Raw genomic sequence first — 54,564 nt, 5'->3', positions numbered from 1 at the left:
TACATCCGGAGCAGGTCGCCGGCGAACAGCGCCGACTCCTCGCCGCCCTCCCCCGACTTGATCTCGAGCAGGGCGTCCTTGGCGTCGGCGGGGTCGCGCGGCACCAGGAGTCGGCGCAGCCGCTCCTCGGCGGTCGCGCGGCGCGCGGCCAGCTCGTCGGCCTCCTGGGCGAAGGCCGGGTCGTCGGCGGAGAGCTCGCGGGCCGCCTCGACGTCGTCGCCGAGCCCGAGCCACTCCTGCCAGGTGGTGACGACGGCGGTCAGCTCGGCGTACCTCTGGTTGAGCCGCCGGGCCAGGCGCTGGTCGGCGTGGGTCTCGGGCAGCGACAGGCGTCGCTCGAGGTCGGCGTGCTCCTCGCGCATGCCCTCGACGGCCTCGAACATGGTGCTCCTGCTCCTCGTGCGGACTCCCGGACAGACGACAAGGCGCCGGCCACCCGCGCGATGCGGGCGACCGGCGCCTGGACGTGGCTACTTGCTGTCGGAGGTCTCGGCAGGTGCGGCCGGGGCCTTCTTGGCGTAGCGGGCCTCGAACCGGGCGACGCGGCCGCCGGTGTCGAGGATCTTCTGCTTGCCGGTGTAGAAGGGGTGGCACTGCGAGCAGACGTCGGCGTGGATGCTGCCGGAGGTCGCGGTGCTGCGGGTGGTGAACGACGCGCCGCACGTGCAGGTGACGGCGGTCTCGACGTAGTCGGGGTGGGTGTCCTTCTTCATGGTGTCCTCTCGATTGCTCCGGGTCGCCTGCGTGGATCGCGTGACGTGAACCGGAACCGGCGCACAAGTGTGCCACCGGTCTGAACAACGGCGCCAATCCGGGGATTCCCGCCGGGCCGGCGAGGTCGGCGGCGGGCCCGGCGGGCGCCTGGGCGGAGGCCTCAGCGGGAGCCGAAGACCTTCGCGACGGCGGGAGCCGAGTCGGCGGCGGCCAGCTGCTTGCGCAGGTCACCGACGACCGCGCCCTCCGCGGGGGCGAGCAGCTTCTCCTCGTGCCGGGTGCCCGAGGCCGTGACGTCCACGGCCGGCAGGATCCCCCGCGCCGCCCGCTCGGCGCTGAGCACCAGCTCGAGGTTGGCGGTGCCGGTGAGCTCCTCGAGGAAGAACTCGTCGATGGCCGACCCGGTGCCCACGGAGACCGCGGCAAGGATGGTCAGCGAGCCGCCGTCCTCGATCTTGCGGGCGGCGCCGAAGAACTCCTTGGTCGGGTGCACCGCCGAGGCGTCCACGACGCCACCGAGGATGCGGCCGTTGGCTGGCGCGGCGAGGTTGTAGGCCCGGCCCAGCCGGGTGAGCGAGTCGAGCAGCACGACGACGTCGTGGCCCAGCTCGACGAGGCGCTTGGCGCGCTCGATGGCGAGCTCGGCGACCAGGGTGTGGTCGGCCGGCTGGCGGTCGAACGTCGAGGCGATGACCTCGCCCTTCACGGCGCGCTGGAAGTCGGTGACCTCCTCGGGGCGCGTGTCGACCAGCACCACCATCACGTGGCACTCGGGGTTGTTCGTCGTCACCGACTGGGCGATCGACTGCAGCAGCGAGGTGGCACCCGTGCGCGGCGGGGCGAGGATCAGCCCGCGCTGGCCCTTGCCCACGGGAGCGGCGATGTCGATGACCCGCCCGGTGGGGTTGGCGTCGTCGGTCGCGAGTCGCAGGCGCTGGTGCGGGTGGACCGGGACCGCGTCGGAGAACTCGGCGCGCTCCTTGGCCCCGTCGGCCTCGGTGCCGTTGACGCTGTCGATGCGCACCATCGGGTTGAACTTCTCGCGGCGCTCGCCCTCGCGGGGCTGGCGCACCTGGCCGACGACGGCGTCGCCGCGGCGCAGGTGGTACTTCCGCACCATCGACAGCGACAGGTAGACGTCCTCCGGGCCGGGCAGGTAGCCCGAGGTGCGCACGAAGGCGCAGTTGTCGAGCACGTCGAGGATGCCGGCCGCCGGCACCAGCACGTCGTCCTCGAGGATCGTGGTGTCCGGCTCGTTGCGCCCACCCGCGCGGGCGGGCGTACGGTCGCGACCGCGGCGGCGGCGGTTGCGGCGGCTGCCGCCCTCGCCGTCGTCGTCGTCGTCGAGCTGCTGGCTCTGCTGCTGCTGGGCCTGCTGGGCCTGCTGCTGCTGGGCGTGCTGCTGCTGGGCCTGCTGCTGGCTCTGCTTGCCCTGTCGCTGGCCCTGCTGCTGGACCTGCTGCTCGTTGCCGCCCTGCTCCTGGCGGTCCTGGCGGTCCTGGCGGTCCTGGCGCGACTGGCGGTCCTGACGGTCCTGGCGGTCCGTCTTGTCCTGCCGGGCCTTCTCCTGCTGCCGGTCCTGCTGCTTGTCCTGCTGCTTGTCCTGCTGCCGGTCCCGCTGGCGGGGAGCGGACTGGTCGGACTGCTCGGCGTCCTGGTCTGTGGGCTGGTCGGTCGGCTGGTCGGCGGGCCGGTCGGCACGCTGCTCGGCCTGCTCGGCCTGGCGCTGCTTGCGGGTCCGGGTGCGGACCGTCGTCTGGGGAGCGGGGTCCTCCGCGGCGGGCGCCGACGCGCTGCTCGGCTGCTCGGCAGTGGCCTGCTCACCTCGCGGCTGCCCGGCGGGGGCCTGCTCGGCCTTCGGCTGGGTGCCGCCGCCCTGGGCTGACCTGATCGCGTCGACGAGCTGCGCCTTCTTCATCGAGCCGGCACCGGGGATGCCGAGGCCGGCGGCCATCGACTTCAGGTCGGCGAGCAGCATCGAGCCGAGGCCGGCCGACCTCGAGCCCGACCGGGGGGCCGACTTCGAGGCCGCCTTCTTGGCGGGCTTGCCCGCCTCAGCGGTCTCGGGGGCGGCAGAGGCAGTCTCGGTCACGTGGATCCTTCGCACGTTGCGTCGCCTGCGTGACCGGACGAGCGGCCCGCGAGGCGGATGGTGGTCGCCCGTGCACGCAGTCAGAGACCGGGGCGGGCAGGTGCGCCGAACGGCGCGCGGTCAGGTTAGCAGGACGGCGCCGCTGGGCTCGATCGCCAGGTCGTGGCACGCCCAGCCGTCCGGGCACCGCTGGGTCAGGGCGGCCGTGTCGGTGGTCCCGAACGCCAGGACGGTGGGCCCGGCGCCGGAGACGACGGCGGGTACGCCGTGGCTGCGCAGGCGGCGTACGAGGGCGAGCGTCTCGGGCATCGCGGGCTCGCGCTGGTCCTGGTGCAGCCAGTCGCGGGTGGCCGCGAGCAGGTGCTCGGGCTGCCCGGTGAGGGCCGCGACCAGGAGGGCGGCGCGACCGGAGTTGGCGGCAGCGTCGGCGTGGGGCACAGAGCCGGGCAGCAGCCCGCGCGCGACCACGGTCTCGACACCGGTGGGTGGGACGAAGACGACGGCCGTGACGCGCGGGTCGACGCCGGCGCGCACGGCGTACCAGCGCCCGTCCTCGCGGCCGGAGATGACGAAGCCGCCGTAGAAGGCCGGCGCGACGTTGTCGGGGTGGCCCTCGAGGTCGGCGGCGAGCTCGAACAGCGAGTCGTCGGAGGCGAGCAGCTGGCCACCGGCCACGAGCGCGCGGGCGAGCACGACCCCCGCGACGATCGCCGCCGACGAGGAGCCGAGGCCCCGCGCGTGCGGGATCACGTTGCGGCAGGACAGGCGCAGACCGGGCGGCTGCTCCCCCATCAGCGCGAAGGCCGCACGCATCGACCGCACCACGAGGTGCGACTCGTCGCGCGGCACGGCGTCGGCACCCGCGCCCGCCACGTCGACGACGAGGCCGTCCGGCAGCACCTCCGCCTCGAGCTCGTCGCGCAGGGAGAGGGCGAGGCCGAGCGTGTCGTAGCCGGGGCCGAGGTTCGCCGAGGTGGCCGGGACGCTCACCCGCACCGGGCCGTCGACGAAGGTCGGCACCTCAGGCCAGTCCCGCCGCGGCAGCAGCGGTGGCCACGTCCGCGTCGACGACCGTGTCGACGATCTCGCCGCACGACTCCAGCGCCGTGGCGGTGTCCTTGAGCCCGTGGCCGGTGACGGTGATGACGGTGGTCGTCCCGGCGAGGCTCCGGCCGGAGTCGAGCACGGCCAGCAGCCCCGCGACGCCGGCCGCCGAGGCCGGCTCGACGAAGACGCCGTCGTGACGGGCCAGCTCGAGCTGCGCGGCGAGGATCTGCGCGTCGGAAAGGGCGGCGAAGCCACCGTCGGACTCCTTGGCCGCCTGCTCGGCGAGGTGCCACGACGCCGGGTTGCCCACGCGGATCGCGGTCGCCTTGGTCTCCGGGTCGGGGAACGGCTCGCCGGTCACCAGCGGCGCGGCGCCCTCGGCCTGGAAGCCGAGCATCCGCGGGCGCTTCGTGGCGCGGCCGAGCTCGGCGTACTGCTGGTAGCCGAGCCAGTAGGCCGAGATGTTGCCGGCGTTGCCGACGGGGAGCAGGTGGTGGTCGGGGGCGTCGCCGAGGAAGTCGACGACCTCGAACGACGCGGTCTTCTGGCCCTGGAGCCGGACCGGGTTGACCGAGTTGACCAGCTCGACGGGATAGCCCTTCGAGAGACCGATCGCCATCGACAGGCAGTCGTCGAAGTTGCCGCGCACCATGATCACCTGCGCGCCGTGCACGACGGCCTGGGCCAGCTTGCCCGCCGCGATCTTGCCCTCGGGGACGAGCACGAGCGGCTTGAGGCCGGCCTTCGCGGCGTACGCCGCCATGGACGCAGAGGTGTTGCCGGTCGAGGCGCAGACCACCGCCTCGGCACCCAGGTGCCGCGCGTGCGAGATCGCGGCCGTCATGCCGCGGTCCTTGAACGACCCGGTGGGGTTGTCGCCCTCGACCTTGAGCCACACCTCGCCGCGCGTCAGCCCGGAGAGCCACTCCGAGTGGACCAGCGGGGTGCCGCCCTCACGGAGCGTGACCGCGGGCATGTCCTGCGGCAGGTCGAGCAGCTCGCGGTACTCCTCGATGACGCCGCGCCACTGGTGGGTGCGCCGCCCGCTCACTCGCCGTCCCCTTCCACCCGCATCACCGAGGTGACCTCGCGGACGATGTCCATGCTCCGCAGCTGCTCGACGGTGGCGCTGAGCGCCGCGTCCGGGGCGGCGTGGGAGACGACGACGAGCTGGGCGTCGGCGCCGCGACCCTCCTGGCGCACCGTCTGGATCGACACGTCGTGGTCGGCGAAGGCGTTGGCGACCGCCGCGAGCACGCCCGCGCGGTCGTCGACGTCGATGGCGACGTGGTAGCGGGTGCGGGTCTCCCCCATCGGCAGCACCGCGCGGTCGGCGTAGGCCGACTCGCCGGCGCCGCGGGTGTCCGCGAGCCGGTTGCGCGCGACGGTCACGAGGTCGCCGAGCACGGCGCTCGCCGTCGGTGCGCCGCCGGCGCCGGGGCCGTAGAACATCAGCTGCCCGGCCGCCTCGGACTCGACGAAGACGGCGTTGTAGGCCTCGCGCACGCTGGCGAGCGGGTGCGAGCGCGGGATCATCGCCGGGTGCACCCGGGCGGCGACCTGGTCCTGGCCGTCCGGGCCCGGACGGAGCTCGCAGATCGCCAGCAGCTTGACCACCGCACCCATGTCGCGGGCGCTGGCGACGTCGGCGGCGGTCACCTCCGCGATGCCCTCGCGGTAGACGTCGGCGGCGGTGACGCGGGAGTGGAAGGCGAGGCTGGCCAGGATCGCGGCCTTGGCGGCGGCGTCGAAACCCTCGACGTCGGCCGTCGGGTCGGCCTCGGCGTAGCCGAGCTCCTGGGCCTCCTCGAGCGCCTCGGAGAACCCGGCGCCCGAGGTGTCCATCTTGTCGAGGATGAAGTTGGTGGTGCCGTTGACGATGCCCAGCACCCGGGTGACCCGGTCGCCGGCCAGCGACTCGCGCAGCGGTCGCAGGATCGGGATCGCCCCGGCGACGGCGGCCTCGTAGTAGAGGTCGCGCTCCGCCTTGGCGGCCGCCTCGAAGAGCGTCGGGCCGTCCTCGGCCAGCAGCGCCTTGTTGGCCGTCACCACGCTCGCGCCGTTGTCGAGGGCGGAGAGGATGAGCGTGCGCGCCGGCTCGAGACCGCCGATGACCTCGACGACCAGGTCGACGTCGTCGCGGGCCACGAGGCCCTCCGCGTCGGTGGTCAGCAGGCCGTCGGGGACCTCGACGTCGCGCGGTGCGTCGAGTCGGCGTACGGCGACGCCCACGAGCTCGACCGGCACCCCGACCCGGGCGGCGAGGTCGTCGTGCTGCTCGGCCAGCAGCCGCACCACCTGGGAGCCGACCGCACCGCAGCCGAGCACGGCCACCTTCAGGGAGCGCTTGTCACCGTCACTCATGAGGAACACCCACATCGGTCGCCAACAGGTCGGCCTCAGTCTCCCGCCGCAGCACGGTGAACGTCCTCCCGTCCCGAACTCCGATCACCGGAGGGCGAAGCGCGTGGTTGTAGTTGGACGCCATGGACCGGCAGTAGGCGCCCGTGCCGGGCACGGCGACGAGGTCACCGGGCTGCACGTCCCCGGGCAGGAACTCGTCCTTGACGACGATGTCGCCGGCCTCGCAGTGCTTGCCGACGACGCGAGCCAGCTCCGGTCGCGCCGCGGAGTCGCGGGAGGCGATCGTCGCGGAGTAGTCGGCGTCGTAGAGGGCAGTGCGGATGTTGTCGCTCATCCCACCGTCGACGGAGACGTAGGTGCGCCTGACGCCGCCGTCGAGGGCCACCTCCTTGACGGTGCCCACCTCGTAGACCGTGCACATCGCCGGCCCGACGATCGCCCGGCCGGGCTCGATGGACAGCCGCGGCTGCGCCACGCCGAGCGCCCGGCACTCGTGCTCGACGATCTTGGTCATCTCCGTCGCCAGCTGCGCGGGGTCGGAGGGGTCGTCCTGGGTGGTGTAGGCGATGCCGAAGCCACCGCCGAGGTCCAACTCGGGCATCTCGACCCCCACCTCGTCGGCCACCTGCGCGTGCAGCGCCAGCACGCGGCGGGCCGCCACCTCGAAGCCCGAGGTGTCGAAGATCTGGCTGCCGATGTGGCAGTGCAGCCCGAGCAGCCGCAGCCCCGGCGCGGCGTGCACGCGGCGCACCGCCTCGATCGCGTCGCCGCTGGAGATCGAGAAGCCGAACTTCTGGTCCTCGTGCGCCGTGGCGATGTACTCGTGGGTGTGCGCCTCGACGCCGGGCGTGACCCGCACCATCACGCCGACGGTGCGGCCCAGCTCGGCGCTGACGCCGGCGAGCCGCTCGATCTCCACGAAGGAGTCGACGACGATCCGGCCCACCCCGAGCTCGACGGCCCGCTCCAGCTCGCGCAGCGTCTTGTTGTTGCCGTGGAAGCCGACGCGCTCCATGGGGAACCCGGCGCGCTCGGCGACCGCCAGCTCGCCGCCGGAGCAGACGTCGAGGGACAGGCCGTCCTCGGCGAGCCAGCGCGCGACCGTGGTGCAGAGGAAGGCCTTGCCGGCGTAGAAGACCTCGTAGCCGGCGAACGCGTCGCGGAAGGCGCGCGCCCGGCCGCGGAGGTCGACCTCGTCGAGGACGTACGCCGGCGAGCCGTGCTCACGGACCAGGTCGGGCAGCGGCACGCCGCCGACGCTCAGGACGCCGTCGGTCTTGGTCGCGGTCCGCGACCACAGCAGCGCGACGAGCTCGTTGGGGTCGCCGGGCTCACGCAGCCAGTGCGGCCCGCGCAGGGCGCCGTCGGCGTGCGCCCAGCCGGAGGGATGGGCGGTCGGCACGCCCGATCACATCCTCTCGGGAGCGGAGACGCCGAGCAGGGCCAGGCCGTTGGCCAGGACCGTCCGCACGGCGTGCACCAGGACGAGGCGCGCCTCGTTGGTCGGGGTGACCGGCTCGTCGCCGATCGGCAGCATGCGGCACTCCTTGGTGTCATACCACTTGTTGAAGACCGACGCGGTGTCCTCGAGGTAGCGCGCGACCCGGTGCGGGGCACGCAGCTCGGCGGCCGCCGTGACCACCCGCGGGAGCTCGGCCAGCGCCCGCAGCAGCCGTCCGTCGAGCTCGTGCGACAGCAGCGTCGGGTCGAACGCGTCGCCCGGCAGCGTCATGCCGAGGTCGGCGGCGTTCTCGATCATCCGGCAGGTGCGCGCGTGGGCATACTGCACGTAGTAGACCGGGTTGTCGTTGTGCGCCCGGGCCCACAGGTCGAGGTCGAGGTCGATGTTGGTGTCGTTGGTGTAGCGCGCCAGCGCGTAGCGCGACGCGTCCACACCGATGGCGTCCACCAGGTCGTTGATCGTGACGGTCGTGCCGGCGCGCTTGGACATCCGCATCGGCTGCCCGTCGCGCAGCAGGTTGACCATCTGGCCGATGAGGATCTCGAGGTCCTTGCCCGGCTCGTCGCCGAAGGCGGCGCACATGGCGTTCATCCGGCCGACGTAGCCGTGGTGGTCCGCGCCGAGCATGATGAAGCAGCGGTCGAAGCCGCGCTCCTTCTTGTCCAGGTAGTAGGCCAGGTCGCCCGAGATGTAGGCAGCCTGACCGTCGGACTTGATGATCACCCGGTCCTTGTCGTCGCCGTACTTCTCGGTGCGCAGCCAGAGCGCCCCGTCGGTCTCGTAGGTGTTGCCCATCTCGGTGAGCCGCTCGATCGCGCGCCCCACGGCGCCCGACTCGTGCAGGTTGTTCTCGTGGAAGTAGACGTCGAAGTCGACGCCGAAGTCGTGGAGCGACTGCTTGATCTCGGCGAACATCAGCTCGACGCCCTCGGCGCGGAAGACCTCCTGCGCCTCGTCCTCGGGCAGGTCGAGGACCTCGGGCCGCTTGGCGACGACGTCCTTGGCGATCTCCTCGATGTAGGCGCCGCCGTAGCCGTCCTCCGGGACGGGCCGTCCCTTGGCCCAGGCGAGCAGGGACGAGCTGAACCGGTCGAGCTGGGCGCCGTGGTCGTTGAAGTAGTACTCCCGCGTCACCTCTGCGCCGGAGAAGGTGAAGACCCGGCCCAGGGCGTCGCCGACGGCGGCCCACCGGACGGCGCCGATGTGCAGCGGCCCTGTGGGGTTGGCAGAGACGAACTCGAGGTTGATCTTCTCGCCCGCGAACGCGTCGGAGGAGCCGTACGCGTCCCCCGCCGCGACGATGTCGGCCGCGACCTGGCCCTGCGCGCCGGCCTCGACCGTGACGTTGAGGAACCCCGGACCCGCGACCTCGACGTCGCTGACGCCGGACGAGGAGCGCAGCCGCTCGGCGACGAGCTCGGCGAAGGCGCGCGGGTTGGTCGGCTCCCCGCCGACCTGCACCTTCTTGCCCAGCTGGAGCGCGACGTTGGTGGCGTAGTCGCCGTGGCCCTTCTGCCGGGGTCGCTCCACCGTGACCTGGGTCGGCACGCCGTCGGGCAGCGTGATCGCGCCGTCGGCCACGAGGGCCCCCAGCGCGTCGACGATGGTCTCGGAGAGCTGATCAGGATTCACCGGGCAAGCCTATCGGCGGCGCCTGCCACCGACCGAACCGGTTTCACGCCCTGGCACCCGGCTGCGCCGCGGGTCACACCGGGGGAACTGGCCTATGGTTCTCCGCTGTGACGACGCACCCCACCTACGACCAGCTGGTCGACCTCCCGGCCTATGTCGAGCAGCCCGTGCCGATGCCGTTCGAGGACATCAACGGGCACCTCAACGTCCGCCACTACATCGGCATCGCCAGCGAGGGCCTCGACGAGTCGCTGGTCGAGGTCGGCATCGGACAGATGTGGCCGCTGACGCACGGTCAGGCCTGCTTCACCGCCGAGCACCACGTCACCTACCTGAGCGAGCTGCGCACCGGCGACACCATGTCCGCCCGGGTGCGCCTCCTCGGAAGGTCCGAGCGGGCTGCGCACGTGCTCGTCTACCTGCTCGACGAGACCCACCGGACGGTGGCCTGCGTGGTCGAGGAGATCTTCCTGCACATCGACCTCTCCACCCGTCGGACCGCGCCGTGGCCCGAGGAGGTGGCCGCCGCCCTCGACGCCCGGGTGGCCGAGCACCAGGCGCTGGACTTCCCGGCGACGACGTCCGGCTCGCTCGCGCTGCGCTGACGCGACGCGCCGCGCGAGGCGGTTTCACGACCCGGTCGGCGGACCGGTAGTCTTCACCGCGCACCGGCCCGGGACGCCCCGGGACCGCGCAGGCCTCCGTAGCTCAGGGGATAGAGCACTGGTTTCCGGTACCAGGTGCCGCAGGTTCGAATCCTGCCGGAGGCGCAGACAGCGGCAGCACCCCCAGGGTGCTGCCGCTGGTGCTTTCCCGGGACGGGTCAACAGCCCCGCAGGGCGGCGTCGGTCCGGGCCTCGCGACCCAGGCGACGGGCCTGGGCGACGTCGGGGAAGACCACGCTGGCCGCGCCGACGTAGCCGATCCGGCCGCGGACGACGCAGGTGGTGATCCTGCGCGGGTCCACCTGCGCGACCGCCTGCGCGAGCTGGAACAGCTCGGCCGGCGAGGCGTTCGTGTCCATGTGCTCCATCACCGTCATCACGCCGCGCTCGATGAATCCCGGCCGGTCGGCTTGCGACCGGATGCGCGCATGGATGCCGCGCAGGGTGCGCTGCTGGTTGGCGGAGCGGTCGAAGTCGCCGCCGGCCAGGCCCTTGCGGATGCGGGAGAACGCCATCGCGTTGTAGCCGTCGAGGTGGATCCGGCCCCGCCCGAAGCCCTCCTTCTTGAGGTAGGGGTCCTGGAACCGGCGCGGGTTGGACACGGTGATGCCACCGATGTCGTCGACCATGTCCTCGAAGAACGGGAACCGGCTCACCATCACGTAGTCGGCCTCGATGCCCACCAGGTTGTGCATGGCGCCGGCCATGCCGCGCGGGCCCGCGAAGTAGAGGGCGGAGTTGATCTTCTCCCGCCCGTGCCCGGGGATCTCGACCCACGAGTCGCGGGGCACGCCGATCGCCGTGGCCGAGCCGGTGCGGGTGTTGATGCCGACGAGCTGCAGCGCGTCGCCGCGAGCCCTCGTCATCGCCTCGCCGGGACGCGCGTCCGAGCCCACGGCGAGGATCCAGACCACGTCCTCGCCGCCCGTGGCGACCCCCTGCGCGTGCCGGATCTTCACCAGGCTGACGTCCGTGGGGTGCACGGCGGACTGCGGGACGACCAGCGCGGTGACGGCCAGGACGGCGGCCAGGGCGACCGCCCGGGCGACCGCCCGGGCGACCCGGCGGGAGCGGCGCAGGAGGCGCAGGTGCTGCTGGGGCTCCATCACTTCGATCCCTTCGCGACGTCGTAGCCGAAGACGCGCCAACCGCCCGCGCCGTGGACGAGGAAGAGCCGGCCGCGGACGGTCGTCGTCGCGCTCCGCTGGCCCGTGGTGTCGAACCGGAGGACGAACTGTGCGGTGACCGACCGCGCCCGCCCGTCCGTGGCGAGGATGTCGAGCGCCACCGACCGGTGCCGGGGAGTCACCGAGTCGATGCGCCGGGCCTGCGTCTCGTTGGTGAGCAGCGCCTTGTCGGCGCGGGCCCGCTGCTCGGCCCCGGTGGTGAAGCCCGGGAACGCCGACGGGAAGCCGGTGCGGGGGTAGGACCCACCGAGGTAGGCGGCCTCCCACCAGCCGTCCACGACCTCGCCCACCTGCTCGCGCACCTGCTTGCGGCGCGCCTCGGACAGCCGGCCGTGGACGCGGTGGATCCGGGTCCTCGTCGGCGCCGGCTGGGAGGCCAGCGAGGCCTGCGCATCCCCTCGGCTGAGCCTCTGGGGGGAGGCGGACGGGTCCGTGCCGGACCGGCAGGCGGAGAGGGTGACGAGCAGGGCGAGCCCGAGCGCCGCGCAGCGGCGGGCCCCCGGACGGCGGCCCGGTGTGGGGCTTGGCATGACGACTCCAGAGCAGGTGGTGCGGGTGTGCGCCACACCATGCCCCAAAGGACGAGCCCGCCCCTGCATTTGCGTGCGTGTGCGACTAGCCTTGTCTGCGACTTGGTCAAACCCTCGCGCGATGAGATCTGGAAGAGGCGAAACAAGCGTGGCGCAGTCCCCGAACGGGCAGTCCGGCAACCAGTCCTCGGTTGCACCGTCATCTGACCTGGGAGCCAACGAGTGGCTCGTGGAGGAGATGAAGGAGCAGTACGACAAGGACCCCGGGAGCGTGGGTCCCGAGTGGGCGGCCTACTTCGGCAACGGGGCCAGTGCCCCCGCCCGGTCCGAGACGGCAGCACCCGCCTCGGCGCCCGCCAAGGCCGGCGCGGCCGCTCCCGCCAGGGCCCCCGCCGCCGCTCCCGCCAAGGCCCCCGCCGCCGCTCCCGCCAAGGCCCCCGCCGCCGCTCCCGCGAAGGCGCCGGAGCCCGCCCAGAAGGCCCCCGAGGCGAAGTCCGAGGCGAAGCCCGCCGCGAAGTCCGCCGCCGCGGCCCCGACGTCGACGCCGCGCCCGGCCGCCCAGGCCGACGAGCCGGCCAAGGGCACCAGCGCCCCCGTGGCGAAGGACCCCACGCCGCCCGCGCCGTCGCAGAGCGGCGACGAGCCGACCTACACCGTCCTGCGCGGCGCTCCGGCCCGCACCGCGGCCAACATGGACGCCTCGCTGACCGTCCCGACCGCCACGTCCGTGCGCTCGGTGCCGGTGAAGCTGCTGTGGGACAACCGCACGGTCATCAACAACCACCTCGCCCGCGCCCGCGGCGGCAAGGTGTCGTTCACCCACATCATCGGCTACGCCCTGGTGAAGGCGCTGCGCTCGATGCCCGAGATGAACGTGGGCTACACCGTCGTCGACGGCAAGCCCAACCTCATCACGCCCGCGCACATCAACCTCGGCCTCGCCATCGACATGCAGAAGCCCGACGGCACCCGCCAGCTGCTGGTGCCGAGCATCAAGGGCGCCGAGGCGATGGACTTCGCCGCCTTCTGGACCGCCTACGAGGAGATGGTCCGCAAGGCGCGCGACGGCAAGCTCACCGTCGCCGACTTCCAGGGCACCACGATCTCGCTGACCAACCCCGGCGGCATCGGCACCGTGCACTCGGTGCCCCGCCTCATGGCCGGCCAGGGCGCGATCATCGGCGTCGGCGCGATGGAGTACTCCCCGGAGTGGCAGGGCGCCTCCGAGGAGGCGATCAACCGCAACGCCATCAGCAAGGCCATGACGCTGACCTCCACCTACGACCACCGCGTCATCCAGGGTGCGCAGTCGGGTGAGTTCCTCAAGCGCGTGCACGCCCTGCTCATCGGCGAGAACGGCTTCTACGACGAGATCTTCCGCTCGCTGCGGATCCCCTACGAGCCCATCCGCTGGGCCCGCGACGTCGTGGCGAGCCACGACGACGACATCGTCAAGCAGGCCCGCATCCTCGAGCTCATCCACGCCTACCGGGTCCGCGGCCACCTCATGGCCGACACCGACCCGCTGGAGTACCGCCAGCGCAGCCACCCCGACCTCGAGATCGAGTCGCACGGGCTCACGCTGTGGGACCTCGACCGCGAGTTCGCCACCGGGTCCTTCGGTGGCGAGGGCCGCCGCTTCATGAAGCTGCGCAACATCCTCGGCATCCTGCGCGACTCCTACTGCCGCACGACCGGCATCGAGTACATGCACATCATGGACCCCGAGCAGCGCCAGTGGATCCAGGAGCGCGTGGAGCAGCCGCACGTGAAGCCGCCCCGCGAGGAGCAGCTCCGCATCCTGCTCAAGCTCAACCAGGCCGAGGCGTTCGAGACCTTCCTGCAGACGAAGTTCGTCGGGCAGAAGCGGTTCAGCCTCGAGGGCGGCGAGACGACCATCCCGCTGGTCGACGAGATCTGCGAGGCGGCCGCCGAGGCCGGCCTCGACGAGGTCACCATCGGCATGGCCCACCGCGGGCGGCTCAACATGCTGGCCAACATCGTCGGCAAGAAGTACAGCCAGATCTTCCGCGAGTTCGAGGGCAACATCGACCCGCGCACCGTGCAGGGCTCGGGCGACGTGAAGTACCACCTCGGCGCCGAGGGCGAGTTCGTCGCCGGCTCGGGCGACAAGATCAAGGTGTCGGTCGCCGCGAACCCCTCGCACCTCGAGGCGGTCAACCCGGTGCTCGAGGGCATCGCCCGCGCCAAGCAGGACATCCTCGACCAGGGCGAGAAGTTCCCGGTCCTCCCGCTCCTGGTGCACGGTGACGCCGCCTTCGCCGGCCAGGGCGTGGTCGCGGAGACGCTCAACCTCTCCCAGCTGCGCGGCTACCGCACCGGCGGCACCGTGCACGTGGTGATCAACAACCAGGTCGGCTTCACCACCGCGCCCGGGTCCTCGCGCTCCTCCCTCTACGCCACCGACGTGGCGCGGATGGTGCAGGCGCCGATCTTCCACGTCAACGGCGACGACCCGGAGGCGTGCATCCGCGTCGCGCGGCTCGCCTTCGACTACCGCCAGGCGTTCAAGAAGGACGTCGTCATCGACCTCGTCTGCTACCGCCGCCGCGGCCACAACGAGGGCGACGACCCGTCCTACACGCAGCCGCTGATGTACGACCTCATCGAGCAGAAGCGCTCGGTGCGCAAGCTCTACACCGAGTCCCTCATCGGTCGCGGCGACATCACGATCGAGGAGGCCGAGCAGGTCCTCAAGGACTACCAGCAGCAGCTCGAGCGGGTCTTCACCGAGGTGCGCGAGGCCAGCTCCGAGGCGCCGACGGAGTGGACGACCGTCCCGGACTACCCCGACAAGCCCGCCGGCGACTTCTCGACCGCGGTCACGCCGGAGGTCCTCAAGCGGATCGCCGACAGCTACGTCACCCCGCCCGAGGGCTTCACCGTGCACCCCAAGGTGATGCCGCAGCTGCAGCGCCGCTCCGCAGCGATCACCGACGGTCCCATCGACTGGGGCACCGGCGAGATCCTGGCGTTCGGCTCGCTGCTGATGGACGGCCGCCCGGTCCGCCTGGCGGGCCAGGACTCGCGTCGCGGCACCTTCGTGCAGCGGTTCGCCACGATCATCGACCGCACCAACGCCGACGAGTGGACCCCCCTGACCAACCTCACCGAGGACCAGTCGAAGTTCCACATCTACGACTCGCTGCTCTCCGAGTACGCCGCCCTCGGCTTCGAGTACGGCTACTCCGTGGCGCGGCCCGAGGCGCTCGTGCTGTGGGAGGCGCAGTTCGGCGACTTCGTCAACGGCGCGCAGATCGTCATCGACGAGTTCATCTCCGCGGGCGAGACCAAGTGGCGCCAGCAGTCCGGCGTCGTGCTGCTCCTGCCCCACGGCTACGAGGGCCAGGGACCCGACCACTCGTCGGCGCGCATCGAACGCTTCCTCGCCATGTCGGCCGAGAACGCCATGGTCGTCGCGCAGCCGTCCAGCCCGGCCTCCTACTTCCATCTGCTGCGCCGGCACTCCCTGGGCGAGGAGCACCGTCCCCTGATCGTGTTCACGCCCAAGTCGATGCTCAAGCGCAAGGAGGCGGCCTCCCAGCCGGCCGACTTCGTCGGGGACACCACGTTCCGCCCGTTCATCGGCGACGACCGGGCCGACGCCTCGCAGGTCGAGGTGCTGCTCATGTGCTCGGGCCGGGTGACGTGGGACCTGATGGTCGAGCGCACCAAGCGCGAGGACGGGGCGAAGTTCGCGATCGGTCGCATCGAGCGGCTCTACCCCAACCCGCTCGACGAGATCCGCGCGGAGGTGGCGAAGTACCCCAACCTCAAGGCGATCCGCTGGGTGCAGGACGAGCCGCGCAACATGGGCCCGTGGCCGCACTACCAGCTCGGCGTCTGGCCCGAGCTCGGCCTCACGGTCGAGCCGGTCACGCGGCCGTCGTCGGCGTCGCCGTCGGTGGGCACCGTGAAGCGCCACGTCGAGGAGCAGAAGACGCTGCTCGACGCCGCGTTCGCCTCGCCCGACGCTCGCGGCACCGACTACTGAGCCGGTCCGCACGCCGATGTACTTCACCGACCGCGGCATCGAGGAGCTCGAGCGGCGCCGGGGTGACGAGGAGGTCACCCTGGCGTGGCTCGCCGAGCAGCTGCAGGCCTTCGTCGACGCCCACCCCGAGTTCGAGACGCCGGTCGAGCGGCTCGCGACCTGGCTGGCCAGGCTGGACGACCCGGAGGACTAGTCGGGTCCGGGCCCTCGCCCGCGAGCCCTGATCAGGTGCCGGGCCGCGGCACGACCGGGCGCACGGTCACGTCCGGGATGGTCGCGTCGGCCGGCAGGTCGACCACGTGCAGGATCGTGTCGGCGACCGTCTCCGGGCTGATCCAGCGCGAGGAGTCGTACGTCCGGCCCTCCTGCTCGTGCACCTTCTCCTGCATCGGGGTGGCGGTGCGGCTGGGGTAGACCGTGCTCACGCGCACCCCGTGCTCGACCTCCTCGGCGCGGAGGGCGTCGGCGAAGGCACGCAGGCCGAACTTCGAGGCGGCGTACGCCGACCACCCGGCGCTGGCGGTCAGACCGGCCGAGGAGTTGACGAAGACCACGGTGCCGCGGCCGGCCCGCAGGTGAGGGAGCAGCTCGCGGGTCAGGACCGCGGGGGCGGTCAGGTTCACGGTGACCTGTTCCTCCCAGCTCGCCAGGCGCAGCCGCTCGACCGGGGCGAGGTCGACCACGCCGGCGACGTGCAGCACGCTGTCCACGGGTCCGTCGACCTGCCGGCCGAGCCCGTTGAGGGTGCCGGGGTCTGCCAGGTCGGCCACGAGGAGCTGCGCCTGCGGGAAGGTGCGGGACAGCTCGTCGGCGCGCGCCTGCGTGCGCGCCAGCAGGACCAGTGCGTCGCCGCGCCCGGCCAGGCGGTGGGCGAGCACCAGGCCGATCCCCGACCCGGCACCCGTGACGACGTGCGTGCGCCTCCGGGTCATCGGGTGAACACGATCTTGCCGAAGACGTCACCCTCCGCCATCGCCGCGAAGCCGTCGCGCGCCTGCTCCATCGGCAGCGTGCGGTCGATGAGCGGGCGGGCGCCGGTGGCGTCGAGGAGCTGCACGAGCCGGTCGAGCTCGCCCCGGGTGCCCATCGTGGAGCCGATCACGGAGAGCTGGAGGAAGAACACCCGGGTGAGCCCCGCGTCGTCGACGTCGGGGCCGGACGTCGTCCCGCTGATGACGATGCGGCCCCCGGGACGCAGTGAGCGGACCGAGTGGTTCCAGGTCGCCTTGCCGACGGTCTCCATGACGGCGTCGACCTTGACGGGCAGCCGCGCGCCGGACTCGAACACCTCGTGGGCGCCGATCTCGAGCGCGCGGGCGCGCTTGGCCTCGTCGCGGCTCGTGGCGAGCACCCGCAGGCCGGCCGCGCGGCCGAGCGTGATGAGGGCCGTGGCGACGCCGCCGCCGGCGCCCTGGACCAGCACCGTCTCGCCGGGCTTGAGGTCGCCCCGCACGAACAGCATCCGGTAGGCCGTCAGCCACGCGGTGGGCAGGCACGCCGCCTCCTCGAAGGAGAGCGAGGCCGGCTTGGGCACCAGGTTGCGGCGGGGTACGACGACCTGGTCGGCGAAGGCGCCCTGGTGGCGCTCCGAGAGCAGGGACCGACCGGGGTCGTCGGCCTCGTCGCCGGTCCACGCCGGGTCGCCGATGACGCCGTGGACGACGACCTCGTTGCCGTTCTCGTCGACGCCCGCGGCGTCGCAGCCCAGGATCATCGGCAGCGCCTCCTGGCGCAGTCCGATGCCGCGCAGGGACCAGAGGTCGTGGTGGTTGAGGCTGGCCGCCCGCACCGTCACGGTGGCCCATCCGTCCGGCGCCTCGGGAGCGGGCCGCTCCCCCACCACCAGGCCGCTGAGCGGGTCGTCGAGGGAGAAGGACTCTGCGTAGACGGCGAACATGTGCCGACCCTAGCCGGGCACGAGGGACGCGCGCAGGGCGTGGGTCGGGCTAGCGGCGGGCACCCTTGCGCGCCCGCACGATCTCGTCGACCAGCTGCTCGGCCGGCACGTCGAACGCCGTGATCGGCACGACGGGGTCCGTCCCGCCACCCCTGAGGTCGATGCGGACGCCGGCGGGACCGCGCTCCTGCACGGCGGCACCCTTGACGTCCTTCCAGGGGACGGTCGCGTCGGTCCGGTAGCCGCGGTAGGTGACGGCCTCGGGCCCCAGCTCGAGGGTCCAGCGGTGCAGCCGCCCGGTGAGCAGGCGGACCAGGTCGGGCAGCGAGGCGAGCGCGCCGACGATCGCCACGATCGAGAAGCCCGGCGACTCCAGCGCGTCGAAGTCGGTGAGCGCGACCCAGCCCCAGACCGCGGCCGTCGCCAGGAGCGCGAACCAGCCGAGCACCAGCGGCCAGACCGTCAGCGCCGGCGCCCGGAAGACCCGGGTGCCGTCGGCGGTGACCTCGGGCTCGCGCCGGCGCCGCGGCCGCAGCAGCGACGACACGGCGGCGACGAGCACGAGGGCGGCACAGGCGACCAGTCCCCACATCGAGCGGCCCGCGAGGTCGTCGGCGAAGGCCGCCGTCGCAGCCGCCAGCCCCAGGGTGAACAGCGCCAGCACGGTGACGACGGTGACGGCGTACCACCGCGGGATCAGCCGCGCGGTGCCCGTCACCACGGGGTGACCGAGTCCCAGGCGTCGCCGATCGTGTCCGTGGCGCTGTCCCACGCGTCGCCGACGCTGTCGGTGATGTCGTCCCAGTTGTCGTAGACCTGGCCCACCGCCCACGAGGCACCGGCCGCGACCGCGCCGGCCGCGACCACCGTGACCCACGCCGGTGCGGTGACGACACCCGCGGCCACCAGCGCGGTCGCACCCAGGCCGACGGCGATGCTGGTGCCGGTGGTCAGCGCCACCCGCTCCCAGTTGCCGGTCTCCATGCCCTCCGCGACGCCGAACCCGACGTCGATGAGGATGCCGGCGGGTCCGCCGAGGAACCGGCCGCCCTTGCCGAGCCAGTCGGCCTTGCCGAGCAGGTCGTCGAGCTTGGCCTTGCCGGACGGGGTGTCGGCCGACCCCCTCACGGCGGGGTTGCCGGAGATCCTGCTCTTGCGCCGGAACTCGCGCGCCTCGGCCTTCAACCCGTCGGCGGTCCTGCCGAGGGCGAGGCCGGTGAGCCCGGCGCCGCTGCCCCCCGCGAAGTTGGGAATCAGCCCCTCGAGGGTCTCGAAGACCGTGTCGGAGCCATCCTTCTCCCGCGCCTTGGCCACGGCGCCGGGCATCGTGCTGTCAACCCAGTCGACGAACGTCTCGTAGTCCTGGGCGGCGTCCTCGACCAGCGTGTTCCACAGCTCGATCTTCGCCACGGCGGCCCTGTGGGCGCTCTCCTCGGGCGACCCGACCTCGAACTCGCCGCCCGGGGCCTCGGGCGGCGGGTGGATGACCGTGCCCGACACCGTCAGACCGCCGCCGGAGGCCCGGCTGCGGATCGAGCTCATGTCCTCCTCGAGGGCCTTGAGCTTGGCGGCGTAGTCGTCGAGCGCGCGCGCCGCCGCCTTGACGCGGTCCTCGTGCTTGTCGCTGGCCTTGAGCACGTCGCCGGTGAGGTTCTGGTAGGACGACGCCGTCTCGCCCTCCCAGCTGCCGCGCGCGTCGTTGCGGGCGTCCTGCTGCTTGTCGCCGGCGTCGGCCACCTTCTTCGCCAGCGTGTCGCGCAGCCAGGTGGCTGCCGTGGTCACAGCGGCGGGCGAGCCCTCCACCTTCGTGTCGAGCATCAGCCACCCACCCTCGCCATCGAGTCGAACTCGCGCCCGATGGCCTCCTCGGTGAGGCCCAGCGCGTCGGCGACGTCGCGCACGAGCGTGGCGACGCCGGCGTTGACCGCGGCGATCTCACCGGCGGTCTCGCTCACGCCGGCGAGGATGTCGAGGACGTGGCCGCTGCCGTAGCCGGCGTCCACCGACGTCGGCGCGGACGGAGCAGCACCGTCGATGGCGGTGGCCGCCTCCTCGTGCAGGCTCGCGATCCGGTCGGCGGCCCCGGGGTCCAGGCGCAGGGTCATGACGTCACCTCCTGCGGCGGGCCGGGACGGAAGTGCTCGGGCACGGCGACGTCGAGGAGCTTGAGGTCGAACGGCTTGGCCTGCTGGATCTCGTCGATCCTGCGGGTCTCGAAGAGCAACCAGGACTGGTGCTCACCCCAGGCGTCGATGAACCGGTCGAGGGCGGTGTAGCCGAGCAGGGCCACTCGTCCGTCCCCGAGCTTGATCATCCGGAAGTCGGTGACCTGCCCGTTGGCGTCCATGTCGACGGGTAGGTAGACGACGGGAGGGGCGGTCACTCCCCCTGTGCCCGTGTGCTGTGCGTCTGTCACGCCCGGGAGGCTACCCACTGTCCCGGCGCTGAAACGCGGTTGCGGGTCCCGGCGCCGGACGATTGGCTGGCCGGGTGAGCATCGACGTACGCCCCTCCGCCGACGCCGCCGCCTACCTCGCCACCGACCAGCTGATCTGGTTCGGCGAGACCAGCGACGCCGACGCCGAGCACATGCGCCTCGGGCTGCCCGAGGACCAGCGCTTCGTGGCGGACGCCCCCGAAGGGCCCGAGGACCTGCACAGCGGCATCTACGGCGTCCGGCCGATGGAGATGTCGCTCCCCGGCGGGTCCGTCGTCCCGGTCGCGGGCCTCACGTGGGTCGGGGTGCACCCCGACGCCCGGCGTCGGGGCGTCCTGACCGCGATGATGACCGACCACCTCGCCCGCACCCGTGCGGCCGGGACCGCCCTGTCCGTGCTGCACGCCAGCGAGCCCGGCATCTACGGGCGCTTCGGCTACGGCACGGCCGTGCTCACCCACCAGGTCACGCTCGGCCGGGGCACCACGTTCACCGCGCCGGAGCTCGAGGAGGAGGTCGCGGGGATCTCCACCCACCTGGCCACGATGGCCGACCCGGGCGTCACCGAGCGGATGCGCGCCTGCCACCTCGCCCTCGCCGGCGACCTTCCCGGGACCATCGTCGGCTCCCCCGACTTCTACTCGCTGCTGGCCCTCGAGACGCCGGAGACGCTGCGCGGCAAGGAGCCCCGACGCATCCTCTTCGCGCGTCGCGAGGGCGAGGACGTCGGCTGGGTGGGACTGCGGCGCGAGCACAAGTGGAGCAACGCCCGGCCCTCGGGCAGCGTCACCGCAGGCCTGCTGTGCGCCGGACCCGCCGCTCGGCTGGCCCTCCTGCGACGGCTGGTGGACGTCGACCTGACCGGCTCGGTCAAGCTGGAGAACATCGGCGTCGACGACCCGGTGCACGCCTGGGTGGGCGGGCCACGGGGCACCGGCGACCTGCAGACCTGGGACAGCACCTGGGTGCGGCTCGTCGACGTCGGCGCGGCGTGGTCCCTGCGCCACTACGAGGACGACTGCGACGTGGTGGTCGAGGTCGCGGACCGCCACGCCCCGTGGAACGCCGGTCGCTGGCGACTCTCCGCCTCGTCCGGGACGGGTGCGGCGACGCGCACCGACGCCGAGGCCGACGTGGACCTCGACGTCGCCGTCCTCGGTGCCGGCTTCCTCGGCCACCCTGTCGGTGGCCGGCTGCGGGCCGGCCTGGTGCGCGAGCACCGGCCGGGCGCCTACGCCCGGCTGGCCCGCGCCATGCGTACGCTCGTCGCCCCGGAGCCGTCCATCGGGTTCTGAGCCGTCAGCCGCCGGTCTCCCACACCCGCACCCAGTCGACGTACATGTGCTGGGGCAGGCGCCGCCCCTGGATCTTGGGGATCTCGTAGTCGGCGGCGATGAGGCTCAGGATCGGGAACTGGCGGACGTCGGACACGCCGCGGCCCATCCGACCGGTCTCCTTGCCGTCGATCCGGAAGACCAGCGAGCGGGGCGTCCATTCCACCGAGAACACGTGGTAGTTCTTCGACCAGCCGTCGCGCCGGCTGGCGAGGAACGACTCCGAGCCGGGGATCCACCCGCCCGCCGACACCCGACGCCGGCCGTCGTAGCGGTGCACGAAGCTGGCCAGGCCGCCCTGCGGGTGGCGGTCGCCGAAGTACTCCACGACGTCGATCTCGCTCCCGGTGGCGCCGGGGTACATGCCGGCGGCCGGCTGGAGCCAGAACGCGCCGTGCTGACCACGCAGGCGGTGGAACTTCACGCGGGCCGCCGCGACGCCGTAGCGGAAGGAGAAGGCGCCCTGCGTGCCGACGTGGCCGTTGAGACGGTAGGCGAACCTGCCGCCGACCGCGTCGCGACCGCGGATGCGGCACCTGCTCGTCGCCTCGGGGTCCTTGACGACGCTGAGCCGCAGGGTGCCTTCACCGACGCTCGCCGCGCTGGGGTCACCCTTGGAGCACGAGCGGCGGTTCGAGCCGACGTAGTCGCGGCCGCGGTGGCTCCACTCGGGGCCGAGGTGGGTCCCGGAGAACTCGTCGGTCCAGGTGGCGTCCAACCAGCGCTCGGTGCTCACCACGCCGCTGGTGACGGCGCGGAGACCGCCCGCCGCGGCGGCCCTGACGCGGTAGGTCAGCGGGTCGCCGGCCTCGGAACCGGCGGCCGCGAACTGCGCCCGGCCCCGGGCGTCCTGCCGGGTCGTGGTCACCGTCTCCCAGGCCTCACCGCGGCGGACGTGCAGGTGCACCCGGCGACCCGGACGGACCGGGCGGATGGTGGCGGTCACCCCTGCCCTGGCCTGGTCGGCGTCGGCGGGCCGCGCGCCGTGCTGCACGACCTGCGGCAGCGCCTCCAGCGTGACGCGCTGCCGGGACGTCGTGCGCACCGAGACGCTGGCCGCCGGGGGCTCGGCGGGGTCGGCCATCGACCCGACGCTCGAGCCGGCGGCCGAGCCGGCGGCCGAGCTGGCGGCCGAGCCGACGGCCGGACCGGTGGCCGAGCCGGGCTGTGCCGCGGCCAGGAGGGTTGCGGGCACGAGCAGGGCCAGGGCACTGCTCGCGAGGGTGCGTGGGACAGACATGAGGGACCTTCGTACGCGCGCGGTGCGATGGGCACTGCGACCATGTCGGCGGGTGTCGCCTGCGGTTGAGACGCCGCCGGGGCGCTCCCGGTTGTCCCGACGTCGCCTCGTCCGCGGCGGCCCGAGGGCCGCGCCGTCGGGCGGCGTGGTTGGAACGACGGGACGTGGGTACGGTCGTGGCATGACCAGTGACCTGGACACCACGACGGACGACCTCTACGAGACCATCCGCGGCCTGTGGCGCGAGGCGCAGCAGGGAGACGCGGCCGCCCCCGACGACACCGACGCGACGGCGGTCGGCGTGCCCGACACCGCGGTGGCGGAGCGGACGGGCCTCGAGCTCGGTGCCGTCCGGGAGTTCCTCGACAACGCCGACGGCGTGAAGTTCGCGGTGGCCCGCGACGGCGAGACCCGCACCGTCACGGCGCTGCTCGACTGACCGTCGCCCGGTTCAGCGGCGGGCGACCCCGTCGCGCCGGGCGGCCTCGGCGACCGCAGAGCGCACCGCCCCCGGCACCCGCGGGTCGAACGGCGAGGGGATCACCAGGTCCTCGCGCAGGTCGTCGCCGACGAGCTCGGCCAGGGCCGTGGCGGCGGCGACCTTCATGCCCTCGGTGATCGCCGTGGCGTGCACGTCGAAGGCGCCGCGGAAGATGCCCGGGAAGGCCAGCACGTTGTTGATCTGGTTGGGGAAGTCCGACCGGCCCGTCGCCACGACCCGGGCGTACTTGTGCGCCAGGTCGGGGTGGACCTCCGGGGTCGGGTTCGCCAGTCCGAAGATGATCGCGTCGGCGGCCATCGAGGCGACAACCTCCTCGGGCACCTGGCCGCCGGAGACGCCGATGTAGACGTCAGCGCCCACCATCACCTCCGCGAGGTCGCCACGGCGGCCGAACGTGTCGGCGGTGTCGCGGGCGAGCGCGGCCTTGACCTCGGTGAGGTCGGAGCGCTCCGACGTGAGCACGCCCCGGCGGTCGAGGACGACGATGTCGCGCACCCCGGCCTCGAGCAGGATGCGGGCCACCGCCACGCCGGCGGCGCCGGCGCCCTGCACCACGACGCGCACGGTGGCGGCGTCGCGACCGGTCAGCCGGAGGGCGTTGGTGAGCGCGGCGAGCGCGACCACGGCGGTGCCGTGCTGGTCGTCGTGGAAGACCGGGATGTCGAGGCGCTCCTTGAGGCGCGCCTCGATCTCGAAGCAGCGCGGGGCGGAGATGTCCTCGAGGTTGACGCCCCCGAAGCTGGGCGCCAGCCGGACGACCGTCTCGATGATCTCCTCGACGTCGGTCGTGTCCAGGCAGATGGGCACGGCGTCGACGCCGCCGAACTGCTTGAAGAGCACCGCCTTGCCCTCCATCACCGGCATCGCGGCGGCCGGGCCGATGTCGCCGAGGCCGAGGACCGCGGTGCCGTCGGTGACGATCGCGACCGTGTTGGGCACCCAGGTGTAGTGCTGGGTCATCGAGGGGTCGGCGGCGATGGCCTCGCACACGCGCGCCACGCCCGGCGTGTAGGCGAGGGACAGCTCGTCGGGGCCGTGGAGGGCCACCGTCGACACCGTCTCCATCTTGCCGCCGAGGTGCAGGTCGAACACTGGATCGCCCGCGTGCGGGTGAAGCGAGGCCATGCCGGGGATCCTCGCACAGCTCAGGGGCCCCGACGGGGGCGTCCCAGACGTGGCAAGGGCCACACCCGCAGGCGTACGACGGCCAGCACCTGGTCGTCCGCGACGGGCCCGCGGTGGCGCGAGTCGACCCCCTCGTCGGGGTTGTCGCTGACCAGCCACCAGGCGTCCGCACCCGCCCTCGTACGCCGCCGCTCCAGCGCCCGCTTGACGGTCAGCGTGCCGTCCGGGAAGCGGGCCACGACCAGGTCCCCCGGGCGCACCCGGGCGCCGTGGCGGACGAGCAGGAGGTCGCCCTCGCGCAGGGTTGGGAGCATCGACCGGCCGCGGACGACCGCGGTCCCGAACGGCGGTCGGGGGGCACCCCCCGCCGCGGCGAGACCCCGCTGTCGACGCCGTTGCACGCGGAGTAGTGTCGCAGCCAGATGCCCTCTGCCGGACGGCACACCGTCCGGACAGACACCTTTCCCGATCGAGAGGAACCCGATGCTTCGCCACCTGCTTGCCCCGACTGTCGAGGTCTCCGCCCACTGCGACCTGCCCTGCGGTGTCTACGACCCCGCCCAGGCGCGCATCGAGGCGGAGTCGATCAAGGCGATCATCGCCAAGGTCGCCGACAACGACGACCCCGACTTCCGCACGCGCGCGATCCTCATCAAGGAGCAGCGCTCCGAGCTGGTCAAGCACCACCTCTGGGTGCTGTGGACCGACTACTTCAAGCCGCCGCACTTCGAGAAGTACCCGCAGCTGCACACCCTCGTCAACGAGGCGACCAAGCTCGCCGGTGGCGGTGGCGGCACCAAGGCCGTCCTCGACGCCGAGGTGGCCGACCAGCTGCTCGCCAAGATCGACGAGATCGCGGAGATCTTCTGGGAGACGAAGAAGGCCTGAGCGGACACCGCGGAGCGGGGGCCGCTGAGGCCTTCTTCCCAGCAGCTTGCTGCTCCGCTTCTCAATACCGCGGAGCGGGGGCCGCTGAGGCCTTCTTCCCAGCAGTTCGCTGCTCCGCCCCTTCCGTCTCCGCACGAGCCCACCGGGCCCGGTCGCCACGCATCGTGGAGGCCGGGCCCGGTTACTGTGTGGGCCAGCAGATCCGCTCGACGACGGGACATGGACGCAGATGGCAGATCACACGGGGGGCTCTCGCGCCGACGTCGAGCTCCGACTTCCGGCCGAGGGTGCCTACGCGACGATCGTCCGCACGACGGCAGCCGGGCTCGCGGCGCGGCTGGACTTCACCATCGACGACATCGAGGACCTGCGCATCGCGATCGGAGAGGCGACGGCCCTGGCGATCCCGGCCGCCGACCCGGGGACCGATCTCGTGGCGCAGTTCGTCTTCGGGCGTGGGTCGATGACCGTCGTGCTCGAGACGGAGGCGCGCGACGACCCTCCGCTCGACACCGAGAGCTTCGCCTGGCAGGTGCTCGACACGATGGCGCAGGACGCGTCGGCGGGATCGGAGGCCGGACGCTTCAGGGTCCGCTTCACGGTCGCCTCGACGATCACTGCGGGAATGACGGGTGCCGAGCTCTGACATGAGCACAGACACGGGGGACGAGGCAGTCGAGGCTGCCGTCGACCGCGAGATCGACGAGGACGTCGTGCTCAGCGGTCTGGATCACGTACGCGCGCGCAGCGCCGAGCTGTTCGCGGTGCTGCGTGACGCCGACGCCGGCGACGCCGAGCGCTCGGTCGCGCGCGACGACCTGGTGCACCTGCACCTCTCGCTGGTCGAGCACTGCGCGCGCCGCTTCCGCAACCGCGGGGAGCCGTTCGAGGACCTGGTGCAGGTCGGCACCATCGGCCTGATCAAGGCCGTCGACCGCTTCGAGACCGACCGGGGGGTCGAGTTCTCGACCTACGCGACGCCGACGGTCATCGGCGAGATCAAGCGCCACTTCCGCGACAAGGGGTGGGCGATCCGGGTGCCGCGCCGGCTCCAGGAGCTGCGCATGCAGATCGGGGGCGCGACCGGGGAGCTGACGCAGAAGCTCGGCCGCTCCCCCACCCCCCGCGAGCTCGCCGAGGTCATCGGCTGCACGGTGGAGGAGATCATGGAGGGCATCGAGTCCTCGCACGCCTACGCGACGCTCTCCCTCGACGCCTCCGACGACAGCGACGACGGTCCCCCGGCGATGCTCGCGAGCCTCGGCGTGGAGGACGCCAACATCGAGCACGTCGAGATCCGCGAGTCCATCAAGCCGCTGCTCGAGGGGCTCGGGGAGCGTGAGAAGCGGATCCTCCTGCTGCGCTTCTTCAAGAACATGACGCAGTCGCAGATCGCCGAGGAGATCGGCGTCTCCCAGATGCACGTGTCGCGCCTGCTGACCCGCACGCTGGCCCAGCTGCGCACCTCGCTCGAGGCCGACTGAGCCGAGCGGGCCCATCGGGCCGGCCGGGCCGGGCCGCCGACACCCGCCCGCGGCCGGTCAGTCCGGCATCCGCGCGTCCTCCTCGAGGACCGCGGTCGTGGCCGGGTGCAGCAGACCGGCGATGACCACCACCGCCGCGATCGCCAGCCCGACGGCCAGCGCCCGGGTCGAGCCGTCGCGCAGGTTCCACGCGATCCCGAGCTGGATGAGCTGGGCCATCACCACGGGGCCGCGCGCCCAGCGGCGTACGCGTCGCAGCGACCAGGCGCAGAAGGCCAGTCCGGCCGCCGCGGCGAGGAAGAAGATCGCCGTGGTGACGCCCATGGTGAGCCGGATCGCGCGGAGGTTGGCCAGCTCGAGGGCCCCCAGTCCGGCCAGGAGGAGGGACTCCACCGCGACGAGGGACGCGGCCACCACGAGCGGCGGCGGTGGGACGGGCTCCGCACCATCGGGTCGGCCATCGGGTATACCGGACGAGGTAACGGGCACTGCGCAACTGTAGTTGTGACGGACACGACCACCTGATGGGGTTGTGTGAACGTTCAAAGGTTGCGAGTCTTGTCGCTGCGCTTCTCGCGCCCGGGCTCAGCTGAATGTCCGACAACAGCAACTGCCTGTGACTTGGAAAGAGGGAATTCCCCACTCATGGATTGGCGCAGTCGCTCTGCATGCCTCGACGAGGACCCTGAGCTGTTCTTCCCGATCGGCAACACCGGACCGGCCATCCTCCAGATCGAGGAGGCCAAGCAGGTGTGCCGTCGCTGCGAGGTGCGCGAGCAGTGCCTCGCGTGGGCCCTCGAGGCCGGGCAGGACCACGGGGTCTGGGGAGGCCTGAGCGAGGACGAGCGGCGCGCACTCAAGCGCCGCAACGCCCGCGCCCGCATCCGCACCGCCTGATCCCGGGCGGGTCGGCCGGTTCCGGCCCCGCTCCCGCTCGACCCTCCGGCTCACTCGACGGGCAGGTCCGCCTGCACCCGCGTGCCGCGGCTCCCCGGGCCGATCTCCAGCACGCCGCCCAGCTCCGACTCGACGAGCGTGCGCACGATGGACAGCCCCAGCTGCGTCGAGGTGTCGAGGTCGAACCCGCCGGGCAGGCCTCGGCCGTCGTCCTCGACGACCATGTGCAGCCGCCCCACGATGCGGCGCGCGGTGACCACGACGCGGCCGGCGGCCGGCCCGGATCCGTCAGCGTGCGAGGCGCCGGTGTAGCCGTGCTCGACCGCGTTCTGCAGGACCTCGGTGAGCACCATGGCGAGCGGCGTCGCAGCCCCCGAGGGCAGCTTGCCGAACGACCCCTCGCGCACCACCCGCACCGGGACCTCCACCCCGCTCACGTCGACCACCATCGCGCCGAGTCGGTCGGCGATCTCGTCGAAGTCGACGGTCTCCTCGACCGCCTGGCTGAGCGTCTCGTGGACGATCGCGATGGACCCCACCCGGCGTACGGCCTCCTCGAGGGCCGCCTTCGCGTCCTCGGCCTGCGTGCGCCGCGCCTGCAGGCGCAGCAGCGCGGCCACGGTCTGCAGGTTGTTCTTCACCCGGTGGTGGATCTCGCGGATGGTGACGTCCTTGGTGACGAGCTCACGGTCGCGGCTGCGCAGCTCGGTCACGTCGCGCACCAGCAGCAGGGCTCCGCTGCGGTCCCCCTGGGGACGCAGCGGGATGCTGCGCACGATGAGGGTGACCTCGTCGGTGCCGACCTCGGTCGCCCGGCCGTCGCGTCCCCCGAGGACGGCGCTCAGCGTCTCCTCGTCGAGCCGCTTGCGGGCCGGGACGAGGTCGCGGGTGAGGTCGGTCAGCACCAGGCCGGTCAGGTCGCCGTGGAGCCCGAGGCGGCGGTAGGCCGAGAGCCCGTTGGGGCTGGCGTAGACGACCCTGCCCGCGGGGTCGAGCCGCACGAACCCGTCGCCCACCCGCGGCGAGTCGGCGTGGTCGCTGCGCTGGCCCGGCAGCGGGAAGTGGCCCGCGGCGATCATCTGGGTCAGGTCGGCCGCCGTCTGGAGGTAGCTGAGCTCGAGGCGGCTGGGCGTGCGTACGCCGAGCAGGTTGGTGTTGCGGGCGATGGTGGCGATCACCCGGCCGGCGCGGCGCACCGGGATGACCTCCACCCGCACCGGCACGTCGTCGCGCCACTCGGGGTCGCCCTCGCGCACGAGCCGCCCGGTGGCGAAGGCCTCGTCGAGCATCCGGCGGCGCCCGGTGGGGATGAAGGTCCCCAGCACGTCGTCGACGAGGGCCGTCGGCCCGGTGGTGGGCCGCATCTGCCCGCCGGCCCAGTAGCCCTTGTCCTCGCGGTCCGGCAGCCACAGCACGAGGTCGGCGAAGGAGAGGTCGGCGAGGATCTGCCAGTCCGCCATGAGCCGCTGCAGCCACGTGACGTCGTCCTCGACGAGGTCGGTGTGGGCTCGCACGAGCTCGTGGAGGGAGGGCACCGGACCAGCCTATGGCGGGGTCGGGGGCGACTGGCAGGATGGAGCCATGTCGATCGGCTACTGGGACCAGGTGCAGGCCACCGGGTTCGAGGTCCCCGGCGACCGCCCCCTCGACGACCTCACCGCCGAGCTCACCACGATGCTCGGCTCGACCAGCCCCGAGGTCCGAGACGGCACCGCCTACCCCGCGCTGGCGACGTGGATCGACCGCGGCGTCTACGACGACCTGCTCACCGGCCTCGGTGACGGCATGGTCGCCGGGCTCGCCGTGGGGCAGGGCGAGTCGGGCACCGACACGGTGTTCCGCCGCAGCTTCAGCGCGCTGGTCCTGGCCGAGTGCCTCGAGCGCGACAACGAGCAGCACCTGCTGCCCGCCGCCAAGGTGATGGAGTGGGGCGACCGCATCGCCACCTGGTTCCTCACCGAGCAGGACACCCGCGGCTTCGTGCTGGGCAAGGGCTGGGCGCACGCGATCGCCCACGGCGCCGACACGATCGGCGCGCTCGGCGAGTCGCCGCACCTGGCCGGTCCCGAGCACGCGCTCCTGCTCGACATCCTCGCCGAGCGGCTCCTCCAGCAGCCGGCCGAGGCCCCGCTCGCCGCCGGCGAGCCCGACCGGATCGCCCACGCAGCGCTGCGCATCCTCCGTCGCAACACCCTCGCCACCGACGTCCTCGAGCCGTGGGTGCACCGCATCGGCGCGGCGGCCAACCCGTTCGGCGGCCCGGTCGACCACGACCCGTTCGCCCCGACCGCCGGTCCGCAGGGGCTCCTCCGGGCGCTGTTCGTGCAGCTGTCGCTGGCCCCGGACCCGCCCACCGTGCGCCCCGACCTGCTGCTGGTCGTGATCGAGGCGCTCCGGATGACCAACGCCCCCTACCTGCGAGTAGACAACGGCTAACCTGCGGGCATGAGCGAGACCAACGAGATCTCCGGCCACAGCGGCGAGCTGGCCGTCCACGTCGCGCGGGCCCACGGCGTCGAGACGATGTTCACCCTCTCCGGCGCCCACGTGTTCCCCATGTACGACGGCGCCGTGAAGACGCAGCAGGAGGGGCAGGGCCCGCCGATGCGCCTGCTCGACGTGCGCCACGAGCAGACCGCTGCGTTCGCCGCCGAGGCCACCGGCAAGCTCACCCGCGTCCCCGGCCTCGCCGTGCTCACCGCCGGGCCGGGCGTCACCAACGGCATCAGCGCGATCGCCCAGGCGCAGTTCGCCGGGTCCCCGATGGTCGTCGTCGGCGGCCGCGCGCCGCAGAACCGCTGGGGCACCGGCTCGCTGCAGGAGCTCGACCAGCCGCCGATCATCGCGCCCGTCGCCAAGGCGGCGAGGACGCTCATGACGGCCGGCGAGGTCGCCGCCGGCATGGACGACGCGTTCACGCTCGCCCGCTCCAGCCACCGCGGGCCGGTCTTCGTCGACGTACCGATGGACGAGTTCTTCAACTCGGCCTCCGGCTCGGCCGCGACGGGCGAGGGCACCCGCGTCGAGCCCGACGCCGACGCGATCAACGCCGTCGCCCGGCTGCTCGCGCAGGCGCAGCGGCCGGTGCTGATCCTGGGCACAGACGTGTGGGCCGACCACGCCGAGAGCGCGGCGCTGCGCTTCGTGGAGGACCTCGGCATCCCGACGCTCACCAACGGCATGGGTCGCGGCGTCATCCCCGGCGGCCACCGCAGCCTGGTCACCAAGGCGCGCGGTGCCGCGCTGTCCGGCGCCGACCTGGTGGTCGTGGTCGGGACGCCGCTCGACTTCCGGCTCGGCTACGGCCTCTTCGGCGGCCCCGACAAGAACCCGCAGGGCGAGTTCGCCCGCGTCGTGCACGTCGCCGACTCCCCCGGCCAGGTCTCCGGCCACGCCGAGCTCGCCGCGTCCGTCTCCGGCGACCTCACCACGGTCCTCGACGGCCTCCAGGCCGCCATCGAGCGCGGCGACAAGCCCGACTGGTCGGCGTGGTCCGACCAGCTCGCCGACCAGGTCCGCGCCGCCGCCGAGCGCGACGCCCAGCTGCTCACCGCCGAGGCCGACCCGATCCACCCCGCCCGCATCTACGGCGAGCTGGTGCCCCGCCTCGAGGACGACTCGGTCGTCATCGGCGACGGCGGCGACTTCGTGTCGTTCGCCGGCAAGTACGTCGAGCCCAAGCGGCCCGGCGGCTGGCTCGACCCCGGTCCCTACGGGTGCCTCGGCGCGGGACTCGGTGCCGCGATCGCCGCTCGCATCGCCCGGCCGAGCGCGCAGGTCACCCTCCTGCTGGGCGACGGTGCCGCCGGCTTCTCGCTGATGGACGTCGACACGCTGGTCCGCCACGACCTGCCGGTCGTCATGGTCATGGGCAACAACTCCGCCTGGGGCCTGGAGAAGGGCCCGATGCAGATGCTCTACGGCTACGACGTCGCGGCCGACCTCGGGCAGCGCACGCCGTACGACGACGTGGTGAAGGCGCTGGGGGGTGCCGGCGAGACGGTCTCGGACCCGAAGGAGATCGGGCCGGCCCTCGACCGCGCCTATGCCGCCGGCGTCCCCTACCTGGTCAACGTGATCACCGACGTCGAGGCGGCCTATCCCCGCTCCACCTTCGGCATCTGAGGTGGAGCTGCGTCGCATCCGGCCCGGCGAGCACGCCGCGGCCGGGGACGTGTGCGTGGCCGCCTACGAGCCGTTCCTCACCGGCGCCGAGGACGACTACCGCGCGCGGCTGCACGACGTCGCCCGGCGCGACGCCGAGGCCGAGGTCTGGGTGGCGGTCGACGGCGACCGGCTCCTCGGCAACGTCACCTTCTGCCCACCGGGGTCGCCGTGGCGCGAGATCGGTCGCAGCGACGAGGGCGAGTTCCGGATGCTGGCGGTCGACCCGGCAGCCCAGGGTGCGGGCGCCGGCACGGCCCTCGCCACCCTCTGCGAGGAGCGGGCCCGGCTCCACGGCGCGACGGGCATGGCGCTGTCCTCCCTCGCCACCATGGTCGCCGCCCACCGCGTCTACGCCCGGCTCGGCTACGTCCGCGACCCGCAGCGTGACTGGTCCCCGATGCCGGGCGTCGACCTGATCGCGTTCGCCAAGCCCTTCTGAGCGCCTGGAGCCTGAGCAGGCCCTCAGCAGGCGCGCGCGGTCGCCGGGTCCTCGACGTCGTCGAAGCAGACGGTGCCGGTGGGCAGTGCGGCGATCTCGGTGCCGGACACCATCTCCCACTGCCACGTCCGCCACGCGTCGCCGTCCGCCACCGCGGTGACGAGCGCACCGTCGCGCGTGAGCCACGTCCGGACGTCGCCGTCGTCGCGCAGCGGGACCTCGCCGACCGGCTCCACCACCCTCAGGACGTCGCCGCGCTGGACCACGACCTGGACCAGCGCGGGGTCGGAGGCGGAGGTGACCACGAAGGAGGCGCCGTCGTAGAAGACCCCGGTGGGCTGCCGGGTGTTGAGCAGCGGGTCGTCCACGGCCAGGTCGAGCCGCATCTCGCCCGCGTCGCCCACCCGGGCGACGAGCGCGCCGTCGGCGACAGCGCCGGTGAAGGAGAAGCCCTCGCCGTAGTCGGCCTGCTCCCCCTCGCCGATCGTGCCCGTCGCGGCGGGTCCGAGCCGCGGCAGCGAGTCGGCCTCGCCGGGCTCGCAGGTCCCGCGCTCGCCGAGGACGTCCGTGCGGCACGTGGGGTCCGACGCGCGCAGGACGCCCGCGTCGTCGAGGGCCCACGTCCAGGCCTCGAGCACGACGCGCTCGGGTCGGTGGAGCGTCATGTTTCCGGCGGCGTACGCGTTGCGCGAGCGGCCCGACCACAGCCGGCCGTCCTCGACCCAGTAGTCGTGGAGGCGCACGACATCGTAGTGCTCGGTCCCCTCCCCCGGCACCGGCACGCTGCCGCGGACCAGCAGGTCGGGATCCTCGACCGCCGCCTGCACCAGGAGGCCGTCGCGCAGGTCGAGGACGAGGGGATACCCGCCGCCGCCGACGGCGCTCGGGTCGTCGTCGTAGAGGACGAGCTCCTGGTCGCCGTCCCCGTCGGCGTCGATCGGGTCGAGGGCGTCGGTGCCGATGGTGGTGGAGAGCTGCACGATGCCGTACGCCTCCTCCCCCGTCGAGCTGAGCGTCGTCTCGATCCGGGTGCGGCCGTCGAAGTCCTTGCTCGGCTCCGCCAGGAACTCGACCTCCTCGTCCGTGCCGTCACCGTCGAGGTCGAGGCGCTCGACCGACGACAGGTCGTCGGCCTGCCACTCGCGTCCCACGTCGGCGGGCAGCTCGATGCGCGGCTCCTCGGGGCTCGGCGCGACGTCGTCGGACCGCTGGCGGGACGGCAGTCCGGCGAGGACCACGCCGAGCACCAGCAGGACGGCAGCCGCAGCGGCGACGAGGACCCACGGCGACGCCCAGCGGGAGCGCAGCGGCACGACCGGCGCCGGGGCCGTCGCGGTCAGGTCGTCGGGCCCGACGAGGTCGGCGCGCGCCGCCAGCGCGGCCCGCAGCCGCTCCTCGACGTCACTGGTCGTGCGTGGCGTGGTGCTCATGACCCCTCCCCTCCCGCTCGCTGTCCGACGTGGGCGTGCATGGCCTTCTCCAGGGCGACCAGCGCACGGCTGGCGGTCGACTTGACGGTGCCCTGGCTGATGTCGAGCGTCCGGGCGATCTCCGCCTCGGAGAGGTTCGACCAGTAGCGCAGGACGAGCACCTCCCGCTGCCGGGGCGCGAGCTGCTGCAGCGCGGCGATGACTTCACGGTGCTCCTCCGCCAGCACCGCGCTGTCCTCGGGCGTGGGCGGCGACAGGTCGTGCGGCGGCGCGTACGCCCGCGCCGTACGCCGTCGTCGCAGCGACGAGCGCGCGGTGTTGACGACCGAGACGCGCAGGTAGGCGAGCGCCTTCGACGGGTCCCGGACCGCGTCCGGGCGGCGGGCGAGCGCGGCGAAGGCGTCCTGGACGACGTCCTCGGCGGAGGCGACGTCGTCGACCAGCAGCACCGCGAGCCGGACCAGGGACAGCCGGTGGGCGGCGTAGAGCTCAGTGATGTCCACTGATGGCTCCATGCCCAGGGTCCTCGCGCTCATGTCTGGTAGACGTGTGGGTGCTCCTCAGGTTGCCTCACCGTCCGACGAAGTTCCGAAAGGCCCGCCATGTCGCACCCCGAGCCCGCCACGCTGACCTTCACGGTCTCCGACGAGGACACCGCCGAGGCGGTGGGCAGCGGCTCCCTCCCCGTGCTCGGCACGCCGCGGCTGCTCGCCTGGCTGGAGGCAGCCACCTGCGCCTGCCTCGACCCGGTCCTGCCCGAGGGAGCCACGAGCGTGGGCACCCGCGTGCAGGTCGAGCACCTCGCGGCCAGCCCGGTCGGGGCGACCGTCGAGGTGAGCGCGTCGAGCGCCTACGAGGACGGGCGCCTGCACCGCTTCACGGTCAGCGCCCGGGACACCGCAGGCGGGAAGGTGCTCGCGGCCGGGGAGATCACGCGGGTCGTGGTGGACGCGGAGCGGTTCATGAGCCGGCTGTGACGTTCGAGCACGGCCCGGGCCCCGGACGTACGACGAGTGGCGCCGCAGTGGCCCACCACACCGGACACCCCCCGACCGCCTCTCCAACGGCGACCCCGCTTCCACCGACGCAGACAGGCGCGGGCGCTGCAGGAACGTGGCTACTGGGCTCGTGTCTCGAGGACGGCGAGGTCACGCTCGGCGTACGTCCGGTGCCACCACTCCTCGTTGAGCACGATCGACAGGCACTCCTTCACCGTGAAGGGACGCGGCGGCGGCCAGCCGCCGTCGTCAGGCGGGGTCGTCTCGGCCGCGAGCGACTCCTCGGTGAGCCCCTCGATGACGCGGCGTACGTCGGCCTGCCGGGCGCGGCGGACCTCCAGGACCTCGTCCAGCGAGGGTCGGGCGGCGCGGTCGCGCGGGAAGCTGCCCTCGGGCGCCTCGTCCCACGGCAGGTCGAGCGGGTGCCACGGGGCCGACTCGCCGTTGATCGCACGGTGGACCCATGAGGCGGTCGCGAAGGAGAGGTGCCGCAGCGTCTCGATGAAGGACCACTCGCCGTCGACCTGCTCGTGGAGCTGCTGCGGGTCCAGGCGCCGGGCCCGCCCGACGGTGCTGTCCCATCGCTGCTCGAGCAGGGCCCAGGCCTCCTGGAAGCCGGCGGGGTCCTCCGGACGCATCTTCGCCAGGTCCGGCTCGCGGCGGGCCACCTCGGCCTCGACGTAGGCCGTCACGTCGACCCCGTTGATCCGCAGGTCCTTGATCTCGCCGCTGATGTCGACGTCCCAGAGCTCGACGCCGGTCATCCTCACGTGGTGCAGGTCGGTGCCCCGGATGGTGACGTTGCTCAGCGAGGCCGCCCGGAACGTGGATCCACTGAGGTCGGTCCGGTCGAACGTCGACCCGCTGAGGTCCTCCTCGCCGAACTCAGCCATGGCGCACCGCACCACCGGACGAGGTGGCCACGCACCGGCGGGCGACAGGCTCGCGGCCGGCGTCGACCTGGGCGACGGGGACAGCGTGATCGGGGTAGGAGGCGGTCATGGGTCGACCGTAGGGGCCGATCCGGACGAAGTGGCGTGGGAACCGTCACGCCGCTCGCCCGGCGACTGGGGCGGCTGCGACCGGCGGCATGCGGGTCCGGCTGGCGGGTACCCGGTCCGTCTGCGCGGGTCGGCCCCGGTCACGACACCGGGCGGCGTGGCCTGACGGTGCTGAGCGAGTAGATGATCGCGTCGCGGCGGGCCGCGCGGATCTCGTCGGCCTTGGCCTGGCAGCCGACGCACCGCCGGCGGGCGTCGCAGCAGCGGGCGTCGCGCAGCTCGGCCTCGAGCTGGTCGGCGTGCGCACTGCGGCGAAGGGTGGTGTACATGTCGGTCTCCTGGAGCGATGGCGTGCTCCGAGCCTGACGGCCGGGCCGGTCGCGCCGCATCCGTAGCCCTACCGATATCCGGCGCCGCACGCGCGAGCCGGTACGTCGGGAACCAGCGTCGGACATCAGCGTCGGGCACCAGCGTCGGACGGCAGGGGCACACTGGCCGCATGACGTCAGGACACGCGTTGGTCGTCGGGGCCACGAGCGACATCGGCGCCGCGATAGTGCGGCGGCTGGTGGCAGGCGGGCGGTCAGTGTCGGCCTGGGGCAGGTCGGAGCCGCGGTTGGCGGCGCTCGTGGCGGAGCACGGTCGCTCGGTGTCGACGCAGGAGGTCGACGTGACCGATGCCGAGGCGGTCCGCGCGGGGCTGACCCGGCTGGACGGCGAGGCCCCGTCCCCGCTCGACGTGGTGGTCTGGGCCGTCGGCGTCTTCGACTGGGGACCGGCCCACGAGGCCGACCCGGACGCCTGGGCGCACCTGCTGGACGTGAACCTGGTGGCCGCTGCCCGCGCCACGCCGCAGCTGCTCACGCGGCTGGTGACGACGTCGCCCAGCACCCTCGTCCTCGTCGGGTCCGGCGCCGCCCACCGGGTGTTCCCCGACAACGCCGCCTACGTCGCGAGCAAGCACGGCCTGGCGGCGCTGGCCGCCGCGAGCTTCCTCGACGTCAAGCGCCACGGCGTCCGGGTCAGCGTCGTGTCCCCCGGCCTCGTCGCGGCGGGAGCCGGGCTCCTCTCGCCGCAGGGCGTGGAGGACCCGACGTCGCTGCTCCAGCCCGAGGACGTGGCGGCGGCGGTGGACTTCGTCGTGCGCTTCCCCGGACACGGGTGCCCGGTGCTCGTCGAGCTCCAGCCGCTCGTCTGAGCGCGACCGCCTCCTCCCGACATGCAAAAGTCCCCGCCTCGGCGGGGACTTCTACGTGGTGCGCGCGTCAGGCGTTGGGGCGCTTGCCGTGGTTCGCGCCCTTCTTCTTGCGAGCGCGGCGCTTGCGTCCGGTCTTGCCCATGGTCGTCCTCCTGGAATCGGTGCTCGGAGCAGTGTGTCAACAAAACCCCGTGAGCGGCGAATCGGGTCAGGCCTCGCCCTCGGTGATCTGAATCCTGACCTCGCGCAGCTGGAGGCGTACGCGGTCGCGCAACGACTCCGGCGCCGACTCCGTGCAGGAGCGGGCGACGAGCTGCTTGACGGCCCGCTGGAGGTCGTAGCGCTCGAGGCAGGGACCGCACTCGCGCAGGTGCATCTCGACGACGGCGCAGTCGGCCTGGTCGAGCTCGTTGTCGAGGAAGTAGACGATCCGCTCGATGTAGTCGACGCAGTCGTCGTTGCCGTGCTCGTGCGTGCTCACGACCCCTTCACCCCCTCCGTGGCCGAGGCCGGCAGCAGGTCGTTGGTGCGGACGTAGTCGGCGAGCATGTCGCGCAGCTGACGACGACCGCGGTGCAGGCGCGACATCACGGTGCCGATCGGCGTGTCCATGATCTCGGCGATCTCCTTGTAGGGGAACCCCTCGACGTCGGCGAGGTAGACCGCGAGGCGGAACTCCTCGGGCAGTCGCTGCAGGGCGTCCTTGACCTCCGAGTCGGGGAGGTGCTCCAGCGCCTCCATCTCCGCCGAGCGCAGCCCGGTCGAGGAGTGCGACTCCGCGCGTGCGAGCTGCCAGTCCTCGACGTCCTCGGACATCGACTGCTGCGGCTGGCGCTGCTTCTTGCGGTAGGAGTTGATGTAGGTGTTGGTGAGGATCCGGTAGAGCCAGGCCTTGAGGTTCGTGCCGGGCTTGAACTGGTGGAAGGCGCTGTAGGCCTTCGCGAACGTCTCCTGGACGAGGTCCTCGGCGTCGGCGGGGTTGCGCGTCATCCGCATCGCCGCGCCGTAGAGCTGGTCGAGGAAGGGCAGCGCGTCGCGCTCGAAGCGCGCGGACCGGTCGTCGGAGGACTCGTCATCCACGACGATCTCGACGGCGTCGTCCGCCGGGGACATGTCGTCCTTGATTGATTCAGTCATCGCCTCCCACGATAGCGCTGTGGGTGCAGGCGAAGCACCGCGCTCGGTGGCGCGGGGGCGTTCGAGGATCAGTGACTGCACACAGGGCTCAACACGTCACCCCGTCCGAGGATTCCCGACCACCTCGCGCACCAGCCACTCCAGCGTCGACTCGACCACGATCCCCATGGCCTCCTCTTGGCTCACCTCGCCCCGGGCGGGCACCTTGAGCCCGTGGTCGGCGCCGGGCACGACCACCATGTCGACGGCCTCGAGGTCGCCGGGGAACTCGTCGGGGCGCCCCATCGGGTCACGCTCGCCCTGCACCAGCAGGGTGGGCAGGCCGGCCCCGCGCAGCTCGGGCAGCCGGGTCGGCTCGGTCCGCCCGGGCTGGTGGAGCGGGAAGGACAGGGCGAGGCAACCGGTCGCCCCCAGCGACCGGGCGGTCCGCGCCGCCGACCGGGCGCCCGCGGACCGACCGCCGACCACGAGGGGCGTCCGCACCCGCATCACGTCGGCGGCGCACCTCAGGGCCGCGTCGAGCGTGGGCGGCGCGGTCGCGACCTTGCGGCCGGCCACCCGCCACGGCTGCTCGAACAGGACCACCGACACGCCCTGCGCGGGCAGCGCGTCGGCCAGCGCCCAGAGGTCGCGCGACTCCACGCCGCCCCCCGCCCCGTGGCTGAGCAGCAGCGTCGCCATCGGGCTGGTGGCCCGTCGGGTGTGCAGCCGACCCTCGCCGTGCGGGGTGTCGACCGCGCGGATCGTCGCCTTCTTCACGACGTGGCCTCCAGCGGCTCGACGAGCTCGGGGCCGTTGTTGCGCACGTTGCTCACCAGGGTCGGGACGGCGTACGCCTCGAGCCGGCCCGGGGCGGCAGGCACGAGCAGCGACGTGTCACCCGGGTGCGTGGGGTCGAGCCACTCGTGCCAGCGCTCCCGCTCCACCATGAGCGGCATCCGGTCGTGGATGTGGCCCAGGGAGTCCTCGGCCTGGGTGGTGAGCACCGTGCACGTCCACCGGAAGCGGTCGGGGTCGTCCTCCGCCTTGCCCGGGTCGCGCCAGATCTCGTAGAGGCCTGCCATGGCCAGGATCCCGCCGTCCTTCGGCCGGATGAAGAACGGCTGCTTGACCGGCTTGCCCTTGGCGTTGGTCTGCGAGGTGGGATACCACTCGAAGTAGCCGTCGGCCGGCAGCAGGGCGCGGCGGGTGGCGAACGCCTTGCGGAAGGCGGGCTTGTCGGCCACGGTCTCCATCCGTGCGTTGATCATCCGGTTGCCGATGGAGGGGTCCTTGGCCCACGACGGCACGAGTCCCCAGGTGAGGACCCGCAGCTGTCGCTGCGGCGCCTCGGACCGGTCCCGCCCGGACTCGCGCGACGGCGGCCGCTCGACGACCGCGTAGACCTCCTTGGTGGGCGCGACGTTGTAGTCGGGCTGCAGCGCCGCCGCGATGCGGCTCTCGACGACCTCGAACTCCTCGACGAGGTCGTCGGGCTGTCGGGACGAGGCGTAGCGGCCGCACATGGGGCCACCCTAGGGGCTTCCTCGGGCACCGGCGTGGCGTCGGCGGACCGTGGGGCGGACCGGTCCGCCCGGAGCCTCAGCCGCGCGCCAGCTCGTCGAGCAGCATGCCGGCGCCGGCGTCGGTGGGCGGCAGGCCCTCGATCCACACCCGCACCGCGGAGGTGCCCGCTCCCCCGGGCTGCGCGGTCTCGAGCATGGTCCGCAGCACGCGCACGCGGCGGCCCATGCGGTCGTCGCGACGGGTGAGGACGGCGACCCGGTGCATCCCGACGCGGGCGACCGTCTCGTCGCGCGCGAACGCCGTACGGGCCAGCTCGCCGGCCCGCGCCAGCCGCATGGCCCGGGTGAAGTGGTCGCCCGGCTCCTCCGACGGGTCGTCCCCCAGGGGCAGGGCGCACACGACGAGCCCGTGCCCGGTGATCCCGCCGGGGTCGGCGTCGCCGAGCCGGTAGAGCTCGGAGAGCCGGCCGCGGAGGTGCGCCTGGCTGGAGAGCCCGGTGAGCGGGTCCTCGCAGGAGAGCTGGTGCAGGTAGCCGAGTGTGGTGTCGCTCCAGGCGGACAGCGTCGCGGCCACCACGTCGTACGTCGGGTCCTCGCCGGTGATGCTGCGGCACGTCTCGCGCAGCCCGGCCAGCGTCTCCTCGACCGAGGCCCCGTCGCGGGCCATGACCTGGCCCGCGACGGAGCACACCCCCAAGACGTCCGATCCTGAGATGAGCGCTTCCCCCACCGCCTCGAACCGGTGCGGCAACCCCGACCGCACGTCGGCAGACCGTGCATCGCCCATCTCAGGACCGGCGGCCGCAGGTCGTCGCCCGCGTACGGCGAAGATCCTCACGGCCACCCCCTCCTGTCCCGTCCTGCACCAGTGAGACGGGGCAGCCCACAGGGCATGACGCTGACCAGACCACTGAGTTTCGGTTTTTTCCGTCAACGCCCCGATCCGCCGCTCCGCGGTCTACAGTCGGAGTCGCCCGACACCACACAGGAGTGCTTCCGGGAAGCGTCGATCCACATGAGCAGTGCCACCAGCGTCGAAGCACCGGGGGACGCCGAGCTGATCTCGGCGGTCCGCGGCGGGGACGTCGACGCCTACGGCACCCTGTTCGAGCGGCACGTCGACGCCGCCCGGCGCCTGGCCCGGCAGCTCGTTCCGGCCGGTGACGCCGAGGACCTGGTGTCCGAGGCCTTCGTCAAGGTGCTCGGTGTCCTGCAGCGCGGCGGCGGCCCCGACGTGGCGTTCCGCGCCTACCTGCTGACCGCCGTCAGGCGACTGCAGGTCGACCGCTTCCGCGCCGGCTCCAAGCTCCACACCACCGACGACATGGAGGCCTTCGACCCGGGCGTCCCGTTCCGCGACACGGCCGTCGAAGGCTTCGAGAACGCCGCGGCGGCCAGGGCGTTCGCGTCGCTGCCCGAGCGCTGGCAGCTCGTGCTCTGGCACACCGAGGTCGAGGGCGACAAGCCGGCCGACATCGCCCCGCTGCTCGGCATGAGCGCCAACTCGGTGTCCGCCCTGGCCTACCGGGCCCGCGAGGGCCTCAAGCAGGCCTTCCTCACCCAGCACGTCGCCGAGCTGGAGGAGGACGCCTGCCGCTGGACGCACAGCCAGCTCGGTTCCTACGTCCGCAAGGCCGTCTCCAAGCGCGACGCCGCGAAGGTCGAGGCGCACCTCGACGAGTGCCGTTCGTGCATGGCCATCTACCTCGAGCTCACCGAGGTGAACTCCAGCCTCGGCGCCCTGCTCGCACCCCTGCTCCTCGGCGGCGTGGCCACCGCCTACCTCGGTACGGCCGTGGCCGCCGGGTCGGTGCCCGTCGGGATCGGCGCCGTGGTGGGCCGGGTGCGCGATCTCGTCATGGCCAACGCCGGCACCGCTGCCGTGGCCGGCGTGGCCGCCAGCACGGTGATCGTCGCCGGTGGCATCGCGCTCGGCGTCGGTGGCCCGGGCGAGGTGCCCGGCGACCCCACCGCCCTCCGGCAGCCCGCGGTCGCGTCGAGCACGCCGTCCAGCGGGACGTCCCCCGGGCCCCCCGACGGCCTGCAGCAGCGCCGGGGCCGCTCCCCCGTCGCAGCGCTGCCCGGTGTGACCGACCCTGCGCTCAGCGACGACCCGTTCCCCGAGGTGCTGCCCACGACCGTGCCGACGGACCTGCCGACGGACGTGCCCACCGAGGCGCCGACGGACGGGCCCACCGACGACCCGACCGACGGGCCGACGGACGACCCCACCGACGACCCCACCGACGACCCGACGGACGACCCCACCGACGACCCGACCGAGGAACCGACCGAGGAACCGACGGACGACCCCACCGACGGTCCGACGGAGAACCCGACGCCGACCCAGCAGCCGGAGCCGACCGAGAACCCCGACCCGACCGGCAACCCCACGCCGACGGAGCAGCCGGACCCCACCGAGGACCCCGACCCGACGGGTGACCCCGACCCGACCGGTGACCCCGACCCCACCGACGACCCCGACCCCACCGGTGACCCCGACCCCACCGGTGACCCCGACCCCACCGGTGACCCCGACCCCACCGGTGACCCCGACCCCACCGGTGACCCCGACCCGACAGAGGACCCCGACCCGACGGTCGATCCCGAGCCCGTGCCGGTCGACTCGTCGGTGACCGGCTCGGTGACCGGCACCAACCTGATCCACCGGGTCACGATGCGCGTCGCAGGGCTCCCGACGGGGTCGAGCGCGCGACTGCAGGTCGAGCTCACCGGCGTCGAGTTCGCCTTCGCCGTCGACGAGCGCTGCGTGGTGCGGCAGGGTGGCATCACCTGCCAGGTGGCCTCCGGCCAGTCCTCCCCGATCGGGATGACCCTGGTCTCGGTCGGCGACGGGAGCGTCGCCGCGACCCTCCAGGCGGCTCCTGGCGAGACCAACCTCGCCAACAACACGTGGCGCGCCCTGCTCGACTGAGCAGGCGCAGCCCCGACCAGCCCGTCGCGACAGCGCACCCCTGAGGGCGCGGTGCCGCCGACGCGGATCGTGTAGACATGGGACCCATGACGATCACTCGGCTGCTCGCCCGCCCCCTGCTCGCCTCGATGTTCGTCGCGGGCGGCGTCAACGCCCTCCGCAACACCGAGGTCCACGCGGCCAAGGCCAAGAAGGTCGCCGACCGCGTCGTCCCGCTGGCCCAGCAGGCGGCCCCGGGTGTCTCGATCCCCACCGACCCCGTCACCCTGGTCCGGATCAACGCCGGCGCCCAGATCCTCGCCGCCGCGGCCCTCGCCACCGGCCGGGTCCCCCGGCTGAGCGCGACCGTGCTCGCCGCCTCCCTCGTGCCCACCACGCTCGCCGGGCACCCCTTCTGGGAGGAGACCGACCCGCAGGCCAAGTCCGCGCAGCGGCTCCAGTTCGTCAAGAACGCCTCGGTCCTCGGCGGGCTGCTGCTCGCTGGCGTCGACACCGAGGGCAAGCCGGGCCTGGCCTGGCGCGCCCGCCGCGCCGCGTCCGACGTGCGCCGTGAGGCCAAGCAGGTCGCCAAGGACGCCCGCCGCGAGGCGAAGTTGGCCAAGGCCCAGCTCACCTGACCTCGATAGGGTGCGCCGGTGAGTGAGCCTGCTGCCGACGCCGCGACGCCGACCGACCCCTGGCCGGCGCCGCGCCCGGACGGACCCGTCGACCGCGTCGTCTCGCTCCCGGGGAGCAAGTCGCTGACCAACCGGGCGCTGCTGCTCGCCGCGATCGCCGACGGGCCGAGCGTCGTACGACGTCCGCTGCGCTCGCGCGACACGCTGCTGATGGCGCGCGCCCTGGCCTCGCTCGGCACCGGGATCGAGGACAGGGACGGTGACTGGGCCGTCACCCCGGGCTCCTGGGACGCGGACGCCGACGTGGACTGCGGCCTGGCCGGCACGGTGATGCGGTTCGTCCCGCCCGTGGTCGGGCTGGCGCGCGGGACCGTGCGGTTCGACGGCGACCCCCACATGCGGCAGCGGCCCGTGGGCCAGATGCTCGCGGCCCTCGGTGCGCTCGGCGTCCGGGTCGACGACGACGGCCGGGGCGCGCTGCCCTTCGCGGTGCAGGGGACGGGCACGGTCGCGGGTGGCACCGTGACCATCGACGCGAGCGCCTCGTCGCAGTTCGTGTCGGCGCTGCTGCTGGCCGGAGCCCGCTACGAGCAGGGCGTCGACGTGCGCCACGTCGGCAAGCCCGTGCCCTCGCTCCCCCACATCGAGATGACCGTGCAGATGCTGCGCCGCCGCGGCGTCGAGGTGGACGACTCCGACGCGAACCGGTGGGCCGTCGCCCCGGGCCCCGTGCGGGCGGTCGACGACGAGATCGAGCCCGACCTCTCCAACGCCGCGCCGTTCCTCGCGCTCGGCGCCGCCACCGGGGGCCGGGTCACGGTCACGGGGTGGCCGTCGCGGACCACGCAGCCCGGTGACGAGCTGCGCGAGATCCTGGCGCTGATGGGGTGCGACGTGACGCTGTCCGGCGGTGACCTCACCGTCGTCGGGCCCGAGCGGCTCTCGGGCGTCGACCTCGACCTGCACGACGTCGGCGAGCTCACCCCGGCGGTCGCGGCGCTGTGCGCGCTCGCCGGCTCGCCCTCGCACCTGCGCGGCGTCGCCCACATCCGCGGCCACGAGACGGACCGGTTGGCCGCGCTCGCCACGGAGCTCGGCCGGCTCGGCGCGGACGTCGACGAGCGCGAGGACGGGCTGACGATCCGCCCCGCGGACCTGCACGGCGGGACGTTCCGGACCTACGCCGACCACCGCATGGCCCACGCCGGCGTCATCCTCGGGCTGGCGGTCGACGACGTCCTCGTCGAGGACGTCGCCACGACGGCCAAGACCTTCCCCGACTTCGCGACCGCCTGGAGCCGGGCCGTCCTCGGCACCTCCCCCGACCGGTCCGGGGCGCCGACGTGACCGGTCGCTACTCCGAGCACGACCAGGAGCACTACGAGCGCCCGAGGCGCCGCACCCGGCCACGCACCAAGGACCGGCCCACCTACGACGACGCCGTCGACGCCAGGGTCGTCACCGTCGACCGCGGCCGGTTCACCCTGCTCCTCGGCGGCCACCGGGTGATGGCGATGAAGTCGCGACCACTCGGGCGCAAGGGCGTCGTGGTCGGCGACCACGTGCGCGTCGTGGGCGACACCACCGGCGCCGACGGCTCGCTGGCACGCATCGTGGAGGTCGTCGAGCGCAGCACGACGCTGCGCCGTACCGCCGACGACGACGACCCCGTCGAGCGGGTGATCGTCTCCAACGCCGACCAGCTCGTCGTGGTGACGGCGCTCGCCGATCCCGAGCCACGCCCGCGGTTGATCGACCGCGCGCTCGTGGCGGCGTACGACGCCGGCATGACCCCCCTGCTCTGCCTCACCAAGGCCGACCTGGCCGACCCGGAGACGCTGCTGTCGACCTACCGCTCACTCGGCGTGCCGTGGGTGGTCACCCAGCTCAAGGGCGAGGGTGCCGGCGACCTGACCGAGCTGCGCGACCGGCTGCGCGGACGCACCAGCGTGCTCGTCGGCCACAGCGGGGTCGGCAAGTCGACGCTCGTCAACGCCCTCGTGCCCGACGCCCACCGCGAGGTCGGCATCGTCAACGCGGTGACGGGTCGCGGCCGGCACACCTCGACGAGCGCCTACCTCCTCGAGCTGCCCGGTCCCGACGGCCGGGGCGAGGGCTGGATCATCGACACCCCCGGCATCAGGTCGTTCGGCCTCGCGCACGTGCGACCGGAGAACCTCATCGAGGCGTTCCCGGACCTCGAGGAGATGACGGAGGACTGCCCCCGCGGGTGCTCACACGACGCGGACGAGCCCGAGTGCGGCCTCGACGAGGCGGTCGCGTCCGGCCAGACCGACCCCGACCGCGTCGAGTCCTTCCGACGGCTGCTCGCGGCGCGCAGCGCCACCGACTGGTGACGCCCGGCCTCAGCCCCAGACGGCCGTGGCGCCGGAGTCGCCGGCCAGGTAGACCGTGACCACGAGCCCGACCGCACCGACGGCGAGCAGGACCGCCACGGGGATGCCGAACCGCGTCGCGCGGGCACCGCGGCCCGACGCCAGCGCGGACGTGCCGCCGAGGGCCCACGCGCCCAGCAGCGAGACCAGCGCGTAGCCGATCGACCACAGGCGCAGCAGCTCGCCGTCCTCCTGGTGCTCGACCACGATCGGCGCGAGCTCGGGCCGCGACGACAGCAGGTCCTCGCCCGCCGCGACCGCCACGACCGACGCGACGGCGGTGACGACCGCCAGCACGACCAGGGGCCACCGCAGCAGCCACCGCCACCTGGGGACGGCCGCGTAGGCGAGTCCGGCGAGGGCCGACAGCGGACCGAGGACCACGACCGCGTGCACCACGAGCGGGTGCAGAGGCACACCGTTGAGTTCCATGGCGTGCACAGTAGGGCGCCTTGCTGGCAATAGCCTGTGAACATGCCCATCACCGGCTCGGCTCGCTCCCACGACCACACCGACGACCTGCGCCTGGCCCACGTCCTGGCCGACGACGCCGACTCGTTGACCCTGGCCCGCTTCAAGGCCCTCGACCTCCACGTGATGAGCAAGCCGGACCTCACGCCCGTGACCGACGCCGACAAGGCCGTCGAGGAGGGCATCCGCCGCACGCTCTCGCGGGTCCGCTCCCGCGACGCGGTCGTCGGCGAGGAGCAGGGCACCACCGGCCACAGCCAGCGGCGCTGGATCGTCGACCCGATCGACGGCACCAAGAACTACGTGCGCGGGGTCCCGGTCTGGGCGACGCTCATCGCGCTGGCCGTCGACGACGAGGTCGTGCTGGGCGTCGTGTCGGCGCCCCAGCTCCAGCGGCGGTGGTGGGCCTCGGCCGGCGGCGGCGCGTGGACCGGCCGCTCGCTGCTCAAGGCTACGCGGTGCGAGGTGTCGGACGTACGCCGCCTCGAGGACGCGTCGCTGAGCTACTCCTCCCTCTCCGGCTGGGACGAGCGCGGCCGGCTCGACGACTTCGTGTCGCTGTCGCGACGCTGCTGGCGCACCCGCGCCTACGGCGACTTCTGGTCCTACATGCTGCTCGCCGAGGGCGCCGTCGACATCGCGGCGGAGCCGGAGCTCGAGCTCTACGACATGGCGGCCCTCGACGTGATCGTGCGCGAGGCCGGTGGCCGGTTCACCTCCCTCGACGGCACCGACGGCCCCTGGGGCGGCAACGCGCTGGCCTCCAACGGCCACCTGCACGAGGCCGCGCTGTCGTTCCTCGGCGCGATGGACGACGACGAGGCCGACCCCGACGTGCCGCGGCGGGGCCCCGGCTCGGTGAGCAACCTGCGGGACCGGCAGGCACCTCCGGTGCTCGACTGACCAGGACCTCCGGCGCTCGACCAGCCCGACCAGCCAGCACCTGTCCCTCGGCGCCGGGCTTGGCTACGGTGGCTCATCGGCAGTCGGCCGGACGAGAGGTGGAGACGATGAGGATCCAGGACGTCATCCAGGGCAAGGGCAGCCAGGCCGTCGTGACCATCCGGCCGGACGCCACCGTCCGTGAGCTGGTGGCCCTGCTGGCCGAGCACAACGTCGGCGCGCTCGTGGTGAGCGAGGACGGCGAGCGGGTCGCGGGCATCGTCAGCGAGCGCGACGTCGTACGCCGCCTGCACGAGCAGGACGCCGTGCTCGACGCCACCGTCAGCACGATCATGACCGCCGACGTGCGCACCTGCGCCGCCCAGGACGGGCTGACCGACCTCATGCAGACGATGACCGAGCACCGCATCCGGCACGTCCCGGTGGTGGCCGACGGACGGCTGACCGGCATCATCAGCATCGGTGACGTGGTGAAGAACCGCATCGGCGAGCTCGAGTTCGAGCGCGACCAGCTCGACAGCTACGTCCACCAGACCTGACACCACAACGAAGAGGAGCAACCGTGAGCGAGAAGCCCGACGTCGACCCCCATATGGGCGAGGCGCCCACCGACCTCGAGGTCACCGACCTCGTCGAGGGCGACGGTGCCGAGGCCACGTCCGGCTCGACCGTCTCCGTCCACTACGTCGGCGTCGCCCACTCCACCGGCGAGGAGTTCGACGCGTCCTACAACCGCGGCACCCCGCTGCAGTTCCGCCTCGGCATCGGCCAGGTCATCTCCGGCTGGGACACCGGCGTGCAGGGCATGAAGGTCGGCGGCCGCCGCCGGCTGGTGATCCCGCCGCACCTCGGCTACGGCGACCGCGGGGCCGGCGGCGCCATCAAGCCGGGCGAGACCCTGATCTTCGTGGTCGACCTGCTCGAGGTCCACTGACCTTGCACGACTGACGCCTCAGGCCTGGGCGTCGTGGACCAGGATCGCGACCTGCACCCGGTTCTCGACGCCCAGCTTGGCGAACAGGCGCCCCACGTGGGTCTTCACCGTGGGCACGCCCATGAAGAGCTCGGCCGCGATCTCGGCGTTGCTGAGGCCGCGCGCCACCCCGTCGGCGACGTCGCGCTCCCGCTCGGTGAGCGCGGCGAGCGCCGTACGGGCCGTCCGCCCGCGGTCCCGGCTCTCGGGGTCGGTCCCGTCGCGCGTCACGGCCGCGATCAGCTGGGCCGTCACGCTGGGCGAGAGCATCGGCTGGCCCGACGCCACCGTCCGGATCGCCTCCACCAGCCGGGCCGGCTTGGTGTCCTTGAGCAGGAAGCCGGCCGCGCCGGTCCGGAGCGCACGCAGCACCATGTCGTCGGTGTCGAAGGTCGTCAGCACGATGATGCGCAGGTCGGGGTGGGCGCGCAGCAGCTCCTCGGTGGCACTGAGGCCGTCGCGCACGGGCATCCGGATGTCCATCAGCACCACGTCGGCGCCCGAGGACGGCACGACCCGGAGCGCCTCCTCGCCGTCGCCGGCCTCGGCGACGACGCGGATGCCCGAGCTGCCGCCGAGCATCATGCCGAGGGCGGCGCGCACCATCGGGTCGTCGTCCACGACGGCGAGCGAGATGGGAGCCTCGGTCCCCACTCCCTCGCTCACGACGCCCACGGTATCCATGCCCGGACCGCGTAGCCGCCAGTGGCGTCCACGCCGTGCGTGATCCGGCCGCCGGCGAGGGCCGCGCGCTCGGCGAGGCCGAGCAGGCCCAGGCCCGAGGCGGGCAGCCCCGGGCGGCGTACGGGTCCCACCGGCGCCGCGTTGCGCACCGCGATCACCAGGCCGTCGCCGGGCGTGCCGGCGAGGTCGACCGTGACGGCGGTCCCCGGTGCGTGCTTGCGCACGTTGGTCAGGGCCTCCTGCACGATGCGGTACGCCGTCCGCCCGGTGGCCGCGGGGAGCCCGTCCTCCACCTCGTTGGTCAGGCGCACCCGCATCCCGCCCGAGACCTCCTCCGCCACCAGGTCCGCGACGTCGTCGATGCCGGGCTGCGGCCGCTCGGGGGCGGCGTCCACGGGCTGGGCGGGATCGCGCAGCACTCCCAGCACGGCCCGCAGGTCCGACAGCGCCCGGTGCGCGTTGTCCTCGATCGACCGGGCCGCGGTGGCGCGGTCCTCCTCCGACAGGTCCGTGCGATAGCTGAGCGTCGAGGCGTTCATCGCGACGAGCGAGATGCGGTGGGCGAGCACGTCGTGCATCTCGCGCGCGATGCGGGTGCGCTCGGCGGCGCGCGCCTGGGCGACACGGGCGATCTGCTCGCGCTCCGCGGTGACGGCCCGGGCACGGTAGGAGTCGACCAGCTGGCGCTGGGACCCCATGGCGTAGCCCGTGGCGACGATGATGCCGGTCACGAGCGCCCCGAACGCGACCGAGGCCCACAGCGGCAGGGACTCCTCGGAGATCCCGATGCGCTCCTGCACCAGCCCGGCGAGGAGGCTGAGCGGCACGATCACCGCCAGCAGCCGCCAGCGGCGGTGCGAGGCGATCGAGCCGAGGATCCACGACGCCGGGCCGGCGCTGGACAGCGAGACGAACGAGAACAGGGTGAGCACCATCCCCACGACCGCGGGGCGGCGGTGCCGCCACCGGATGACGACGAACGACGTCAGGCCGAGCAGCGGGTCGCCGACGAGGAACCACACCATCGCCGCGTCCCAGGGGCGCTCCGCGGCGCCGACGAGGATCAGGCTCCAGGCCAGCAGGCTGATCACCGCGGCCAGCGCGTAGCGCCAGAGCGACGCCAGGAGGCTGGTCCCGTCGGCGGGCGCGTCCGCCTGGCGCGACTCGACTGGCATGGCCCGAGGCTAGAGGTACGCCGGGCGCTCCCGCGTCCGACCCAGGTGTCGACCGTGGGGCGGGGGGCGATACCGAGGTCGGACGTCGACGAGCCCTGTGCCCGATGTGCGGGGGCTTCCCGACGGCGAGGCTGGAGCCATGATCACAGTCGAGAACCTCACGAAGCGCTACGGCGGGTTCACTGCCGTCGACGACATCTCGTTCCACGTGCGGCCCGGGAGCGTCGTCGGGTTCCTCGGGCCCAACGGCGCCGGGAAGTCCACCGCGATGCGGATGATGACCGGCCTCACCCCGGCCACGTCCGGGCGCGCCACCATCCTCGGCAAGCCCTACCGCGAGCTGCACAACCCCGGCCGCCAGGTCGGCGTGATGCTCGATGCCTCGGCGCAGCACCCGGGGCGCACGGGCCGCGAGGTGCTCCGCGTGGCCGCCATCTCGGTCGGCGTCTCGAAGGCGCGGGTCGAGGAGGTCCTCGCCCTCGTCGGCCTGACCGGGGAGGAGGCGGACCGCCGCGTGCGCAACTACTCCCTCGGCATGCGGCAGCGGCTCGGCATCGCCGCGGCGCTGCTCGGCGAGCCGCAGGTGCTGGTCCTCGACGAGCCGGCCAACGGGCTCGACCCGCAGGGCATCCACTGGATGCGCGGCCTGCTGCGGCGCTTCGCCGACGGCGGCGGCACGGTCCTGCTGTCCAGCCACCTGCTGCACGAGGTGCAGATCGTCGCCGACGACCTGGTGATGATCGGCCGCGGGCGGATCGTGGCGATGGGCTCCAAGGAGGAGCTGCTCAGCCGTGGCGGCACCACGGTGCACTCGACCGACGACGCCCAGCTCGCCTCGCTGCTCGAGGCCGCCGACGTGCCGTTCACCCGCGCCGGCTCGGGACTGGTGGTCGACGCCGACCCCGAGGTGGTCGGCCGGATCGCCGCGCAGGAGCGCGTCGTGCTGCTCGAGCTGCGGTCCGGGGGCTCCGAAGGCCTCGAAGAGATGTTCCTCGGCCTCACGGCCGCCACCTCGCGCGAAGGAGAAGCCGCATGAGCACCGACACCAGCACCACCACCACCCCCGCGATCGGCGGGGACCGCGCCGGCGGCGCCGCGGCGCCGACCGCCCTCCCCGGCCGGCCCGGGGTGCCCTTCGGCCGCACGCTGCACGCCGAGCTGCGCAAGATGGTCGACACCCGCGCCGGGCTCTGGATGGTCGTCGTGATGGCCGCCGTCGCAGCCATCGTGCTCGTCGCGTTCGTGATCTGGGGACCCGCCGAGGACGCCTCGTTCAACGGCCTGCTCGAGCTGGCCACGCTGCCCCTCGCCATGCTGCTGCCCGTGCTGGGCATCATGGCCGCCACCGCCGAGTGGACCCAGCGCACCGGGTTGGTGACCTTCACCCTCGAGCCGCACCGCGGACGTGTCGTGCTGGCCAAGGCGCTCGCCGCGCTGCTGCTCGCCGTCGTGGTCCTCGCCGTGGCGGTGGCCGCGTCGGCGCTCGCCAACGTCGTCGGTGGCAACGGCGAGTGGGACCTCACCGCCGCCGCCGGCGGCGGCCTCGTCCTGGCCCTCCTGCTCTACGTCCTGCAGGGCGTGGCGTTCGGGTTGCTCTTCCTCAACACGCCCGTCGCCATCGTGTCCGTGCTGGTCCTGCCGACCGTGTGGGCCATCGCCACGCAGGTCGTCAGCGCGCTGGAGGAGGTGGGCGCCTGGCTCGACATGGACCGGGTGACCCGTCCCCTCTTCGCCGGCGAGATGGGGTCGCAGGACTGGGCCCAGCTGTCGACGGCCACCGCCGTGTGGGTCCTCCTGCCGCTCGCGGTCGGCACCTACCGCGTGCTGCACCGCGAGGTGAAGTAGCCGGTCACCACACGGTCACCACACGGTCACCACCCGGTCACCACTCAGTCACCACGGGACGTCGATCTCGACGTCACCGGTGGCCACCCGGGCCGCCAGCCCGCCCAGCGTGACGACGTCACCGGGGACGAGCTGGCGGCCCCGCCGCGTCTCGACCTCCCCGTTGACGGTCACCGCGCCGTCGGCGAGCACCGGCTTGGCCTCGGCACCGGTCTCCACGAGGTTGGCGAGCTTGAGGAACTGGCCCAGCCGGATCGACTCGTCACGGATCGGCACGTCGACGGGCTCGCTGGTCGGGGAGGACATGGGTCCAGTGAACCAGCCGCCTAGGGTGGTGCCCGTGCCCACCGCCTCTCCGACGGAGGACTCCTGACATGACGCGACGCCCTCGTCCAGTCGCCGCCGCCCTCGCCGCCGCCTCCGCGGTCCTGTGCCTGCTCGCCCCCCTCCAGGCGCCTGCCCCGGCCGCCGCCGAACGGGCCGCCTCGGAGCGGGCCTCCCCCGCGGCAGCACCGGCTGCGGGCAGGAGCGGGTGCCGGTCGCGGTCCGGCACGGAGGTCTGCTTCACCTCGCCGCCGACGGTCCCGGACGACCCGACGGTGCTCGACCGCGCGAGCCGGCTCTTCGACGCGGCCGGTGCCGGTGACACCATCCGGGTCGCCATGTTCCGCTGGGACATCGAGCCGCCCACCGACGCGCTCCTGGCCGCGCAGCGCCGCGGGGCGGTCGTGCTCCTCGTCGGCGACGACGACCTGCGGCTCAACCGGTCGGGACGCCGCCTCATCGAGACGCTCGAGGCGCAGGACCCCGCCCGGACGAACGTGACGATCTGCCGCGGGGCCTGCCTGCCGTGGCGCGCACCGGGCCCCTTCCCCGACAGCCAGGACGTGCAGCACCTGAAGTTCTACCTGACCGAGATCGGCGGCGTGCAGTCGTTCATCACGTCCTCGGCCAACCTCGAGGACCGGCAGTACCGCCAGTACAACTCGTTCCTCAAGATCGACGACCCCGGGCTGTACGCCTTCGGCCTCGACTACTTCGCCCGGCTCGAGGCGCAGAGCCTGAGCGTGCGCGGCACGCGGTGGGACGACCGGCGCAAGACCTGGAGCAGCGGTCCGATCACCGCGGCCGTCTACCCGTCCCGCAAGGACCTGCTGCTCTCCACGCTGCGCGAGCTCTCGTGCACCCGGGGGGCCCGCGACGTGTCGGCCATGTTCGCGGTCATCCAGCGCGCCGACGTGCGCGCCGAGCTGGCCCGGCTCTCCCGCGACGGCTGCCGCGTCCGGATCGTCACCTCCCGCGACACGGTGGAGAACTGGCTCCAGACGCCGCTGCCCAGCGGCGACATCCCGGACGGGCAGGTGCGCACGGTGCTCACGCACGACAAGATGCTCGCCGTCCACGCCCGGTTCCGCGGACGTCCGACGCGCCTCGTGGTGACCGGGACCTCCAACACCACCTGCGGCGGCCTGCTCTACAACGACGAGGTGATGGTGCGCGTCGTCGACGACACGTGGCTGCACCGCCAGTACCTCGCGCACTTCGACGACGCGTACACCCACGCGCACCAGAGCCGGACGCGCATCATGCCCGTGATGAAGCCCTGCCGCGCCTGACGGCCGGCCCGCCGCGTCAGTGCACCGTCAGTGCACGGCCAGGCTGACGGCGTGGATCAGCACGCCCACCAAGCCGCCCACGATCGTGCCGTTGATCCGGATGAACTGGAGGTCGCGGCCCACGTGCAGCTCGATGCGGCGGGCGGCCTCCTTGCCGTCCCACCGCTCGATGGTGGACGTGATCACCGTGGTGACCTCCGCGCCGTAGCGCTCGACGGTGAACACCGCGAGGTCCGCGGCCGCCCGGTCGAGGCGCTCGCGCAGGACGGCGTCCTCGCGGAGCCGCTGCGAGAACAGGGTGAGCTCGGCCAGCAGGCGCTGTCGGACGGCACCCTCCTTGTCCCTCACCGAGGCGAGCAGCGCCGAGCGCATGGCCTTCCACAGCGAGATGGCGGTCGTGACGACCTGCGGGTGGTCCAGCAGCCGGTTCTTGAACGCCTCGGCGCGGTTGCGGGTCTCCTGGTCGTTGAGGAGGTCGTGGGCGAGCTGGCCGAGCATCGAGTCGAGCGCCTCGCGGGCGCGGTGGTGCGGGTCGTCGCGGATGTCCTCCAGCCACGCCACGGCCTGGACGTGCAGGCGGGAGGTCACGGCGTCGTTCAGCTTGGGCGGCGCCCACCACGGCGCGCGCTCCTCCAGCACCCGGGTGAAGGTCTCCGGGTTGTCGAGCAGCCACCGGTGCATCTCGTCGAGGGCCAGGTCGACGACCCCGTGGTGCAGGTCGTCGCGCAGCACCTCCATGAGCGCCGAACCGAGCAGCGGTGAGATCGGCTCCTCGTGGAAGCGCGGCACCAGCGCCTGTGTGACGAGGTCGGCGACGTGGTCGTCGCGGACCTTGCCCAGCGCGATCGCCGCCACGTCGGAGGCCTCGTCGACCACCCGGCGGGCGTTGAGCGGGTCGGCCAGCCAGTCGGCGACCCGGGCCGAGATGGTGGCGGCCAGGACCCGCTCGCGGATGATGTCCTCCTGGAGGAAGTTCTCCCCCACGAACTCCTCGAGCCCCTTGCCGAGCTCGTCCTTTCGCTTGGGGATCAGCGCGGTGTGCGGGATCGGCAGGCCGAGCGGGTGCTTGAAGAGCGCGGTCACGGCGAACCAGTCGGCGATGGCGCCGACCATCGACGCCTCGGCCCCGGCGTTGACGAACCCCCACGCGCCGTCGCGCCCGAGCGTGGCGACGTACACGCACGCGGCGAGCACCAGCAGGCCGACGGCGACCGTGCGCATCCGGCGCAGGCCGCGGCGGCGCGCCTCGTCGGCGCCCGGGTCGGGGGTGATCAGCGAGATGCGAGGAGGGTGGGCGGTGGCCTGGTCGGGCATGCTCGCCATCCTCCCTGACCGTGCCAGAATGCCGCGCATGCCTCGCACCGTCATCACCTTCGGCACGTTCGACGTGTTCCACGTCGGGCACCTGCGCGTGCTCGAGCGCGCGGCGGCGCTGGGCGACCGGCTCGTCGTCGGCGTCTCCGCCGATGCGCTCAACGAGCGCAAGAAGGGCCGCGCGCCGATCTTCAGCCAGCGCGAGCGACTGGCGATCGTCGGGGCGCTCAAGGTCGTCGACGGCGTCT

At 73.1% G+C, this 54,564-nt stretch carries 60 protein-coding genes and 1 tRNA gene (2 of these 61 running past the window's edge); 26 read left to right on the top strand and 35 right to left on the bottom strand.

Features of this window, described 5'->3' with window-relative positions; translation table 11 throughout:
• The 8 genes from prfA to argS all read right to left on the bottom strand — a co-directional run.
• Window positions 1-383, bottom strand: the beginning of a protein-coding gene (gene prfA / locus HN031_RS14000; RefSeq protein WP_172270823.1) for a peptide chain release factor 1. It extends 691 nt beyond the left edge of the window; only the first 383 of its 1,074 coding nucleotides appear in the window; it begins with the start codon at window positions 381-383; its stop codon lies beyond the left edge, outside the window.
• An 87-nt stretch (window positions 384-470) separates the two neighbouring features.
• Window positions 471-713 carry a 50S ribosomal protein L31 gene (gene rpmE, locus HN031_RS13995; RefSeq protein ID WP_172270821.1) on the bottom strand — a complete coding sequence of 81 codons (243 nt, stop codon included), beginning with the start codon at window positions 711-713 and terminating at the stop codon, window positions 471-473.
• A gap of 161 nt (window positions 714-874) precedes the next feature.
• Complete coding sequence (gene rho, locus HN031_RS13990; RefSeq protein ID WP_172270819.1) at window positions 875-2,806, bottom strand: transcription termination factor Rho; 1,932 nt, start codon at window positions 2,804-2,806, stop codon at window positions 875-877.
• A 120-nt stretch (window positions 2,807-2,926) separates the two neighbouring features.
• Window positions 2,927-3,826: a homoserine kinase gene (thrB, locus tag HN031_RS13985; protein ID WP_172270817.1), complete on the bottom strand. Its 900-nt coding sequence runs from the start codon at window positions 3,824-3,826 to the stop codon at window positions 2,927-2,929.
• A gap of 1 nt (window position 3,827) precedes the next feature.
• Entirely contained in the window at window positions 3,828-4,904 is a 1,077-nt protein-coding gene (gene thrC / locus HN031_RS13980; RefSeq protein ID WP_172270815.1) for a threonine synthase, read from the bottom strand.
• The gene (locus tag HN031_RS13975) at window positions 4,901-6,217 is read right to left on the bottom strand and encodes a homoserine dehydrogenase (RefSeq protein WP_172270813.1); all 1,317 of its coding nucleotides are present in this window, start codon (window positions 6,215-6,217) and stop codon (window positions 4,901-4,903) included. Before HN031_RS13975 ends, thrC begins: the two co-directional genes overlap by 4 nt.
• Window positions 6,210-7,619, bottom strand: coding sequence for a diaminopimelate decarboxylase (lysA, locus tag HN031_RS13970; protein WP_172270811.1), 1,410 nt, complete (start codon window positions 7,617-7,619; stop codon window positions 6,210-6,212). Before lysA ends, HN031_RS13975 begins: the two co-directional genes overlap by 8 nt.
• 6 nt (window positions 7,620-7,625) lie before the next feature.
• Window positions 7,626-9,311 (bottom strand): arginine--tRNA ligase, encoded by a 1,686-nt coding sequence (gene argS, locus HN031_RS13965; RefSeq protein ID WP_172270809.1) that lies wholly within the window; start codon window positions 9,309-9,311, stop codon window positions 7,626-7,628.
• Between the two features lie 107 nt (window positions 9,312-9,418).
• Between argS and HN031_RS13960 the strand changes: the two genes are divergently transcribed.
• Both HN031_RS13960 and HN031_RS13955 read left to right on the top strand, forming a co-directional pair.
• Complete coding sequence (locus tag HN031_RS13960) at window positions 9,419-9,916, top strand: thioesterase family protein (protein WP_172270807.1); 498 nt, start codon at window positions 9,419-9,421, stop codon at window positions 9,914-9,916.
• A gap of 92 nt (window positions 9,917-10,008) precedes the next feature.
• Window positions 10,009-10,081 (top strand) — tRNA-Arg (locus HN031_RS13955).
• Window positions 10,082-10,134: 53 nt separating this feature from the next.
• Here the strand turns inward: HN031_RS13955 and HN031_RS13950 are convergent.
• Entirely contained in the window at window positions 10,135-11,082 is a 948-nt protein-coding gene (locus tag HN031_RS13950) for an LCP family protein (protein WP_172270805.1), read from the bottom strand.
• Entirely contained in the window at window positions 11,082-11,693 is a 612-nt protein-coding gene (locus tag HN031_RS13945) for a hypothetical protein (protein WP_172270803.1), read from the bottom strand. The genes HN031_RS13950 and HN031_RS13945 overlap by 1 nt, the downstream gene beginning before the upstream one ends.
• Window positions 11,694-11,814: 121 nt before the next feature.
• Between HN031_RS13945 and HN031_RS13940 the strand changes: the two genes are divergently transcribed.
• Entirely contained in the window at window positions 11,815-15,708 is a 3,894-nt protein-coding gene (locus tag HN031_RS13940; RefSeq protein WP_172270801.1) for a multifunctional oxoglutarate decarboxylase/oxoglutarate dehydrogenase thiamine pyrophosphate-binding subunit/dihydrolipoyllysine-residue succinyltransferase subunit, read from the top strand.
• Between the two features lie 16 nt (window positions 15,709-15,724).
• Complete coding sequence (locus tag HN031_RS13935) at window positions 15,725-15,901, top strand: DUF6104 family protein (RefSeq protein ID WP_172270799.1); 177 nt, start codon at window positions 15,725-15,727, stop codon at window positions 15,899-15,901.
• Between the two features lie 31 nt (window positions 15,902-15,932).
• On the opposite strand, the gene HN031_RS13930 is transcribed toward HN031_RS13935, so the two are convergent.
• Genes HN031_RS13930 through HN031_RS13905 form a run of 6 tightly spaced genes read right to left on the bottom strand, consistent with a single transcriptional unit; the run spans window position 15,933 to window position 20,021 of the window.
• On the bottom strand, window positions 15,933-16,640 hold the full coding sequence (locus HN031_RS13930) for an SDR family oxidoreductase (protein WP_172270797.1): 708 nt from the start codon (window positions 16,638-16,640) through the stop codon (window positions 15,933-15,935).
• Window positions 16,637-17,605, bottom strand: a complete 969-nt coding sequence (locus tag HN031_RS13925; RefSeq protein WP_172270795.1) for a zinc-binding dehydrogenase — start codon at window positions 17,603-17,605, stop codon at window positions 16,637-16,639. Before HN031_RS13925 ends, HN031_RS13930 begins: the two co-directional genes overlap by 4 nt.
• A gap of 49 nt (window positions 17,606-17,654) precedes the next feature.
• A complete protein-coding gene (locus HN031_RS13920; RefSeq protein WP_172270793.1) occupies window positions 17,655-18,326 on the bottom strand; it encodes a hypothetical protein in 672 nt (223 codons plus the stop codon).
• On the bottom strand, window positions 18,320-19,423 hold the full coding sequence (locus HN031_RS13915) for a hypothetical protein (RefSeq protein ID WP_172270791.1): 1,104 nt from the start codon (window positions 19,421-19,423) through the stop codon (window positions 18,320-18,322). Before HN031_RS13915 ends, HN031_RS13920 begins: the two co-directional genes overlap by 7 nt.
• Window positions 19,423-19,710, bottom strand: a complete 288-nt coding sequence (locus HN031_RS13910) for a hypothetical protein (RefSeq protein ID WP_172270789.1) — start codon at window positions 19,708-19,710, stop codon at window positions 19,423-19,425. The genes HN031_RS13915 and HN031_RS13910 overlap by 1 nt, the downstream gene beginning before the upstream one ends.
• On the bottom strand, window positions 19,707-20,021 hold the full coding sequence (locus tag HN031_RS13905; RefSeq protein WP_172270787.1) for an SAV_915 family protein: 315 nt from the start codon (window positions 20,019-20,021) through the stop codon (window positions 19,707-19,709). Before HN031_RS13905 ends, HN031_RS13910 begins: the two co-directional genes overlap by 4 nt.
• 74 nt (window positions 20,022-20,095) lie before the next feature.
• On the opposite strand from HN031_RS13905, the gene HN031_RS13900 reads away from it, so the two are divergent.
• Window positions 20,096-21,337 (top strand): GNAT family N-acetyltransferase, encoded by a 1,242-nt coding sequence (locus HN031_RS13900; protein WP_172270785.1) that lies wholly within the window; start codon window positions 20,096-20,098, stop codon window positions 21,335-21,337.
• Window positions 21,338-21,341: 4 nt separating this feature from the next.
• Here HN031_RS13900 and HN031_RS13895 read toward each other — a convergent pair whose 3' ends face one another.
• A complete protein-coding gene (locus HN031_RS13895; RefSeq protein ID WP_172270783.1) occupies window positions 21,342-22,616 on the bottom strand; it encodes a family 16 glycosylhydrolase in 1,275 nt (424 codons plus the stop codon).
• A 181-nt stretch (window positions 22,617-22,797) separates the two neighbouring features.
• Here HN031_RS13895 and HN031_RS13890 point away from each other — a divergent pair, with 181 nt between their 5' ends.
• A complete protein-coding gene (locus tag HN031_RS13890; RefSeq protein ID WP_172270781.1) occupies window positions 22,798-23,055 on the top strand; it encodes a hypothetical protein in 258 nt (85 codons plus the stop codon).
• A 12-nt stretch (window positions 23,056-23,067) separates the two neighbouring features.
• Here HN031_RS13890 and HN031_RS13885 read toward each other — a convergent pair whose 3' ends face one another.
• Both HN031_RS13885 and HN031_RS13880 read right to left on the bottom strand, forming a co-directional pair.
• Window positions 23,068-24,243 carry an NADP-dependent malic enzyme gene (locus HN031_RS13885; RefSeq protein WP_172270779.1) on the bottom strand — a complete coding sequence of 392 codons (1,176 nt, stop codon included), beginning with the start codon at window positions 24,241-24,243 and terminating at the stop codon, window positions 23,068-23,070.
• Between the two features lie 20 nt (window positions 24,244-24,263).
• Window positions 24,264-24,644 carry a S24/S26 family peptidase gene (locus HN031_RS13880; protein ID WP_367650764.1) on the bottom strand — a complete coding sequence of 127 codons (381 nt, stop codon included), beginning with the start codon at window positions 24,642-24,644 and terminating at the stop codon, window positions 24,264-24,266.
• A gap of 82 nt (window positions 24,645-24,726) precedes the next feature.
• On the opposite strand from HN031_RS13880, the gene sodN reads away from it, so the two are divergent.
• The 3 genes from sodN (at window position 24,727) to HN031_RS13865 (ending at window position 26,615) form a co-directional block, all read left to right on the top strand.
• Window positions 24,727-25,131, top strand: a complete 405-nt coding sequence (gene sodN / locus HN031_RS13875; RefSeq protein WP_172270777.1) for a superoxide dismutase, Ni — start codon at window positions 24,727-24,729, stop codon at window positions 25,129-25,131.
• A 229-nt stretch (window positions 25,132-25,360) separates the two neighbouring features.
• A complete protein-coding gene (locus tag HN031_RS13870) occupies window positions 25,361-25,777 on the top strand; it encodes an anti-sigma factor (protein WP_172270775.1) in 417 nt (138 codons plus the stop codon).
• A 1-nt stretch (window position 25,778) separates the two neighbouring features.
• Window positions 25,779-26,615, top strand: a complete 837-nt coding sequence (locus tag HN031_RS13865; RefSeq protein WP_172270773.1) for a SigB/SigF/SigG family RNA polymerase sigma factor — start codon at window positions 25,779-25,781, stop codon at window positions 26,613-26,615.
• A 57-nt stretch (window positions 26,616-26,672) separates the two neighbouring features.
• On the opposite strand, the gene HN031_RS13860 is transcribed toward HN031_RS13865, so the two are convergent.
• On the bottom strand, window positions 26,673-27,008 hold the full coding sequence (locus HN031_RS13860) for a hypothetical protein (RefSeq protein ID WP_172270771.1): 336 nt from the start codon (window positions 27,006-27,008) through the stop codon (window positions 26,673-26,675).
• Between the two features lie 252 nt (window positions 27,009-27,260).
• Here HN031_RS13860 and HN031_RS13855 point away from each other — a divergent pair, with 252 nt between their 5' ends.
• On the top strand, window positions 27,261-27,512 hold the full coding sequence (locus HN031_RS13855) for a WhiB family transcriptional regulator (protein ID WP_056601527.1): 252 nt from the start codon (window positions 27,261-27,263) through the stop codon (window positions 27,510-27,512).
• Window positions 27,513-27,562: 50 nt separating this feature from the next.
• On the opposite strand, the gene HN031_RS13850 is transcribed toward HN031_RS13855, so the two are convergent.
• A complete protein-coding gene (locus HN031_RS13850) occupies window positions 27,563-29,047 on the bottom strand; it encodes a PAS domain-containing sensor histidine kinase (protein WP_172270769.1) in 1,485 nt (494 codons plus the stop codon).
• A gap of 46 nt (window positions 29,048-29,093) precedes the next feature.
• Between HN031_RS13850 and HN031_RS13845 the strand changes: the two genes are divergently transcribed.
• Genes HN031_RS13845 through HN031_RS13835 form a run of 3 tightly spaced genes read left to right on the top strand, consistent with a single transcriptional unit; the run spans window position 29,094 to window position 32,118 of the window.
• The gene (locus HN031_RS13845) at window positions 29,094-29,948 is read left to right on the top strand and encodes a DUF2785 domain-containing protein (RefSeq protein WP_172270767.1); all 855 of its coding nucleotides are present in this window, start codon (window positions 29,094-29,096) and stop codon (window positions 29,946-29,948) included.
• Between the two features lie 9 nt (window positions 29,949-29,957).
• Window positions 29,958-31,637, top strand: a complete 1,680-nt coding sequence (locus HN031_RS13840) for an acetolactate synthase (protein ID WP_172270765.1) — start codon at window positions 29,958-29,960, stop codon at window positions 31,635-31,637.
• Window position 31,638: 1 nt separating this feature from the next.
• Window positions 31,639-32,118 carry a GNAT family N-acetyltransferase gene (locus HN031_RS13835; RefSeq protein WP_322424596.1) on the top strand — a complete coding sequence of 160 codons (480 nt, stop codon included), beginning with the start codon at window positions 31,639-31,641 and terminating at the stop codon, window positions 32,116-32,118.
• Window positions 32,119-32,141: 23 nt separating this feature from the next.
• Here the strand turns inward: HN031_RS13835 and HN031_RS13830 are convergent, their stop codons facing one another.
• Entirely contained in the window at window positions 32,142-33,548 is a 1,407-nt protein-coding gene (locus HN031_RS13830) for a hypothetical protein (protein ID WP_172270763.1), read from the bottom strand.
• On the bottom strand, window positions 33,545-34,063 hold the full coding sequence (locus HN031_RS13825) for an RNA polymerase sigma factor (protein WP_216652136.1): 519 nt from the start codon (window positions 34,061-34,063) through the stop codon (window positions 33,545-33,547). Before HN031_RS13825 ends, HN031_RS13830 begins: the two co-directional genes overlap by 4 nt.
• A gap of 87 nt (window positions 34,064-34,150) precedes the next feature.
• Between HN031_RS13825 and HN031_RS13820 the strand changes: the two genes are divergently transcribed.
• The gene (locus HN031_RS13820; RefSeq protein ID WP_172270759.1) at window positions 34,151-34,525 is read left to right on the top strand and encodes a thioesterase family protein; all 375 of its coding nucleotides are present in this window, start codon (window positions 34,151-34,153) and stop codon (window positions 34,523-34,525) included.
• A 140-nt stretch (window positions 34,526-34,665) separates the two neighbouring features.
• Here the strand turns inward: HN031_RS13820 and HN031_RS13815 are convergent, their stop codons facing one another.
• Entirely contained in the window at window positions 34,666-35,439 is a 774-nt protein-coding gene (locus HN031_RS13815; protein ID WP_172270757.1) for a DinB family protein, read from the bottom strand.
• A 248-nt stretch (window positions 35,440-35,687) separates the two neighbouring features.
• Window positions 35,688-35,876 carry a hypothetical protein gene (locus HN031_RS13810; protein ID WP_172270755.1) on the bottom strand — a complete coding sequence of 63 codons (189 nt, stop codon included), beginning with the start codon at window positions 35,874-35,876 and terminating at the stop codon, window positions 35,688-35,690.
• Between the two features lie 170 nt (window positions 35,877-36,046).
• Here HN031_RS13810 and HN031_RS13805 point away from each other — a divergent pair, with 170 nt between their 5' ends.
• Window positions 36,047-36,745, top strand: coding sequence for an SDR family oxidoreductase (locus tag HN031_RS13805; RefSeq protein WP_172270753.1), 699 nt, complete (start codon window positions 36,047-36,049; stop codon window positions 36,743-36,745).
• A 208-nt stretch (window positions 36,746-36,953) separates the two neighbouring features.
• On the opposite strand, the gene rsrA is transcribed toward HN031_RS13805, so the two are convergent.
• The 5 genes from rsrA to HN031_RS13780 all read right to left on the bottom strand — a co-directional run bounded on the left by rsrA (window position 36,954) and on the right by HN031_RS13780 (window position 40,084).
• Window positions 36,954-37,226, bottom strand: a complete 273-nt coding sequence (gene rsrA / locus HN031_RS13800) for a mycothiol system anti-sigma-R factor (RefSeq protein WP_172270751.1) — start codon at window positions 37,224-37,226, stop codon at window positions 36,954-36,956.
• The gene (locus tag HN031_RS13795; protein WP_172271724.1) at window positions 37,223-37,858 is read right to left on the bottom strand and encodes a sigma-70 family RNA polymerase sigma factor; all 636 of its coding nucleotides are present in this window, start codon (window positions 37,856-37,858) and stop codon (window positions 37,223-37,225) included. Before HN031_RS13795 ends, rsrA begins: the two co-directional genes overlap by 4 nt.
• 120 nt (window positions 37,859-37,978) lie before the next feature.
• Complete coding sequence (locus HN031_RS13790) at window positions 37,979-38,641, bottom strand: alpha/beta family hydrolase (protein ID WP_172270749.1); 663 nt, start codon at window positions 38,639-38,641, stop codon at window positions 37,979-37,981.
• Entirely contained in the window at window positions 38,638-39,387 is a 750-nt protein-coding gene (locus HN031_RS13785) for an SOS response-associated peptidase (protein WP_172270747.1), read from the bottom strand. Before HN031_RS13785 ends, HN031_RS13790 begins: the two co-directional genes overlap by 4 nt.
• A 76-nt stretch (window positions 39,388-39,463) precedes the next feature.
• Entirely contained in the window at window positions 39,464-40,084 is a 621-nt protein-coding gene (locus tag HN031_RS13780) for a hypothetical protein (RefSeq protein WP_172270745.1), read from the bottom strand.
• 318 nt (window positions 40,085-40,402) lie between these two features.
• On the opposite strand from HN031_RS13780, the gene HN031_RS13775 reads away from it, so the two are divergent.
• The 4 genes from HN031_RS13775 to rsgA all read left to right on the top strand — a co-directional run bounded on the left by HN031_RS13775 (window position 40,403) and on the right by rsgA (window position 45,296).
• Window positions 40,403-42,322: a sigma-70 family RNA polymerase sigma factor gene (locus HN031_RS13775; protein WP_172270743.1), complete on the top strand. Its 1,920-nt coding sequence runs from the start codon at window positions 40,403-40,405 to the stop codon at window positions 42,320-42,322.
• An 86-nt stretch (window positions 42,323-42,408) separates the two neighbouring features.
• Window positions 42,409-42,939: a DoxX family membrane protein gene (locus HN031_RS13770; protein WP_172270741.1), complete on the top strand. Its 531-nt coding sequence runs from the start codon at window positions 42,409-42,411 to the stop codon at window positions 42,937-42,939.
• An 18-nt stretch (window positions 42,940-42,957) separates the two neighbouring features.
• Complete coding sequence (gene aroA, locus HN031_RS13765) at window positions 42,958-44,286, top strand: 3-phosphoshikimate 1-carboxyvinyltransferase (protein WP_172270739.1); 1,329 nt, start codon at window positions 42,958-42,960, stop codon at window positions 44,284-44,286.
• On the top strand, window positions 44,283-45,296 hold the full coding sequence (gene rsgA, locus HN031_RS13760) for a ribosome small subunit-dependent GTPase A (RefSeq protein WP_172270737.1): 1,014 nt from the start codon (window positions 44,283-44,285) through the stop codon (window positions 45,294-45,296). The genes aroA and rsgA overlap by 4 nt, the downstream gene beginning before the upstream one ends.
• A gap of 9 nt (window positions 45,297-45,305) precedes the next feature.
• Here the strand turns inward: rsgA and HN031_RS13755 are convergent, their stop codons facing one another.
• The gene (locus HN031_RS13755) at window positions 45,306-45,767 is read right to left on the bottom strand and encodes a DUF2231 domain-containing protein (protein WP_172270735.1); all 462 of its coding nucleotides are present in this window, start codon (window positions 45,765-45,767) and stop codon (window positions 45,306-45,308) included.
• 42 nt (window positions 45,768-45,809) lie between these two features.
• On the opposite strand from HN031_RS13755, the gene HN031_RS13750 reads away from it, so the two are divergent.
• From HN031_RS13750 to HN031_RS13740, 3 genes are all read left to right on the top strand, one after another.
• A complete protein-coding gene (locus HN031_RS13750; RefSeq protein WP_172270733.1) occupies window positions 45,810-46,709 on the top strand; it encodes an inositol monophosphatase family protein in 900 nt (299 codons plus the stop codon).
• Between the two features lie 107 nt (window positions 46,710-46,816).
• Window positions 46,817-47,248 carry a CBS domain-containing protein gene (locus HN031_RS13745; RefSeq protein WP_172270731.1) on the top strand — a complete coding sequence of 144 codons (432 nt, stop codon included), beginning with the start codon at window positions 46,817-46,819 and terminating at the stop codon, window positions 47,246-47,248.
• A 53-nt stretch (window positions 47,249-47,301) separates the two neighbouring features.
• Window positions 47,302-47,643: an FKBP-type peptidyl-prolyl cis-trans isomerase gene (locus tag HN031_RS13740; protein ID WP_172271722.1), complete on the top strand. Its 342-nt coding sequence runs from the start codon at window positions 47,302-47,304 to the stop codon at window positions 47,641-47,643.
• An 18-nt stretch (window positions 47,644-47,661) separates the two neighbouring features.
• On the opposite strand, the gene HN031_RS13735 is transcribed toward HN031_RS13740, so the two are convergent.
• Together HN031_RS13735 and HN031_RS13730 are read right to left on the bottom strand one after the other, a co-directional pair.
• Entirely contained in the window at window positions 47,662-48,348 is a 687-nt protein-coding gene (locus tag HN031_RS13735) for a response regulator (RefSeq protein WP_367650763.1), read from the bottom strand.
• Window positions 48,345-49,541: a sensor histidine kinase gene (locus tag HN031_RS13730; protein WP_172270727.1), complete on the bottom strand. Its 1,197-nt coding sequence runs from the start codon at window positions 49,539-49,541 to the stop codon at window positions 48,345-48,347. Before HN031_RS13730 ends, HN031_RS13735 begins: the two co-directional genes overlap by 4 nt.
• Window positions 49,542-49,680: 139 nt before the next feature.
• On the opposite strand from HN031_RS13730, the gene HN031_RS13725 reads away from it, so the two are divergent.
• Window positions 49,681-50,577, top strand: a complete 897-nt coding sequence (locus HN031_RS13725) for an ABC transporter ATP-binding protein (protein ID WP_172270725.1) — start codon at window positions 49,681-49,683, stop codon at window positions 50,575-50,577.
• Complete coding sequence (locus HN031_RS13720) at window positions 50,574-51,386, top strand: ABC transporter permease (RefSeq protein ID WP_172270723.1); 813 nt, start codon at window positions 50,574-50,576, stop codon at window positions 51,384-51,386. Before HN031_RS13725 ends, HN031_RS13720 begins: the two co-directional genes overlap by 4 nt.
• Before the next feature lie 48 nt (window positions 51,387-51,434).
• On the opposite strand, the gene HN031_RS13715 is transcribed toward HN031_RS13720, so the two are convergent.
• A complete protein-coding gene (locus HN031_RS13715) occupies window positions 51,435-51,692 on the bottom strand; it encodes an RNA-binding S4 domain-containing protein (protein ID WP_172270721.1) in 258 nt (85 codons plus the stop codon).
• Between the two features lie 68 nt (window positions 51,693-51,760).
• Between HN031_RS13715 and HN031_RS13710 the strand changes: the two genes are divergently transcribed.
• Window positions 51,761-53,002 carry a phosphatidylserine/phosphatidylglycerophosphate/cardiolipin synthase family protein gene (locus tag HN031_RS13710; protein ID WP_172270719.1) on the top strand — a complete coding sequence of 414 codons (1,242 nt, stop codon included), beginning with the start codon at window positions 51,761-51,763 and terminating at the stop codon, window positions 53,000-53,002.
• A gap of 27 nt (window positions 53,003-53,029) precedes the next feature.
• Here the strand turns inward: HN031_RS13710 and HN031_RS13705 are convergent, their stop codons facing one another.
• Entirely contained in the window at window positions 53,030-54,316 is a 1,287-nt protein-coding gene (locus HN031_RS13705; RefSeq protein WP_172270716.1) for a DUF445 domain-containing protein, read from the bottom strand.
• Between the two features lie 37 nt (window positions 54,317-54,353).
• Here HN031_RS13705 and HN031_RS13700 point away from each other — a divergent pair, with 37 nt between their 5' ends.
• Window positions 54,354-54,564 carry the 5' portion of an adenylyltransferase/cytidyltransferase family protein gene (locus HN031_RS13700; RefSeq protein ID WP_172270714.1) on the top strand. Its footprint extends 185 nt past the window's final position, so only the first 211 of its 396 coding nucleotides appear in the window; its start codon is at window positions 54,354-54,356; the stop codon falls past the right edge of the window.

The sequence above is a fragment of the Nocardioides sp. zg-1308 genome (genome assembly GCF_013155375.1).
Taxonomy (GTDB): domain Bacteria; phylum Actinomycetota; class Actinomycetes; order Propionibacteriales; family Nocardioidaceae; genus Nocardioides; species Nocardioides renjunii.
Note: the sequence above shows the minus strand (reverse complement) of the source record. Positions and strands in the feature narration are given on the sequence as shown.

Excerpts from the sequence above, each read along its gene's own strand:
- rpmE (WP_172270821.1), bottom strand. The coding sequence starts at position 713 with ATGAAGAAGGACACCCACCCCGACTACGTCGAGACCGCCGTCACCTGC.
- HN031_RS13975 (WP_172270813.1), bottom strand. The coding sequence starts at position 6,217 with ATGAGTGACGGTGACAAGCGCTCCCTGAAGGTGGCCGTGCTCGGCTGC.
- HN031_RS13950 (WP_172270805.1), bottom strand. The coding sequence starts at position 11,082 with ATGGAGCCCCAGCAGCACCTGCGCCTCCTGCGCCGCTCCCGCCGGGTC.
- HN031_RS13945 (WP_172270803.1), bottom strand. The coding sequence starts at position 11,693 with ATGCCAAGCCCCACACCGGGCCGCCGTCCGGGGGCCCGCCGCTGCGCG.
- HN031_RS13940 (WP_172270801.1), top strand. The coding sequence starts at position 11,815 with ATGAGATCTGGAAGAGGCGAAACAAGCGTGGCGCAGTCCCCGAACGGG.
- HN031_RS13935 (WP_172270799.1), top strand. The coding sequence starts at position 15,725 with ATGTACTTCACCGACCGCGGCATCGAGGAGCTCGAGCGGCGCCGGGGT.
- HN031_RS13930 (WP_172270797.1), bottom strand. The coding sequence starts at position 16,640 with ATGACCCGGAGGCGCACGCACGTCGTCACGGGTGCCGGGTCGGGGATC.
- HN031_RS13925 (WP_172270795.1), bottom strand. The coding sequence starts at position 17,605 with ATGTTCGCCGTCTACGCAGAGTCCTTCTCCCTCGACGACCCGCTCAGC.
- HN031_RS13915 (WP_172270791.1), bottom strand. The coding sequence starts at position 19,423 with ATGCTCGACACGAAGGTGGAGGGCTCGCCCGCCGCTGTGACCACGGCA.
- HN031_RS13910 (WP_172270789.1), bottom strand. The coding sequence starts at position 19,710 with ATGACCCTGCGCCTGGACCCCGGGGCCGCCGACCGGATCGCGAGCCTG.
- HN031_RS13895 (WP_172270783.1), bottom strand. The coding sequence starts at position 22,616 with ATGTCTGTCCCACGCACCCTCGCGAGCAGTGCCCTGGCCCTGCTCGTG.
- HN031_RS13890 (WP_172270781.1), top strand. The coding sequence starts at position 22,798 with ATGACCAGTGACCTGGACACCACGACGGACGACCTCTACGAGACCATC.
- HN031_RS13885 (WP_172270779.1), bottom strand. The coding sequence starts at position 24,243 with ATGGCCTCGCTTCACCCGCACGCGGGCGATCCAGTGTTCGACCTGCAC.
- sodN (WP_172270777.1), top strand. The coding sequence starts at position 24,727 with ATGCTTCGCCACCTGCTTGCCCCGACTGTCGAGGTCTCCGCCCACTGC.
- HN031_RS13870 (WP_172270775.1), top strand. The coding sequence starts at position 25,361 with ATGGCAGATCACACGGGGGGCTCTCGCGCCGACGTCGAGCTCCGACTT.
- HN031_RS13865 (WP_172270773.1), top strand. The coding sequence starts at position 25,779 with ATGAGCACAGACACGGGGGACGAGGCAGTCGAGGCTGCCGTCGACCGC.
- HN031_RS13855 (WP_056601527.1), top strand. The coding sequence starts at position 27,261 with ATGGATTGGCGCAGTCGCTCTGCATGCCTCGACGAGGACCCTGAGCTG.
- HN031_RS13845 (WP_172270767.1), top strand. The coding sequence starts at position 29,094 with ATGTCGATCGGCTACTGGGACCAGGTGCAGGCCACCGGGTTCGAGGTC.
- HN031_RS13840 (WP_172270765.1), top strand. The coding sequence starts at position 29,958 with ATGAGCGAGACCAACGAGATCTCCGGCCACAGCGGCGAGCTGGCCGTC.
- HN031_RS13830 (WP_172270763.1), bottom strand. The coding sequence starts at position 33,548 with ATGAGCACCACGCCACGCACGACCAGTGACGTCGAGGAGCGGCTGCGG.
- HN031_RS13825 (WP_216652136.1), bottom strand. The coding sequence starts at position 34,063 with ATGGAGCCATCAGTGGACATCACTGAGCTCTACGCCGCCCACCGGCTG.
- HN031_RS13820 (WP_172270759.1), top strand. The coding sequence starts at position 34,151 with ATGTCGCACCCCGAGCCCGCCACGCTGACCTTCACGGTCTCCGACGAG.
- HN031_RS13815 (WP_172270757.1), bottom strand. The coding sequence starts at position 35,439 with ATGGCTGAGTTCGGCGAGGAGGACCTCAGCGGGTCGACGTTCGACCGG.
- HN031_RS13810 (WP_172270755.1), bottom strand. The coding sequence starts at position 35,876 with ATGTACACCACCCTTCGCCGCAGTGCGCACGCCGACCAGCTCGAGGCC.
- HN031_RS13805 (WP_172270753.1), top strand. The coding sequence starts at position 36,047 with ATGACGTCAGGACACGCGTTGGTCGTCGGGGCCACGAGCGACATCGGC.
- HN031_RS13795 (WP_172271724.1), bottom strand. The coding sequence starts at position 37,858 with ATGTCCCCGGCGGACGACGCCGTCGAGATCGTCGTGGATGACGAGTCC.
- HN031_RS13785 (WP_172270747.1), bottom strand. The coding sequence starts at position 39,387 with ATGTGCGGCCGCTACGCCTCGTCCCGACAGCCCGACGACCTCGTCGAG.
- HN031_RS13775 (WP_172270743.1), top strand. The coding sequence starts at position 40,403 with ATGAGCAGTGCCACCAGCGTCGAAGCACCGGGGGACGCCGAGCTGATC.
- HN031_RS13770 (WP_172270741.1), top strand. The coding sequence starts at position 42,409 with ATGACGATCACTCGGCTGCTCGCCCGCCCCCTGCTCGCCTCGATGTTC.
- HN031_RS13755 (WP_172270735.1), bottom strand. The coding sequence starts at position 45,767 with ATGGAACTCAACGGTGTGCCTCTGCACCCGCTCGTGGTGCACGCGGTC.
- HN031_RS13750 (WP_172270733.1), top strand. The coding sequence starts at position 45,810 with ATGCCCATCACCGGCTCGGCTCGCTCCCACGACCACACCGACGACCTG.
- HN031_RS13745 (WP_172270731.1), top strand. The coding sequence starts at position 46,817 with ATGAGGATCCAGGACGTCATCCAGGGCAAGGGCAGCCAGGCCGTCGTG.
- HN031_RS13740 (WP_172271722.1), top strand. The coding sequence starts at position 47,302 with ATGGGCGAGGCGCCCACCGACCTCGAGGTCACCGACCTCGTCGAGGGC.
- HN031_RS13730 (WP_172270727.1), bottom strand. The coding sequence starts at position 49,541 with ATGCCAGTCGAGTCGCGCCAGGCGGACGCGCCCGCCGACGGGACCAGC.
- HN031_RS13725 (WP_172270725.1), top strand. The coding sequence starts at position 49,681 with ATGATCACAGTCGAGAACCTCACGAAGCGCTACGGCGGGTTCACTGCC.
- HN031_RS13720 (WP_172270723.1), top strand. The coding sequence starts at position 50,574 with ATGAGCACCGACACCAGCACCACCACCACCCCCGCGATCGGCGGGGAC.
- HN031_RS13715 (WP_172270721.1), bottom strand. The coding sequence starts at position 51,692 with ATGTCCTCCCCGACCAGCGAGCCCGTCGACGTGCCGATCCGTGACGAG.
- HN031_RS13710 (WP_172270719.1), top strand. The coding sequence starts at position 51,761 with ATGACGCGACGCCCTCGTCCAGTCGCCGCCGCCCTCGCCGCCGCCTCC.
- HN031_RS13705 (WP_172270716.1), bottom strand. The coding sequence starts at position 54,316 with ATGCCCGACCAGGCCACCGCCCACCCTCCTCGCATCTCGCTGATCACC.